General features: G+C 66.2%; 61 protein-coding genes and 1 tRNA gene (1 of these 62 cut by a window edge). 28 read left to right on the top strand and 34 right to left on the bottom strand.

Annotation, left to right across the window (positions count from 1 at the left end):
• From Q352_RS0110185 to mnmG, 9 genes are all read right to left on the bottom strand, one after another.
• Positions 1 to 373 carry the 5' portion of a F0F1 ATP synthase subunit delta gene (locus Q352_RS0110185; protein WP_028499256.1) on the bottom strand. It extends 164 nt beyond the left edge of the window, so only the first 373 of its 537 coding nucleotides appear in the window; the start codon lies at positions 371 to 373; the stop codon falls past the left edge of the window.
• 7 nt (positions 374 to 380) lie between these two features.
• Positions 381 to 851: a F0F1 ATP synthase subunit B gene (locus tag Q352_RS0110180; RefSeq protein WP_028499255.1), complete on the bottom strand. Its 471-nt coding sequence runs from the start codon at positions 849 to 851 to the stop codon at positions 381 to 383.
• A gap of 51 nt (positions 852 to 902) precedes the next feature.
• Entirely contained in the window at positions 903 to 1184 is a 282-nt protein-coding gene (gene atpE, locus Q352_RS0110175) for a F0F1 ATP synthase subunit C (RefSeq protein WP_028499254.1), read from the bottom strand.
• Between the two features lie 88 nt (positions 1185 to 1272).
• A complete protein-coding gene (gene atpB / locus Q352_RS0110170; protein WP_028499253.1) occupies positions 1273 to 2064 on the bottom strand; it encodes a F0F1 ATP synthase subunit A in 792 nt (263 codons plus the stop codon).
• Positions 2065 to 2078: 14 nt separating this feature from the next.
• On the bottom strand, positions 2079 to 2432 hold the full coding sequence (locus Q352_RS0110165; RefSeq protein WP_036385961.1) for an ATP synthase subunit I: 354 nt from the start codon (positions 2430 to 2432) through the stop codon (positions 2079 to 2081).
• A 103-nt stretch (positions 2433 to 2535) separates the two neighbouring features.
• Positions 2536 to 3381: a ParB/RepB/Spo0J family partition protein gene (locus Q352_RS0110160; RefSeq protein WP_028499251.1), complete on the bottom strand. Its 846-nt coding sequence runs from the start codon at positions 3379 to 3381 to the stop codon at positions 2536 to 2538.
• A gap of 2 nt (positions 3382 to 3383) precedes the next feature.
• Positions 3384 to 4166: a ParA family protein gene (locus tag Q352_RS0110155; RefSeq protein WP_028499250.1), complete on the bottom strand. Its 783-nt coding sequence runs from the start codon at positions 4164 to 4166 to the stop codon at positions 3384 to 3386.
• 1 nt (position 4167) lies between these two features.
• Positions 4168 to 4791: a 16S rRNA (guanine(527)-N(7))-methyltransferase RsmG gene (rsmG, locus tag Q352_RS0110150; RefSeq protein ID WP_028499249.1), complete on the bottom strand. Its 624-nt coding sequence runs from the start codon at positions 4789 to 4791 to the stop codon at positions 4168 to 4170.
• Positions 4782 to 6680 carry a tRNA uridine-5-carboxymethylaminomethyl(34) synthesis enzyme MnmG gene (gene mnmG, locus Q352_RS0110145; protein ID WP_028499248.1) on the bottom strand — a complete coding sequence of 633 codons (1899 nt, stop codon included), beginning with the start codon at positions 6678 to 6680 and terminating at the stop codon, positions 4782 to 4784. Before mnmG ends, rsmG begins: the two co-directional genes overlap by 10 nt.
• A 233-nt stretch (positions 6681 to 6913) precedes the next feature.
• Between mnmG and Q352_RS0110140 the strand changes: the two genes are divergently transcribed.
• A complete protein-coding gene (locus Q352_RS0110140) occupies positions 6914 to 7666 on the top strand; it encodes a GNAT family N-acetyltransferase (protein ID WP_028499247.1) in 753 nt (250 codons plus the stop codon).
• Between the two features lie 9 nt (positions 7667 to 7675).
• Here Q352_RS0110140 and Q352_RS0110135 read toward each other — a convergent pair whose 3' ends face one another.
• Positions 7676 to 9016, bottom strand: coding sequence for a DUF445 domain-containing protein (locus Q352_RS0110135; protein ID WP_028499246.1), 1341 nt, complete (start codon positions 9014 to 9016; stop codon positions 7676 to 7678).
• Positions 9017 to 9106: 90 nt separating this feature from the next.
• Positions 9107 to 10036, bottom strand: coding sequence for a CDF family Co(II)/Ni(II) efflux transporter DmeF (gene dmeF / locus Q352_RS0110130; RefSeq protein ID WP_028499245.1), 930 nt, complete (start codon positions 10034 to 10036; stop codon positions 9107 to 9109).
• A 144-nt stretch (positions 10037 to 10180) separates the two neighbouring features.
• Here dmeF and Q352_RS0110120 point away from each other — a divergent pair, with 144 nt between their 5' ends.
• From Q352_RS0110120 to Q352_RS0110110, 3 genes are all read left to right on the top strand, one after another.
• Complete coding sequence (locus tag Q352_RS0110120) at positions 10181 to 10456, top strand: metal/formaldehyde-sensitive transcriptional repressor (RefSeq protein ID WP_028499244.1); 276 nt, start codon at positions 10181 to 10183, stop codon at positions 10454 to 10456.
• A complete protein-coding gene (tsaA, locus tag Q352_RS0110115; RefSeq protein ID WP_028499243.1) occupies positions 10453 to 11154 on the top strand; it encodes a tRNA (N6-threonylcarbamoyladenosine(37)-N6)-methyltransferase TrmO in 702 nt (233 codons plus the stop codon). The genes Q352_RS0110120 and tsaA overlap by 4 nt, the downstream gene beginning before the upstream one ends.
• Before the next feature lie 140 nt (positions 11155 to 11294).
• Positions 11295 to 12230, top strand: coding sequence for a Tim44 domain-containing protein (locus Q352_RS0110110; RefSeq protein ID WP_028499242.1), 936 nt, complete (start codon positions 11295 to 11297; stop codon positions 12228 to 12230).
• 99 nt (positions 12231 to 12329) lie between these two features.
• On the opposite strand, the gene Q352_RS20600 is transcribed toward Q352_RS0110110, so the two are convergent.
• From Q352_RS20600 to Q352_RS24085, 4 genes are read right to left on the bottom strand one after another with little or no spacing between them, the layout of a single operon-like run.
• Positions 12330 to 12944, bottom strand: coding sequence for a BON domain-containing protein (locus tag Q352_RS20600; RefSeq protein WP_036385957.1), 615 nt, complete (start codon positions 12942 to 12944; stop codon positions 12330 to 12332).
• Positions 12945 to 13535 (bottom strand): phosphoheptose isomerase, encoded by a 591-nt coding sequence (locus tag Q352_RS0110100; protein WP_028499241.1) that lies wholly within the window; start codon positions 13533 to 13535, stop codon positions 12945 to 12947. It lies immediately after the preceding gene.
• Positions 13536 to 13554: 19 nt separating this feature from the next.
• Complete coding sequence (locus Q352_RS0110095; protein ID WP_028499240.1) at positions 13555 to 13893, bottom strand: YraN family protein; 339 nt, start codon at positions 13891 to 13893, stop codon at positions 13555 to 13557.
• Positions 13894 to 14994, bottom strand: a complete 1101-nt coding sequence (locus tag Q352_RS24085; RefSeq protein ID WP_028499239.1) for a penicillin-binding protein activator — start codon at positions 14992 to 14994, stop codon at positions 13894 to 13896.
• Between the two features lie 15 nt (positions 14995 to 15009).
• Here Q352_RS24085 and rsmI point away from each other — a divergent pair, with 15 nt between their 5' ends.
• The 3 genes from rsmI (at position 15010) to Q352_RS0110075 (ending at position 16788) form a co-directional block, all read left to right on the top strand.
• On the top strand, positions 15010 to 15894 hold the full coding sequence (rsmI, locus tag Q352_RS24080) for a 16S rRNA (cytidine(1402)-2'-O)-methyltransferase (protein ID WP_234413031.1): 885 nt from the start codon (positions 15010 to 15012) through the stop codon (positions 15892 to 15894).
• A 57-nt stretch (positions 15895 to 15951) separates the two neighbouring features.
• A tRNA-Leu gene (locus Q352_RS0110080) sits at positions 15952 to 16036 on the top strand.
• 179 nt (positions 16037 to 16215) lie between these two features.
• Positions 16216 to 16788 (top strand): type 1 glutamine amidotransferase family protein, encoded by a 573-nt coding sequence (locus Q352_RS0110075; protein ID WP_028499237.1) that lies wholly within the window; start codon positions 16216 to 16218, stop codon positions 16786 to 16788.
• On the opposite strand, the gene Q352_RS0110070 is transcribed toward Q352_RS0110075, so the two are convergent.
• On the bottom strand, positions 16739 to 17689 hold the full coding sequence (locus tag Q352_RS0110070; protein WP_028499236.1) for a DMT family transporter: 951 nt from the start codon (positions 17687 to 17689) through the stop codon (positions 16739 to 16741). The genes Q352_RS0110075 and Q352_RS0110070 overlap by 50 nt on opposite strands.
• Before the next feature lie 97 nt (positions 17690 to 17786).
• On the opposite strand from Q352_RS0110070, the gene Q352_RS0110065 reads away from it, so the two are divergent.
• Positions 17787 to 18677, top strand: coding sequence for a LysR substrate-binding domain-containing protein (locus tag Q352_RS0110065; protein ID WP_028499235.1), 891 nt, complete (start codon positions 17787 to 17789; stop codon positions 18675 to 18677).
• Positions 18678 to 18821: 144 nt separating this feature from the next.
• Positions 18822 to 20435, top strand: coding sequence for a methyl-accepting chemotaxis protein (locus tag Q352_RS0110060; protein WP_028499234.1), 1614 nt, complete (start codon positions 18822 to 18824; stop codon positions 20433 to 20435).
• Positions 20436 to 20480: 45 nt separating this feature from the next.
• Here the strand turns inward: Q352_RS0110060 and nfsB are convergent, their stop codons facing one another.
• From nfsB to Q352_RS0110035, 5 genes are all read right to left on the bottom strand, one after another.
• On the bottom strand, positions 20481 to 21134 hold the full coding sequence (nfsB, locus tag Q352_RS0110055; RefSeq protein ID WP_028499233.1) for an oxygen-insensitive NAD(P)H nitroreductase: 654 nt from the start codon (positions 21132 to 21134) through the stop codon (positions 20481 to 20483).
• A gap of 26 nt (positions 21135 to 21160) precedes the next feature.
• A complete protein-coding gene (locus Q352_RS0110050; protein WP_028499232.1) occupies positions 21161 to 21706 on the bottom strand; it encodes an ester cyclase in 546 nt (181 codons plus the stop codon).
• 30 nt (positions 21707 to 21736) lie between these two features.
• Positions 21737 to 22837, bottom strand: a complete 1101-nt coding sequence (locus Q352_RS0110045; RefSeq protein WP_028499231.1) for an alkene reductase — start codon at positions 22835 to 22837, stop codon at positions 21737 to 21739.
• Between the two features lie 232 nt (positions 22838 to 23069).
• On the bottom strand, positions 23070 to 24524 hold the full coding sequence (gene cuyB, locus Q352_RS0110040; protein WP_028499230.1) for a cysteate racemase: 1455 nt from the start codon (positions 24522 to 24524) through the stop codon (positions 23070 to 23072).
• A 166-nt stretch (positions 24525 to 24690) separates the two neighbouring features.
• A complete protein-coding gene (locus Q352_RS0110035; RefSeq protein WP_146745128.1) occupies positions 24691 to 25617 on the bottom strand; it encodes a LysR substrate-binding domain-containing protein in 927 nt (308 codons plus the stop codon).
• 177 nt (positions 25618 to 25794) lie between these two features.
• Between Q352_RS0110035 and rquA the strand changes: the two genes are divergently transcribed.
• The 11 genes from rquA (at position 25795) to cobA (ending at position 35800) form a co-directional block, all read left to right on the top strand.
• Positions 25795 to 26526 carry a rhodoquinone biosynthesis methyltransferase RquA gene (gene rquA, locus Q352_RS0110030; protein WP_051528847.1) on the top strand — a complete coding sequence of 244 codons (732 nt, stop codon included), beginning with the start codon at positions 25795 to 25797 and terminating at the stop codon, positions 26524 to 26526.
• Between the two features lie 304 nt (positions 26527 to 26830).
• Positions 26831 to 28438, top strand: coding sequence for a nitrite reductase (locus Q352_RS0110025; RefSeq protein ID WP_244879573.1), 1608 nt, complete (start codon positions 26831 to 26833; stop codon positions 28436 to 28438).
• A gap of 64 nt (positions 28439 to 28502) precedes the next feature.
• Positions 28503 to 28805 (top strand): c-type cytochrome, encoded by a 303-nt coding sequence (locus Q352_RS0110020; protein ID WP_028499226.1) that lies wholly within the window; start codon positions 28503 to 28505, stop codon positions 28803 to 28805.
• Complete coding sequence (locus tag Q352_RS0110015; RefSeq protein ID WP_028499225.1) at positions 28787 to 29140, top strand: c-type cytochrome; 354 nt, start codon at positions 28787 to 28789, stop codon at positions 29138 to 29140. Before Q352_RS0110020 ends, Q352_RS0110015 begins: the two co-directional genes overlap by 19 nt.
• A complete protein-coding gene (locus Q352_RS0110010) occupies positions 29092 to 30306 on the top strand; it encodes a cytochrome D1 domain-containing protein (protein WP_051528846.1) in 1215 nt (404 codons plus the stop codon). Before Q352_RS0110015 ends, Q352_RS0110010 begins: the two co-directional genes overlap by 49 nt.
• Positions 30307 to 30311: 5 nt before the next feature.
• Positions 30312 to 31304: a siroheme decarboxylase subunit beta gene (gene ahbB, locus Q352_RS0110005; protein WP_028499223.1), complete on the top strand. Its 993-nt coding sequence runs from the start codon at positions 30312 to 30314 to the stop codon at positions 31302 to 31304.
• Complete coding sequence (locus Q352_RS0110000; RefSeq protein ID WP_199489881.1) at positions 31280 to 31753, top strand: AsnC family transcriptional regulator; 474 nt, start codon at positions 31280 to 31282, stop codon at positions 31751 to 31753. Before ahbB (Q352_RS0110005) ends, Q352_RS0110000 begins: the two co-directional genes overlap by 25 nt.
• A 100-nt stretch (positions 31754 to 31853) precedes the next feature.
• Complete coding sequence (ahbB, locus tag Q352_RS0109995) at positions 31854 to 32333, top strand: siroheme decarboxylase subunit beta (protein ID WP_107889097.1); 480 nt, start codon at positions 31854 to 31856, stop codon at positions 32331 to 32333.
• A 4-nt stretch (positions 32334 to 32337) separates the two neighbouring features.
• Positions 32338 to 33498, top strand: coding sequence for a heme d1 biosynthesis radical SAM protein NirJ (nirJ, locus tag Q352_RS0109990; protein ID WP_028499220.1), 1161 nt, complete (start codon positions 32338 to 32340; stop codon positions 33496 to 33498).
• Entirely contained in the window at positions 33495 to 34994 is a 1500-nt protein-coding gene (locus tag Q352_RS0109985; RefSeq protein ID WP_036385952.1) for a nitrite reductase, read from the top strand. Before nirJ ends, Q352_RS0109985 begins: the two co-directional genes overlap by 4 nt.
• Positions 34995 to 35005: 11 nt before the next feature.
• Positions 35006 to 35800, top strand: coding sequence for a uroporphyrinogen-III C-methyltransferase (gene cobA, locus Q352_RS20595; protein ID WP_084300051.1), 795 nt, complete (start codon positions 35006 to 35008; stop codon positions 35798 to 35800).
• Between the two features lie 6 nt (positions 35801 to 35806).
• On the opposite strand, the gene Q352_RS0109975 is transcribed toward cobA, so the two are convergent.
• From Q352_RS0109975 to Q352_RS0109955, 5 genes are all read right to left on the bottom strand, one after another.
• The gene (locus Q352_RS0109975; protein WP_028499218.1) at positions 35807 to 36490 is read right to left on the bottom strand and encodes a GAF domain-containing protein; all 684 of its coding nucleotides are present in this window, start codon (positions 36488 to 36490) and stop codon (positions 35807 to 35809) included.
• 59 nt (positions 36491 to 36549) lie between these two features.
• Entirely contained in the window at positions 36550 to 37386 is an 837-nt protein-coding gene (locus tag Q352_RS0109970) for a DMT family transporter (RefSeq protein WP_028499217.1), read from the bottom strand.
• Between the two features lie 109 nt (positions 37387 to 37495).
• Entirely contained in the window at positions 37496 to 38938 is a 1443-nt protein-coding gene (gene katA / locus Q352_RS0109965) for a catalase KatA (protein ID WP_028499216.1), read from the bottom strand.
• Positions 38939 to 39202: 264 nt separating this feature from the next.
• A complete protein-coding gene (locus Q352_RS0109960; RefSeq protein ID WP_028499215.1) occupies positions 39203 to 40072 on the bottom strand; it encodes a pirin family protein in 870 nt (289 codons plus the stop codon).
• A gap of 33 nt (positions 40073 to 40105) precedes the next feature.
• Positions 40106 to 40957, bottom strand: a complete 852-nt coding sequence (locus Q352_RS0109955) for a pirin family protein (RefSeq protein ID WP_028499214.1) — start codon at positions 40955 to 40957, stop codon at positions 40106 to 40108.
• A 314-nt stretch (positions 40958 to 41271) separates the two neighbouring features.
• On the opposite strand from Q352_RS0109955, the gene Q352_RS0109950 reads away from it, so the two are divergent.
• Positions 41272 to 42345 carry an FUSC family protein gene (locus Q352_RS0109950; RefSeq protein ID WP_051528845.1) on the top strand — a complete coding sequence of 358 codons (1074 nt, stop codon included), beginning with the start codon at positions 41272 to 41274 and terminating at the stop codon, positions 42343 to 42345.
• 23 nt (positions 42346 to 42368) lie between these two features.
• Here the strand turns inward: Q352_RS0109950 and Q352_RS0109945 are convergent, their stop codons facing one another.
• The 4 genes from Q352_RS0109945 to Q352_RS0109930 are packed head-to-tail and all read right to left on the bottom strand — an operon-like array spanning position 42369 to position 46361.
• On the bottom strand, positions 42369 to 43502 hold the full coding sequence (locus Q352_RS0109945) for an enoyl-CoA hydratase/isomerase family protein (protein ID WP_028499212.1): 1134 nt from the start codon (positions 43500 to 43502) through the stop codon (positions 42369 to 42371).
• Between the two features lie 14 nt (positions 43503 to 43516).
• On the bottom strand, positions 43517 to 44296 hold the full coding sequence (locus Q352_RS0109940; protein ID WP_036385950.1) for an enoyl-CoA hydratase: 780 nt from the start codon (positions 44294 to 44296) through the stop codon (positions 43517 to 43519).
• Complete coding sequence (locus tag Q352_RS0109935; protein WP_028499210.1) at positions 44296 to 45453, bottom strand: acyl-CoA dehydrogenase family protein; 1158 nt, start codon at positions 45451 to 45453, stop codon at positions 44296 to 44298. The genes Q352_RS0109940 and Q352_RS0109935 overlap by 1 nt, the downstream gene beginning before the upstream one ends.
• Positions 45454 to 45506: 53 nt before the next feature.
• A complete protein-coding gene (locus Q352_RS0109930) occupies positions 45507 to 46361 on the bottom strand; it encodes a 3-hydroxyacyl-CoA dehydrogenase family protein (RefSeq protein ID WP_028499209.1) in 855 nt (284 codons plus the stop codon).
• A gap of 192 nt (positions 46362 to 46553) precedes the next feature.
• Between Q352_RS0109930 and Q352_RS0109925 the strand changes: the two genes are divergently transcribed.
• The 7 genes from Q352_RS0109925 (at position 46554) to Q352_RS0109895 (ending at position 52418) form a co-directional block, all read left to right on the top strand.
• The gene (locus Q352_RS0109925) at positions 46554 to 46964 is read left to right on the top strand and encodes a MerR family transcriptional regulator (protein WP_028499208.1); all 411 of its coding nucleotides are present in this window, start codon (positions 46554 to 46556) and stop codon (positions 46962 to 46964) included.
• Between the two features lie 94 nt (positions 46965 to 47058).
• Positions 47059 to 48246: an acetyl-CoA C-acyltransferase gene (locus Q352_RS0109920; RefSeq protein ID WP_028499207.1), complete on the top strand. Its 1188-nt coding sequence runs from the start codon at positions 47059 to 47061 to the stop codon at positions 48244 to 48246.
• A 132-nt stretch (positions 48247 to 48378) separates the two neighbouring features.
• A complete protein-coding gene (rstA, locus tag Q352_RS0109915) occupies positions 48379 to 49092 on the top strand; it encodes a two-component system response regulator RstA (protein ID WP_028499206.1) in 714 nt (237 codons plus the stop codon).
• A 10-nt stretch (positions 49093 to 49102) separates the two neighbouring features.
• Complete coding sequence (gene rstB / locus Q352_RS0109910; RefSeq protein WP_028499205.1) at positions 49103 to 50401, top strand: two-component system sensor histidine kinase RstB; 1299 nt, start codon at positions 49103 to 49105, stop codon at positions 50399 to 50401.
• Positions 50402 to 50537: 136 nt separating this feature from the next.
• The gene (locus tag Q352_RS0109905; RefSeq protein ID WP_028499204.1) at positions 50538 to 50807 is read left to right on the top strand and encodes a hypothetical protein; all 270 of its coding nucleotides are present in this window, start codon (positions 50538 to 50540) and stop codon (positions 50805 to 50807) included.
• On the top strand, positions 50807 to 51592 hold the full coding sequence (locus Q352_RS0109900) for a trypsin-like serine peptidase (protein WP_028499203.1): 786 nt from the start codon (positions 50807 to 50809) through the stop codon (positions 51590 to 51592). The genes Q352_RS0109905 and Q352_RS0109900 overlap by 1 nt, the downstream gene beginning before the upstream one ends.
• Before the next feature lie 52 nt (positions 51593 to 51644).
• Complete coding sequence (locus tag Q352_RS0109895; RefSeq protein WP_084300065.1) at positions 51645 to 52418, top strand: TatD family hydrolase; 774 nt, start codon at positions 51645 to 51647, stop codon at positions 52416 to 52418.
• Here the strand turns inward: Q352_RS0109895 and Q352_RS0109890 are convergent.
• The 4 genes from Q352_RS0109890 to Q352_RS23885 form a co-directional block, all read right to left on the bottom strand.
• Positions 52399 to 53124 carry an anaerobic ribonucleoside-triphosphate reductase activating protein gene (locus Q352_RS0109890; RefSeq protein WP_051528843.1) on the bottom strand — a complete coding sequence of 242 codons (726 nt, stop codon included), beginning with the start codon at positions 53122 to 53124 and terminating at the stop codon, positions 52399 to 52401. The two genes, Q352_RS0109895 and Q352_RS0109890, sit on opposite strands and share 20 nt — an antisense overlap.
• A complete protein-coding gene (nrdD, locus tag Q352_RS24280) occupies positions 53102 to 53278 on the bottom strand; it encodes an anaerobic ribonucleoside-triphosphate reductase (RefSeq protein WP_107890306.1) in 177 nt (58 codons plus the stop codon). Before nrdD ends, Q352_RS0109890 begins: the two co-directional genes overlap by 23 nt.
• A 41-nt stretch (positions 53279 to 53319) precedes the next feature.
• Positions 53320 to 55041 (bottom strand): ribonucleoside triphosphate reductase, encoded by a 1722-nt coding sequence (locus Q352_RS0109880; RefSeq protein ID WP_036385947.1) that lies wholly within the window; start codon positions 55039 to 55041, stop codon positions 53320 to 53322.
• 16 nt (positions 55042 to 55057) lie between these two features.
• The coding region (locus Q352_RS23885) for a hypothetical protein (protein WP_211249616.1) at positions 55058 to 55321 on the bottom strand (264 nt) is incomplete at its 5' end.

Here is a 55321-nt window from a genome sequence, read left to right as displayed (position 1 = left end):
CGGCCGACTGGGAGTCGGTAAGCGGGAAGGCGGAGGCGATATGTGCGGTCAGCACGCCCTCTTCCGCCTGCTTCAGCTGGTCAAACTGGTCGGCGATGGCCGGCAAGAGCACCAGACGGCGGTTCTCGGCAAGCGCGGCGACGAGGTTCTTGACCTCGGCATCGGCTTTATCGCCCAGAACACCAGTCAGCATTGCTTCGATCTCGGCCGGGGTACGCTCCGGATCGGAGACGATGGCGTCGACGGCGGGTTCGCGCACGGTGGCGGCAAGCCAGACCAGCGCTTCTTCCCACTGGGCAAGACGACCTTCGTCCTTAGCCAACCGGAATACCGCCTCGGCGTATGGCCGCGCTACGGTAATGAGTTCTGCCATGGGCTGATTACAACTCCGCTTTGATGGAGGCCAGCAGATCAGCGTGCTTGGCGGGATCGATCTCGCGCTTCAGGATTTTCTCGGCGCCGGCGACAGCCAGATCAGCAAGCTGACCCCGCAGTTCTTCCTTGGCGCGGAGCACTTCCTGGCCGATTTCGGCACGGGCGTCGGCGATGATTTTCTCGCCTTCGCTCCGTGCGGCCTGCTTCGCTTCTTCCACGATCTGGCCAGAGCGCTTTTCCGCAGCCAGCACGAGTTCACTTGCTTGCTGCTTGGCGGTGCGGATCTGTTCCTCGACGCGTTTGCTCGCCTGTTCCAGATCCTGCTTGCCGCGCTCGGCGGCGGCCAAACCATCAGCAATGCGTTTGGCGCGCTCGTCCATCATGTTGGTAAGCGGAGGCCAAACAAATTTCATCGTGAACCACACCAGGATGGCGAAGGTAATCGCCTGTCCCAGAAGTGTTGCGTTGATATCCACGCTTGTTTTCCTCCAGTCAGTTCAACAACATCCGGCCTGGGCCGGGGTTCATTACGCGCCCAGGGCAGCCTTGGCAGCGGCCAGGAACGGGTTGTTGAACGTGTACAGCAGGGCGATACCAACACCGATCATCGAGATGGCGTCGAGCAGACCGGCGATGATGAAGAGCTTGGTTTGCAGAACCGGGATCATTTCCGGTTGGCGGGCCGAGCTCTCGAGGAACTTGCCGCCCAGGATGCCGAAGCCGAGCGCGGTACCGATGGCGCCGAGGCCGATCATGATGGCTGCGGCCAGTGCGGTCATGCCCTGAATCTGCGAAACGAGTGCTTCCATGGATCTCTCCTAAGGGGTGGGACGAGGTTGATGAGGGTAAAGCAAAACAGTGTCGCCACCGCCCGAAGGCGGCGACGACGGGGAAAACTTAGTGATCCTCGACGGCGAGGCTCAGGTACACGACGGTCAGCATCATGAACACGAACGCCTGCAGCGTGATGATCAGGATGTGGAAGATCGCCCACGGTGCGCCGAGCGGCCACTGGGCCCACCACGGCAGCAACGCGATCAGGATGAAGATCATTTCGCCGGCGTACATGTTGCCGAACAGACGAAGGGCGAGAGAGATCGGCTTGGCGATCAGTTCGATGATCTGCAGCAGGAAGTTGGCCGGAGCAAGCTTCGGACCGAACGGGGCCGAGAACAGCTCCTTCACGTAGCCGCCCACGCCCTTGGCCTTGATCGAGAAGCCGATGATCAGGAACATCACCGAAATCGACATGGCGAAGGTCGTGTTGACGTCGGCAGACGGCACCACGCGCAGGTAGACGTGTTCCGGATCGGCACCGAACACATGCTCGCCGATCAGACCGGCGATGTGCGGCAGCAAGTCAACCGGCAGCAAGTCCATCGCGTTCATCATGAACACCCAGACGAAGATGGTCAGGGCCAGCGGCGCAATCACGGCGCTCTTGGCGTGGAACATCTCGCGTACCTGGGTGCCGACCATCTCGACCAGCATTTCGACCGCCAGCTGCAGGCGGCCCGGTTTGTCGACGCTAAAGTTTCGCGCCACGCGGGCGAAGATGAACAGGAACAGGAAGCCGAGGATCAGCGATACAGTGAAGCTATCGATGTTGATCGCCCAGAAGCCCCCGTCATGCGGCACCGTCGCCTGCGTCAGGTGGTGCTTGATGTACTCGGTAGCATTAGCAGCCATTTGCCCACTCTCGTTTATTTGGATAGAAGTCCAAGCCAGTATGCCGACTGCGCCAGGGCGAACCCGCCCAGCAACGCCAGTGCCGACACACTTGAAAAACCCGAAATGACCACCACGAACAGGATCAGCGTGGCGAACATTTTCATTGCCTCGGCACGAAAGTGCCGTCGCAGGATGACGCCGGGGTGCGCCCGTCGCCCGTGGGCGAACCATGCGTACACCAGCGACCCCGCTATCGCGATGCCTCCCCCCGCCAGGGCGGACAGGGCACCGCGAGATGGATCCTCAGTTAGCAAAGCGGCGCAAAGCGCCGCCAGGGTGGTCAATCCAATTTGCAACCGCACGACCCGGAACACGACCGTATTCATATATGGGTACGCCCGCGGTCAAAACCCGTAGATTATATTGATGTGCAGCAAAGAGCGTCAACGTCGGCAAAGACATGGGTATATCGGAATTTAACGATATACATTATTGTCGTTTCAGCTTCTGCAGATAACCATCAAGTGAATTCAGGTCAGAATATTCAATTACCAAACGGCCATGGCCTTTCGACCCATGACGAATATGGACGGTAGTGCCGAGAATTTCGGCGATTTCCTCTTCCAGCCGGAGTACGTCCGGGTCCTTGCGCGGTGCCTTGCGGTCCTCTTCGGGCTGCTGGCGCGCCTGCGCCAGCCGTTCGGCATCGCGCACCGACAGGCCGCGTTCGGCGATATCCCGCGCCAGTTCGATCTGGTCGAGCACCGGCAGCGGCAGCAGCGCACGCGCATGGCCCATGTCGATGCGGCCGGCGTAGACCAGGTCCTGCACCGGCTCGGCCAGATTCAGCAAGCGTAACAGGTTGGTCACCGCACTGCGCGAACGGCCGAGCGCGGACGCCGCCCGTTCATGGGTCATGCCGAACTCGTCGATCAGCCGCTGGATGCCGTGGGCCTCTTCCAGCGGGTTCAGTTGTTCGCGCTGGATGTTCTCGATCAGCGCAATGGCCAGCGCCGCCTCGTCCGGCACGGCACGCACCACGGCGGGGATCTCGGCCAGTCCGGCCTTGCGCGCAGCGCGCCAGCGCCGTTCGCCGGCAATCAGTTCGTAGTCGCCCAGACCGATCTCGCGCACGACGATCGGCTGGATGACCCCCTGGGCGAGGATGGATTCGGCCAGTTGCGCCAGCGCCGCCTCGTCCATGTGGGTGCGGGGCTGGTAGCGACCGGGGCGAATATCGCCGATCGGAAGCGTGGCCAGACGGTCTTCGGCCGGATTGGCGGCCAGCAATACGTCGAGCCCGCGTCCGAGCCCCTTGAATTTGGGTTTGGACATCATCAGGCAGGTATGGCTTGGGTTTCGAGCCGGGCGATCAATTCATCGGCCAGCGTCAGGTAGGCTCGGGCACCGCGAGCGGCGCGATCATAGGCGAGGACCGGCAAGCCGTAGCTTGGCGCTTCCGCCAGGCGCACATTGCGCGGGATCACGGTGGTGAACACTTTGCCGCCGAAATGCTGGGTCAGCTGGGCCGAGACCTGCTGGGCCAGCGTCGAGCGCGTATCGAACATCGTCCGCAGCAGGCCGACGATGTCGATGCCCGGATTCAGCGCGCCGCGCATCTTGCGCAGCGTGGTCACCAGGTCGGACAGGCCTTCGAGCGCATAGTACTCGCACTGCATCGGGATGATGACGCCATCGGCGGCGGCCAGCCCGTTCAGGGTCAGCAGGTTCAGCGCCGGCGGACAGTCGAGCAGGATGTAGTCATACCCGGACTTCACCGTGGCCAGCGCCGCGCGCAGCCGCGTTTCGCGCTGGCCGACACCGACCAGCTCGACCTCGGCCGCAGCCAGGTCGCGATTGGCCGGCAGCAGGTCATAGCCTCCCGCCTCGCTGCGGCAGCATACCGAGTCGAACGGCGCGGCATCAATCAGCAGGTGATAGACCGTGTGTTCGAGCTGCGACTTGTCGACGCCGGAGCCCATGGTCGCATTGGCCTGCGGGTCGAGGTCGACCACCAGTACCCGACGGCCCTTCTCGGCCAGGCTGGCAGCGAGATTGACGACGGTCGTGGTCTTGCCCACGCCACCCTTCTGGTTGGTGACTGCGAGGACACGGGCCATGTCAGGCCAGTCCCAGGCGCACCAGATGCCGGTCGGCATCCAGACCGGGCACTTTGAGTTCGATCACGTCGAGCACTTTCACATCCTCCGGCAAATGCGCGATTTCCTCGTCCGGGTACACGCCCTTCAGCGCGGCCCATTCGCCGCCATCGGCGAGCAGGTGACGCGTGAGGCGCACGAACTCGGCCAGTTCGGAAAAGGCGCGAGAGGTGATGACGTCGAAGCGGCGCTCCGGCGCAAAAGCTTCGACACGCTCGCAGACCACGTCGGCATTTGCAAGTCCGAGTTCGATCACGGCCTGCTTGAGGAAGGTGGTTTTCTTGTGGTTCGCATCCAGCAGCGTCAGTTGCCAGTCCGGCCGGCACACGGCGAACGGGATGCCGGGCATGCCGCCGCCCGAGCCCACGTCGAGGATGTGGCTGCCGCGAATGCTGCCCAGCGCGGCCAGGCTGTCGAGGACGTGATACGCGACCATGCGTTCGGTTTCGCGCACGGCGGTCAGGTTGTAGACCTTGTTCCACTTGTCGAGCAGCTCGACATAGTGGACCAGCAGGAGCTCCTGCGCGGCGGTAAGCGTGAGTCCCAGCGTGTCGGCGCCGAGGTGCAGTTCGTCTTTCAGGGACATTCTTTGGCTTTCGTGACTAGGCCGGCCCGTTTCAAATGAACGAGCAGCAGGGATATCGCCGCCGGGGTGATGCCGGAGATTCTCGACGCCTGGCCCAGGGTTTCCGGACGGTGCGTCGCCAGCTTCTGCTGGACCTCCTTCGACAGACCGGACACGGCGGCAAAATCGAGGTCGGCAGGCAGGCGGATGTGCTCCATGGTATCGCGCCGGGCGACTTCATCCTGCTGCCGATCAATATAACCCTGGTATTTCACCTGAATTTCCACCTGCTCGGCAACCACGGGATCGTCGACCGGGGTGCCGAACGCGCTCAGCGTCGACAGGCCGGCATAGTCGACGTCGGGCCGCTTCAGCAGGTCGGCCAGCGAATACTCGCGCTCGACCGGCTGTCCCAGCACGCGCTCCGCCTCATGCACGGCCACCAGTTTCGAGTTGATCCAGGTCGAGCGCAGCCGGCCCAGTTCGCGCTCGATCGCTTCGCGCTTGGTTTCGAACAGCGCCCATTGCGCGTCGCCGACCAGCCCCAGGCGGCGCCCCTGCTCGGTCAGACGCAGGTCGGCATTGTCCTCGCGCAACTGCAGCCGGTATTCGGCACGGCTGGTGAACATCCGGTACGGCTCGGTCACGCCGAGCGTGGTCAGGTCGTCAGCCAGCACGCCAAGGTAGGCCTGGTCGCGCCGCGGCGACCAGCCGTCGTCGCCGGTTGCATGGCGGGCGGCGTTCAGCCCGGCCAGCAGCCCCTGCGCCGCCGCTTCCTCGTAGCCGGTGGTGCCGTTCACCTGCCCGGCGAAGAACAGTCCGGCGATATTCTTGGATTCCAGCGTCAGCTTCAGTGCGCGCGGATCGAAGTAGTCGTACTCGATCGCATAGCCGGGACGCAGGATATGGGCATTCTCCAGCCCGCGCATGCTGCGGATCGCCGCCAGCTGGATATCGAACGGCAGCGAGGTCGACACGCCGTTCGGGTAGATCTCGTGGGTGTCGAGCCCTTCCGGTTCGAGGAACACCTGATGGCTGTCGCGGTCGGCAAAACGATTGATCTTGTCCTCGATCGACGGACAGTAGCGCGGTCCGACGCCCTCGATCTTGCCGGTGAACATCGGCGAACGGTCGAAACCGGCGCGGATGATGTCGTGGGTCCGGGTATTGGTGTGGGTGATCCAGCACGGCAGCTGGCGCGGATGCATGTCGCGCGAACCGCGGAAGCTGAACACCGGTGCCGGGTCGTCGCCGGGCTGGACTTCGAGCACGCTGAAGTCGATCGAGCGGCCGTCGAGACGCGGCGGCGTGCCGGTTTTCAGCCGGCCGACCGGCAGCGCATAGTCGCGCAGCCGCGCACCCAGCGTGCTGGATGCCGGATCACCGGCACGGCCACCGGTGTAGTTTTCCAGCCCGATATGGATCTTGCCGGACAGGAAGGTGCCGGCGGTCAGCACCAGCGACCGTCCCCGGAAGGTGATGCCGGCCTGGGTAATGGCGCCGGCCACGCGGTCGCCCTCGAGCAGCAGGTCGTCGACCGCCTGCTGGAACAGCCACAGATTCGGCTGGTTTTCCAGCATGTGGCGGATGGCAGCCTTGTAGCGCACCCGGTCGGCCTGGGCGCGGGTCGCCCGCACTGCCGGCCCTTTCGAGCCGTTCAGCGTACGGAACTGGATGCCGCCGATATCGGTGGCGAGCGCCATCGCGCCGCCGAGCGCATCGACTTCCTTGACCAGATGGCCTTTGCCGATGCCGCCGATGGACGGGTTGCACGACATCTGGCCGAGCGTTTCAATATTGTGGGTCAGCAGCAGTGTGGCGCGCCCCATGCGGGCGCTGGCAAGTGCCGCTTCGGTGCCGGCGTGGCCGCCACCGACGACGATGACGTCGAATTCGGTCGGGTAAATCATGACTGGCAGGTCGGCTGACGCCGCTTCCGCAGAAAAACGCGTGATTTTACGCCAATTCGCCGCTTCGCGTAACACACTGATTTACCGGCCATTCCCGCAAAAGCGGCAAAAACGCGTCCCGGCGGCATGCCGCACGCCCATGCCTGTCTTCAGGCTGCAATGCCGGCGTCAACGTCGCGTCATTTGCGCTGCCTAGCATGCACTCCGTCCTCTCGTGACCGGAGAAACACGCCATGCTCGACCTGAATACCGCCCCGTCGCCCCGGCGCACGCCGCGCCTTGTTGTCGGCGTTGCCGACACCGCCTCGGCCATCCGTGCCGCACAGAAACTGCGCTACGACGTCTTTGCCACCGAAATGGGCGCCACACTGGCGTCGGCAGCGGAACAGACCGACCGCGACGACTATGACGCCATCTGCGATCACCTGATCGTGACCGAAACCGCAACCGGCCGCGTGGTCGGCACCTACCGCATGCTGCCGCCCGGCCGCGCCCATCAGGCGCCGATGCTGTATTCCGAGCATGAGTTCGACCTGAGCCGGCTGGCGCACATCCGGCCGCGGCTGGTCGAGGTCGGCCGCTCGTGCGTCCATCCCGATTTCCGCTCCGGTGCCGTGATTGCGCTGCTGTGGGCCGGGCTGGCCGATTACGTCCGCCGGGTCGGCGGCGACTACCTGGCCGGCTGTGCCAGTGTCAGTCTGGCCGATGGCGGCCACCAGGCCGTCAGCCTGTACCGCTATCTGGAGCAGCGCCATCTGGCACCGGCGGACTGGCGCGTGTTTCCGCATCTGCCGCTGCCGCTCGGCCATGTCGATGATGCCCTCGACGTCGCCATGCCACCGCTGATCAAGGGCTACCTGCGCGCCGGCAGCCTGGTGTGCGGCGAGCCGGCCTGGGACCCGGACTTCAATTGCGCCGATTTTTTCATGCTGATGCCGATGGACCGGGTCGACGCCCGCTACGCGCGACGCTTCATGGGCGAATGAGTCGCCCGTTCAGCCGAGCCACAGCCGGGTCAGGGCGATCACGGCAGCGGCCAGTCCGCCGACTACGGCGCCGTTGACGCGAATCCACTGCAGCTCCTCGCCGACCTTGTCCTCGATCTGCCGCACCAGCGCCCGGGTCGGCAGCCTGGATTCGGACAGCGACAGACGGACGGTATCGCCGATCAGTTGCGGACGCGATTCGATCACTTCGACAATCAGCCGCCGCACGATATCGTCGAAGCCGTTCCGGGTGTCGTCGTGGGTCAGGAAATGGGCAATCGCGCCGCCGATCATCGCATCCAGTCGCAAGCTGGCGGCCGAGGCCGGATCGTCCAGCGCGGCATCCAGCTCGTGCCGCAGCATGGCGAGCCAGCCGGTCAGCGCGCCACCGGGCTGCAGCGCCTTGTCCAGCAACTCGCGCAGACCGGCGGTCAGCATGGCGGCCGAAGGCGCTTCGCCGTCCGCCATCCGCGTCGCCCAGCGATGCAGCGCCGCATACAGGCCGAGCCGCAGCGGGTGGGCCGGATCGGCGCGCACCTCGGCCAGCACCAGTTGCAGCCGTTCCGCCATCTCGCCGACCAGGTGTTCGACCTTGCCGGCATCATCATCGCCATCGAGGAACAGCCTGGCCAGCCGGATCTTGGTCGATTCCCACCAGCCCTCGTGCGCATACTCGGACAGTGCCGACAGCAGCGCATCGCGGAGCCAGGCCTGCAGTTCGGCCTTGCCCAGCGCCGCGCCGAGCACGTCAGCCAGCCCGTCGCCCAGCCGATGCTGGATGGCCGGATCGGCCAGTACCTGCGCCAGCCCCTGCCCCAGCGGCCGGCCCAGATCGGCCGTCGCCAGCCGGGACCGTGCGCCGGCAGCGATGGCCTCGACGAAGGTCGGGTGTTCCAGTGCCGCCGTCAGCGGCACGATAAAGCCGCGCAGCGCGCGGCGCACGCTGTCGCGGTTGCGCGGATCGCGCAGGTAAGAGGCAATCAGCCCGGAAAACGACACCCCGGCCAGCCGCTCGCGCACCACGGCCGGCGACAGCCAGTGCGTCTCCACCATCTCGACGATGCCGTCGGCCAGCCGCTCGCGCTTGCGCGCCAGCAGGTCGGTATGACGGGCCACCAGCGGGATCGGAATGCGGCGGAACAGGGCGGACACGGCGAACCAGTCAGCCAGGCCGCCGACCGTCGCCCCTTCAAAAGCGGTAACCAGCACCCGGCCGACATGCGGGGGCAGCAGGCCGGCACGGGTTGCGGCCTCGCCGGCCACCAGCCCGGCCACGGCCACGGCCAGGGAAACGGTGCCACGGTGGTGTCCAAGCCAGCTGGCGCGGCGCGGGGGGGTGTCGGTCGTCATCGGCATGGCTGAAGTGTAACGCGTCGCTGCACCGGCAAAACAGTATTGGATATATCCCTGGCGGGAGATAACCCATCCGGTTTCGCGTTCTCAGGCGGCGGCGCGCACTTCGACCGTCACGTGCACCAGCTCGGCATGTTCGGCGAGATGGGTGTGGATCAGCCCGGCGTCGACCGCCCCCGCCACGGTCAGCACACACGCATACTGGGCCCGACCGACCCGCCAGACATGCAGATCGAGCAACCAGCCGGCGCCATCCGTCGCCGCGGCGACGGCATCGCGGACTTCGGCCACCACGCCGGCGTCCATCTCCGCATCGAGCAGTACCCGTCCGGATACCGACAGCAGGCTGATGGCCCAGCGCGCCACCAGCACGCTGCCGGCAATGCCGATGACCGGGTCCAGCCACACTGCACCGGCGTACTTGCCGGCCAGCAGCGCGACGATGGCGGCGACCGAGGTCGCCGCATCGGCCAGCACATGCAGATAGGCCGAGCGCAGGTTCAGGTCCTGATGCAGGTGTTCATGGCCATGCGGATGGTCATGATCATGGCCGTGGTGACCGTGTCCGTCGCCGCGCATCAGCAGCCAGGCACTGAACAGGTTGACGGCCAGGCCGAGCACGGCGACTTCGGCCGCCTGGTCGAAAGCGATCGGCAGCGGATTGAACATCCGACCGACCGACTCGATCACCATGCCCAGCGCCACCATCAGCAGCAGCAGCGCACTGGCAAAGCTGCCGAGAATTTCGATTTTCCAGGTCCCGTAGGCAAAGCGCAGGTCGCCGGCATAGCGCCGCGCCGCCCAGTACGCCAGCAGGGCCATGCCCATGGCCACCGCATGCGAGCTCATGTGCCAGCCATCAGCCAGCAGCGACATCGAGTTGAACAGCTGCCCGGCAATGATTTCGACCACCATGGTGATCAGGGTCAGCACCAGCACGCGACGCGTACCGACTTCACCGGCCGGATTGCCACTGTCGAAGCGGCGCTGGCACAGGCACGGGGCAAGGTAACTCATGATGGCGGACTCGATGCGGGACAGGCGCCGGCCGGCTGGCCGGGCACGGATAAAATACTACTCCCCAGTATCCTGAAACACCAGTTCCCGGCAGAAATTCCCGACGGACTTGCCGCTGGCGGCGAGCGCATCGACAATTCCGGCATGCCCCATACCCATCGTGACAAGAACAAGCTGATCAATCGCGTGCGTCGCCTGCGCGGCCAGCTCGACGCCGTCGAGCGCGTGCTCGAAAACGAGGAGCACTCGTGCACCGAGATCCTGCAGCAGATCGCCGCCATCCGCGGCGCGGTCAATGGCCTGATGTTCGAGGTGCTCGAAGGCCATGTCCGCAGCCATGTCGCCGTCCCGGAGCCGGATGACGAACAGGCCGCCGACATCGACCAGCTGGTCGCCGTGCTGCGTTCCTATCTGAAATGAGCGCGTATACCTTCACCCCGGTCGGCATCCTGCATTCGCCGTTCGTCGACAAGTTCGGCGTGCCGCGCCAGCCCCGGCTGGCGCCGCATGCCCGCGCCGAGCTGGTGTTCGTGCCGCCGTACGACCATCCGGACTGCGTGCGCGGGCTGGCACAGTTTTCCCATGTCTGGCTGAGTTTCGTCTTTCACGCCCATGTCGATCGCGGCTGGCGGCCGCTGATCCGGCCGCCGCGGCTGGGCGGCAATGACAAGCTCGGCGTGTTTGCCAGCCGCTCGACCTTCCGGCCGAACCCGCTCGGCCTGTCGCTGGTCGAACTGCTGGCGGTCGAGCCCGGCCGGCTGTTGCTGGCCGGCGCCGATCTGGTCGACGGCACGCCGATACTGGACGTGAAGCCGTACATCCCGTTTTCCGACAGCGCGGCCGATGCCCGCGGCGGCCTGGCGGGGGCGCCGCCGGTACCGCTGCCGGTTCGCTGGCGCGCCGAAGCCCGCGAACAGTGTGCCCGCCATGCGGCGAGCTGCCCCGACCTGGCGGCCCTGATTGACGAAGTGCTGGCGCAGGACCCGCGGCCGGCCTTCCATGACGACCCGCAGCGGCTCTACGGCGTGCGGCTGTACGCGCTGGATGTCCGCTTCCGCGTCGATGCCGACGATGGCGGCGTCGAGGTCATTGAAATACGCGACGTCGCCCCATACTGATATTCGTCAATTTTTTTAAGCACTGACTAAGCACCACGCTGCAACATCTGCCCACATCAATACGGTCGTGGGCGATTTTCCGCCCCCGCCCGGACAACCGGAAACCGGCAGCGTCGGACCTGCCACCAGAGGAGTCCCACATGTCCCCGAAATCCCGCCAGCTGGTACTTTCACTCGCTTGCGCCGCATTGCTGGCCGCGCCATTCGCCGAGGCAGCCCGTATCGGCAAGGGCCGGTCGTCGGGCATGCAGCGCAGCGCCAAGCCCGCACCGACCTATCAACAGGCCGCCCCGACGCCGAACTACCCGGCCCAGGCCGCCCCGCAGCCGCGCAGCGGCCCGGGTGTCGGTACCGCCATCGCCGCCGGTGCCGCCGGTGCGGCAGCCGGCTACATGCTCGGCAATGCCATGAGCGACAAGGGCACCGCCCAGGCCAATACCGCCGCCGAGAAGCAGGCTGCCGGCGAGCCGGCCGCCCCGCAACAAAGCAGCGGCATGGGCATCGGTACCATCCTGCTGCTCGCCGTTGGCGGCTTCTTCCTGTTCCGCATGCTGCGTCGCCGCCGTGAACAGGCCGCAATGAATGCGCCGCTGCAGACGGCACCGCAGGCGCGTCCGATGGACCCGAACGCCTTCCGCGTGAACCCGACCGGCAGCGTGCCGGTCCCGCCGATCGGTGGCGGTTACGCACCGCAGGCCGCGCCGTCGCTGGCCCGTCTGCCGGACGGCACTGAAACGCCGCATTTCCTGCGCCAGGCCAAGGCGACCTTCATGCACCTGCAAAGCATGAACAACCCGGACAACGTCGAGGAAGTGCGCAAGTACATGACGCCGGAACTGTTCGAGCAGCTGAAGGCCGACATCACCGAAAATGGCGAAACCGCAGACTTCCCGCAGCTCGACTGCCAGCTGATCGACGCCGAGTCGAACAGCAGCGGCCTGGTCGCCAGCGTGCGCTTCAGCGGCACCGTCAGCGAATCGGTCAATGCCCCGGCCGTGCCGTTCAGCGAAACCTGGCACTACATCAAGTCGCCGGCCACCAACGACAAGTGGGTCGTCGCCGGCATCCAGCAGTAATCCTGCCGGGTCACCATGAAAAACGCCGCTTCCATCCGGAAGCGGCGTTTTTGTCATCCCTCTCACCGCAAAGAGCGGACGGGGACGGAAGGTTCAGATTCAGCCGGGTTGTTGCGCGTCCGGCAGCATCTGGTTGGTCTGCGAGTCGATCAGCTGGAAGAAGGTGTGAACCTTCAGCACGCCGGCGGTCTCGCTGGCGATTTTGGTCGCTGCCGAGGCTTCGTCCGGCGTCACCAGCCCGAGCAGATAGGCTTCGCCGCGCTCGCTGACCACCTTGACGTGGTTCGGCGAGAACAGGTTGGCGGTGACCATGCGTGCCTTGATCTTCGAGGTCAGCGAGCTGTCGTTCAGCCGGTTGCCGAGGCTGGACACCGGCGACACCACGGTCTGGTCATACACGCGGCGCACGTTCGGCTGACCGCGGGCGAGCAGTTCGATGCCGCGCTTGGCGGCCTCGTCCGGCACTTCGCCGGTCAGCAGCACCACGCGGTTGTAGCTGGTCACGTTGACGTGGGCAGCCGGGTAGCTGTCGGACACCTGCTTGCCGATCTTCACCTCGGCGCTCTGGTCATCCACATAGACCCCGGTCGTGCGGCGATCTGCGCCGACCAGCAGTGCACCGCCGGCACCGGCAGCCACCACCGGAATGCAGGCGGACAGCGTCGTGGCGGCAGTCGCGGCCAGCAACAGGATGGCGAGCGTCTTTCGGGTCATTCAGTCTCCTCCCAACAGCATGTAGTCCACGGCGTCACACAGCGCATGGATGATGGTGATATGGACTTCCTGAATGCGCGCGGTCCGGTTGACCGGCACATTGATCAGGATGTCGTCGGCGGTCATCAGATCGGCGATCTGTCCGCCATCGCGTCCGGTCAGCGCGATGATGTCCATCTGCCGCTCGTGGGCAGCATGGATGGCTTCGATGACGTTCAGCGAGTTGCCCGAGGTCGAGATCGCCAGCAGCAGGTCGCCGTCGTGACCCAGCGCCCGTACCTGCTTGGAGAAGACGCGCTCGAAGTCGTAGTCGTTGCCGATGGCGGTCAGCGCCGACGAGTCGGTCGCCAGCGACAGCGCGGCCAGCCCCGGGCGCTCCTTCTCGAAGCGGCCGACCATCTCGGCGGCGAAATGCTGGGCATCCGCTGCCGAGCCGCCATTGCCGCAGGCGAGAATCTTGCCCTCGTTCATCAGACAGCCAACCATGCGTTCGGCCGCCTGCGCCATCACGCCCGGCAGGACGTCCATGGCAGCCTGCTTGGCGGCGATGCTTTCAATGAAATGCTCGTTGATGCGTTCTATCAGTTCCATCGCGGGCTCCTCTGCGGAGTCATAAATCGATCTGTTTCAACCATGCCGGATCGGCATCGCCGTCGAAACAGACCGCATCAAATCGGCAAGCCGGGACGGGGCCCGGCCACGTAAGCAGAAACGCCTCGGCGGCCCGCCGGAGTCGTTCTCGTTTGGATCGGGAAAGACTGGCGGCTGCACCGCCAAAACTCAAGCTTTTCCGTGCTCTCACTTCCACAAACACCAGGGTGTCGCCCTCGGTCATGACCAGATCGAGCTCGCCACCGCCGCCACGCCAGTTGCGCGCGACCGGCTTGAGGCCGGCGGCGCGCAGCAGGACCAGTGCACGGTCCTCGGCGAGCCGGCCGGCATCATTCACTTATTGCCCTTCCAGCACCTGGACCGGCAGCGTGCGGGCGAACTGGCGGTCACGGCCGAGCTTCAGATCGCCGGTCACGCCATCGAGCCGCCAGCCGGGCGGCGGCGGCGTCACCGTCATGTCGCGGGCAACGCGATAGGCATCGATGCCGAGCGCGTACAGCCGCTCGGTGGCGCGGGTCAGCGCCTCGGCCGGGCGCGGATAGCGCTGGACGGCCGGGTGTCTGGCCATGACCAGCCACGGCATGTCGACCACCTTGACCCCGGTCAGCGCCGCCGGCACATGGGCCACCGCCAGTTGCGACACCGCATAGCGCGGCAGCGCCGAGACGGCAGCCGGCACGGCGGCCGGATCGATCAGCGCCAGGAACACGCTGTCGGCGCCGGCCAGGTGCCCGGCCAGGGCCGGGTCGTGCGCCGCCAGCGAGCGCGGCGGCGTCTGGGCGGCGCTGGTCCACTCGGAAGCGAACGCGGCCGCCAGACGACGGTCCAGCACGCCGCTCCCGGTGATGACCGCCGGACGCTGCATGCCGTCCTGGCGCATCAGCCGGGCGATCTGGCGCGCTTCGAGTTCGGCCGACACCGACAGACCGAACAGCTTCGGATTGGCGGTGGTGCCATCCAGCGTGTTCAGCGCCAGCGTCGGCACGGTGACCCGGGGCGCAAGCTGGGCAATGGCCGGACGCGTCAGCGGACCGATCACCACCCGGGCGCCATTGGCCACCGCCTCGCGATAACGCTGGGCAACATTGTCGACCGTGGTGTCGTACATGCGTACCGCCGGGCCCTGATCGGCGCCCTGCGCCGCCACAATGCCGGCGCGCACCACGTCGGCGGCGTCACCGAGCGCCTCGCTTTTCAGCGGCAGCAGCACCGCGATCGGCGCCCGCTCGGGCACGGCCGGCTGCGGTGCGGCGACGGCAGCCGGTGCGGCCGGCGGAACCGGCACGGCAGCCTGTCCGGGAGGGGGCGAGAACAGCGGCTTCAACGGCGCAGCGTTCTGCCGGATGATATAGTCCGCGGCCTGGGTGGGCGTTGCCGCCTGCGCACCCGTAAGCCAGATGGCGGCCAGAACGGCCAGAAGTGGAGCCAGTCGTTGCATTCTCCGTACTTTCAATTGCTTGACGATGCCAAAGCATCGTTCCGACGCGGCACATTATATGTGGCCGCCACACCGCTGGGAAACCTCGCCGACATTACCTTGCGTGCGCTGGCGGCATTTGATGCCGCCGACATCGTGCTGGCCGAGGATACCCGCGTCACCGGCCAGCTGCTGACACGCTATGGAATCCGCACCCAGCTGGTCAGCGTGCGCGAGCACAACGAGCGCGGCATGGCCGACAAGGTGGTCGGCTGGCTTGCCGAGGGCAAGCTGATCGTCCAGGTCTCCGACGCCGGCACGCCGGCCGTGTCCGATCCCGGCGCCCGCCTGGCGCGCACCGTGCGCGATGCCGGCTATGCCGTGTCGCCGCTGCCCGGCCCGTCGGCCGTCGTCGCCGCGCTGTCGGCATCCGGCACCCAGTGCGACCGCTGGCGCTTTCTCGGTTTCCTGTCGCCGAAGCGCAAGGCGCGCTGCGATGCCATCGCCGCCATCGCCGACTGCCGCGACGCCGTGGTCATCTACGAGGCCCCGCACCGGCTGATCGAGTGCGTGACCGATCTGGTCGACGTGCTTGGCGCCGGGCGGGTCATCGTGCTGGCGCGCGAACTGACCAAGACCTTCGAGACCATCCAGCGCCTGCCCGCCGCCGAACTCGCGGCCTTTATCGCCGCCGACCCGAACCAGTGCCGGGGCGAAATCGCGCTGATCATCGAGCCGGCCGCCGCCAGCGAAGACGAGGACGACGACACCGAGTCGCGTCGACTGCTCGAAATCCTGCTCGACGAGAAACTGCCGGTGAAGCAGGCAAGCCAGATCGTGTCGCGCATGACCGGCGCCAACCGCAAGGCGCTGTATGAACTGGCCCTGTCGATCCGGGCGCAGGACGACGACCAGGACTGAGCGCGCCCGATTTACAAGCGCCGGCCCCGCAGGTAACATGCGCCACCTGTTGCACCTGCCCAGGTGGCGAAATCGGTAGACGCAGGGGACTCAAAATCCCCCGCCGCAAGGTGTGTCGGTTCGAGTCCGACCCTGGGCACCAGATCTGCACGGCAAAAACCCGCATCCATGATGGACTGGCGGGTTTTTTGCTGTGCGCGAACGCATCGCGGGCCAACGCTGCTGACAGAAACTGGCAGTCGTCTCCATTACGCTCGGGGTTCCTGCAGGACCAACGCGTCCTCGGGCATCGCTCACCCTCCAGAGAGAAAGGACACGACAGTGATCCGTGCCATCACCATCCTCACCGAGAATTTTTCCGATTGGGAAACCGCGCTGATCAATGCGGTGGGTCGGGCCTGTTACGGCTTCGACACCCGCTTCGCGACCCCGGGCGGCACCCCGGTCACCTCGTCCGGCGGCATGCTCGTCACCCCGCAACTGGCCGTTGAAGCCATTGACCTCGATGAACTGGAGCTGCTGATCGTCTGTGGCGGCACCATTTGGAAAACGGACCAGGCCCCGGACCTCTCGGCCCTGCTGGCTGCGGCACATGACAGAAATCTCGTGGTCGCCGGCATTTGCGACGGCACCCGGGTGCTGGCACAGGCGGGCGTGCTCGATCACCTCCGCCATACCTCCAATTCGGCAGCGAACCTGTCGGAACTGGATTACGGCGGCGCCGCCAGCTATCAGGACGTGCCTTGTGCAGTTGCCGATCAGCGCGTCGTCACTGCGCCCGGCACCGCCCCGGTCAGCTTCATGGCCGAAATCCTGCATACCCTGGGCCTTGGCGGCGAAGACCTCAACGGCTACCTGGCGATGCTTGCAGCCGAGCACGCCAGGCCAGTCTGAGCCGGGCGCCGGCATTGCACAGCAGAATGCCGGCAATGATCAGCCCACCGCCGGTACAGCTCCGCCAGGTCAGCGTCTCGCCCAGCAACAGCGCGCCGGACAGGACGGCAGTCAGCGGATTCAGCGCGATAAAGCTGCCGGCCCGGGTCACGCCGATCCGGGCAATGCCGTCGTAGTACCAGATATAGGCCAGCGCCGAACCGACCACGCCCAGATACAGCAGGCTCAGCCACCCGGGCCCCGAAACCCGGGCCAGCGACGCCAGCTGCATCTGCCCCAGCGCAAGTGTGGCTGCGCACAGCATCGCGGTGCCCAGCAGGATGGAAAGGGTCACGGTCTGCAGCGGGCCGATGGTGGCCGACAGCTCTCTGGCGCACACGCTGTAGATGACCCAGCTCGCCACGCAGCCAAGGATCAGCGCATCCCCCCACCCGCTGCCCGCATTGCCGGCCAGCGCCGGTGCGGCATGTCCCAGTATCACCATCCCGGCCCCCGCCAGGCACAGTGCGATGCCGGACAGCTGCCCGATCGACAGGGTGTCGCGGAGAAATACCCGGGCCACCAGCGCCATCACAGCCGGGTTCAGCGCAACGATCAGCGCGGCACGCGACGCACCGATCTCGCGCAGCCCGTAAAAAAAGCACAGGTTGTACAGAAAGATCCCGAAGAAGCCGAGCAGCAGCAGTTGCAGGAATTGCCGGGTGTTCAGCCGGACCAGCGGTATCCGGCTCAGCAGCAGGAAACCGAGCAGGGCCAGGCTGGCCATGACGAAGCGCAGGCTGGCCGACAGCAGGGGCGGCATTTCATCGGACAGAAAACGCCCGGCGACAAAGGTACCGCCCCAGATCATGGAGACCAGGCACAGCTTCAGGCAGGTGATGGCATCGGCGGCAGGTTTCATTGCTTTCCGGCAGGGGGCTCATGAGCGGGGCACCATTCTTATGCTCATGATGGCTAATGGTAAAATGAGCAAAAACTCATGACAGATGCCGGATGCGATGACATTGACCCAATTGGAAATTTTCTCGCAGGTCGCGGCCTTGCGCGGCTTCACCCTGGCAGCCGCCCGACTCGGCATTTCCCAGTCGGCGGTATCGCATGCGATCAAATCGCTGGAACAGGAACTGGGGGTCGAGCTGGTACAGCGCCATCAGGCGCGGGTCGAGCTGACTGATATCGGCCAGCGGCTGTTGCTGCGCGCGCGCAGCCTGCTCGGACTGGCCGAGACCATGCGCCAGGAAGCCGCCGATGCAAAAGGGATGAAACAGGGCACGCTGCGCATCGGCTCCTTCGGCCCGACCGCGTCGATGCGGCTGTTGCCGGCCCTGCTGGCCGACTATCGCCAGCGCTATCCGGGCATCGAGATCCATGTCGAGGAAGGGCCAGACCAGCAGGTCGTCCAGTGGCTGCGCGAGCGCCGCATCGACATCGGCTTTGTGGTGCTGCCGGACGAGAGCTTCGATAGCTGGCCGCTGCTGGAAGACCGGATGGTTGCGGTCGTGCCCCGCCGGCACCCGCTGGCGGCGCGCGATGCCCTCAGCCTGCGCGAGCTGTGCGACGATCCGTTCATCCTGACCGGCGCCGGGTCGGCCGAACTGGTCATGCGCCTGTTCACTGCCGCCGGGCTGACGCCGCAGATCCGTTACCGCTGTTCCCAGTTGCTCAGCACACTGAACACCGTGGCCCGCGGCGACGGGGTCACCCTGCTGGCCGAGCTGGCGCTGCCGGCGCACGACCAGACCGCTTATGTGTCCCGTCCGCTGGCGCCGCAGGTCGCCCGCCGGATCGGCCTGGCGGTCCTCGATCAACGCCAGTCGTCACCGGCCACGCTGGCTTTTGTCCGGCAGGCCCTCATGCTGCGGGATGCCGGCAGGCTGCTGAAACCATGATTCCGGCATTCAGTTTTCCATTTGCCCGGTGCGGGAATTCATTGTGCACATAGGTCCGGAAAACAACTTATATCTTCAACTGCCCTTCCGATAACAGTAAGTGGGTTCAATTTACCCATCCCTTCACTCCAGGCAGGGCACATCATGCGCGTCTCCACTCGGCTTGCCGTCATCATTCTCGCGAGTTTCCTGGGGTTGTTGCTACTGGCGGGCTTCTCGCTGTACAGCATCCACACGTCACTGAAAAAAGAAAAAGAAACCTTCATCATCAGCCAGCTGAAAGCGGCGGAAAGCATCCTCAAATACTACGAAGGCCAGGAAAAGCAGGGCAAGCTCAGCACCGCCGGCGCACAGGCCAGAGCGGCCCAGGCGCTGGCGATGATGAAACACGGGGACTTCTATTACTTTGCCCGCACCCGGGACAATGTTCTTGTCGTGCATACCAAGGCCGAAAGGGTCGGCAAGGTCGACACCGGCAGCAAACTTCCCGATGGCCGTACCACGGTCGATGCTTACAACGATGCCCTGAAAGGCGGCACGACCTACGGGCTGACAGTGATTCTGACCTCGCGCAAGGGCAGCACGGAAGAACTGCCGAAGCTCAACGGGGTCTATCGCTTCGAGCCATGGGGCTGGGTCGTGGGCACCGGGATTTTCACGGACGATATCGAGAAGACGTTCTGGAGCAGCGCCCGGGTACTGCTGGGCATCGGCCTGGCCGTGCTGCTGGTCGTGGCCGGGCTGGCCATGGCCATGTCGCGGCAGATCATCGGCGCGCTCGGCGGCGAACCGGCCTATGCGGTGCAGGTCGTCGAGGCCATCGCCGCCGGCAGGCTGGGCGACGAGATTCACACCAGGGGCAAGCCGGGCAGTCTGCTGGCCGTCATGCGTGACATGCAGGGCAGCCTGCGCGGCATGATCGAACAGATCTCCCGTTCGGCCGGCCAGCTGGCGCAAACCGCCCACAGCCTGACCGGGCAGATGGAGCGGCTGGACCAGGCCTCCACCTCCGCCAACGAGTCGACCTCATCGGCCGCGGCGGCGATCGAGCAGTTGTCGGTCAGCATCGACCATGTGACGGCCAATGCCCGCGATACCGAGGTCGATTCGCGCGGCGTCGCCGAACTGGCCCGGCAGGGCCGCACGGTCGCCCGGGAAGTCTCGGCAGGCATCCGTTCCATTTCCGGCGAGATCGGCACGGCGTCGACCCAGGTCGTGTCGCTGGCCGAGCGCACGCGCAATATCAGCGGCATTGCCGACACCATCCGCGACATCGCCGACCAGACCAACCTGCTGGCGCTGAATGCCGCCATCGAGGCGGCACGCGCCGGCGAGCAGGGCCGGGGCTTCGCCGTGGTCGCCGATGAAGTACGCAAACTGGCCGAGCGCACCGCCCAGGCCACCAGCGAGATCACCAGCATCATCCAGACCGTGGTCAAGGAAACGGTCAGCGTGTCCGCCGTCATGGACCATATCAATCCGCTGGTCGATGCCGGCGTCACGCAAGTCAATCAGCTGGCGGTGTCGCTCGGCGACATCGACGACCGGATGGAAACGACGCTGGTCCGCTTCCGCAATGTGGCCGAAGCCCTGGCCGAGCAGAGCCAGGCCGGCACCAATCTGGCCGGCGATGTCGAACGGGTGGTCGGCGTGGTAGAGGAAACCCAGTCGACGGTGCATTTCACCCGCGATGCCGCCCGACAGCTCGAGTCGCTGTCGCTCGGCCTGCAGCAGCAGGTGTCGCGCTTCACGGTCTGAACGCAGCCGGCAGGCGGACGCGCCGGGGGGACCGGCGCGAACCGCTTACAGGAAGGTGAACACGTCTTCCTGCGGCAGACGCGACTTCGGCAGTCCGGCATTGAAGTCGCTGTCGCTGTGATAGCCGAGGCTGACCAGCACCACGCTGGTAAAACCGTGTTCGCGCAGGCCCAGTTCCTGGTCCAGCTTGCGGAAATCGCAGCCTTCCATCGGCGTGGCATCGATGCCGAGCGCGGCGGCACCGAGCAGCAGGGTGCCGAGTGCCAGATAGGTCTGCTTTTCCATCCAGTGCTGCAGGTCTTTCTGGTCGTAGCGGTGCAGGTTCACGTAGCCGAGGCGACCGTTGCGCTGGCCTTCCCGGGCCTCCGGGCTCGGGAAGCGGCCGTCGGCGGCCTCCTGTTCCAGCACGCGTGCCAGATGGTCGTCGGTCATGGCAGTGCGCGCGCACAGCACGATCACATGCGACGCGTTCAGCACCTTGGGCTCGTTGTAGACGAAATCGTCATGCACGCCGCGGGCGATGCGCGCCTTGCCTTCGGCACTGTCAGCCACGACAAAGTGCCACGGTTGCGAGTTGACCGACGACGGGCTGTGACGCAGCAGGGTCAGCAGTTCGTCGATCTTCGGCTGCGGAATGCGTCGTGCCGGATCGAAGGCCTTGGTGGTGTAGCGGGTCTTGGCGATATCAGAAAGGTTCATGCCGGATTCTCCAGGTAGGGGTCAGGTCAGGCGCCAACGACGCCAAGCTGTTTCATCAGGGTCAGATTGTCCTCGATATGCCAGTTTTCGGCGATACGTCCATCCGCCACCCGGTAGATGTCGGTGGCGATGAAGTCGACCGCCTGGCCCCGCCCCTGCAACTGGCCGAACTGGCCGCTGAAATGGCCACGGAAGCGCAGATGGACCACCACCCGGTCGCCGGCGACCACCATCTGTTCGATCTCGCAGCGCATGTCCGGTATGGCCGTGCGCATGAAGCGGGAGGCGGCCAGCGGCCCGGCCAGCCCTTGCGCCCGGCCCGGTGGCAGGGTGCGGTCGGTAAAGTCAGGCGCCAGCGCGGCGCGGGCCAGCGCTTCATCGCCAGTATTCCAGAAGCTGCCGTAGCGGCGGGCAGCCAGTGCCTGCGGCGAATCAGCCGTCGCCTGCCCGCTGGCGGCAACGACGACGCGTGGCAGCAGCAGCGGGAGGTCCTGTGCGCTGGCAGTCAGGGTCGCGGCGGACAACAGCAGCGGCAGCAGCCAGCGTGCGGAAGAGGAAGGGAACAGGGTCATGGCAGTGTCCTTTGCAGGGTAAGGGGAAAGTCAGGCGGCGGCCGGGTAGTCGCTGTAGCCACGGGCATCGCCGCCAAACAGCGTGTTGCCGTCGAATGAAGCCAGCGGCAGGCCGTCGGCCAGCCGGCGCGGCAGGTCCGGGTTGGCAATAAAGGCGCGGCCGAAGGCGACCAGGTCGGCATAACCGTTGCCGATCACCCACTCGGCGCGGGCACGGTCGTATTTGCCGGCCACGATGATCGGCCGGCTGAAGCGGGCACGAATGTCCTGGCGGAACGTCTCGGTAAACGGCGGCGCATCGTCCCAGTCGGCTTCGACCAGGTGCAGATAGGCAATGCCGCGCGCCTGCAGATAAGTGGCCGCCTCCAGCAGGGTCGGCAGAATGTCCGGGCAGGCCATCCCGCGCGCGGTCAGGAACGGCGCCAGGCGGATGGCAGTGCGTGCGGCACCGATTTCCCCGGCCACGGCATCGACCACTTCCCGCAGAAAGCGCAACCGCTTGTCACGCGAGCCGCCGTATTCATCGGTGCGGGTGTTCGAGGTCGTGCGCAGGAACTGGTCGAGCAGATAGCCGTTGGCGCCATGGATCTCGACACCGTCGAAGCCGGCGTCCAGCGCCCGTCGCGCCGCGCGGCGAAAGTCGTCGACGATGCCGCGGATTTCATCCCGCTCCAGCGCACGCGGCGTCGGGCAGGCGACCATGGCGCCGATCCCGGTCTGCGGATCAGCCCTCCACACCTGGCCGTCGAACGGCACGGCCGACGGCGCAACCGGCAATTCACCATGGTGGAAATCCGGGTGGGACATGCGTCCCACATGCCAGAGCTGCAGGAAGATCCGCCCGCCGGCGGCATGGACGGCATCGGTCACCAGACGCCAGCCGGCCACCTGCGCGTCACTGTGGATACCGGGCGTGAACGAGTAACCCTTGCCTTGCGGCGAGATCTGCGTCGCCTCGGTCACGATCAGCGCAGCCGATGCGCGCTGGGCGTAGTAGCGCGCATTCAGCGCATTGGGCACATCGCCGGGCTGGGTGCTGCGGCAGCGGGTCATCGGCGCCATGACCACGCGGTGCGGCACGGCGTGACCGGCAATGACGGTCGGGGTGAACAACGGGGAAGCAGTAGGCATGGCGGCAGGGCTCCGGACTCGGTGGAAGAGGCCGTGCCATTCTGCCCGGCGAGCCGCATGTCGATAATCAGGCCGCCATTTGAATCATTTTCAAATGAAAACGGGAGATCGCTTCCCGATGCCGGCGCCCGAACCGGGTCATGCCCGACGACAATGACACCAGCCGGCCCGGCAAGCCGTCAAAAAGGGGACGGCTTGCGGTTGCGGCAAGGCGACAGTCGGTCTTCCCCGGTCACGCCCCCTGCGCCAGTTCGACGCAACGACGCGCCAGTTCCCGGGTCGGGTCGACCAGACCGACCTCGCGACCGCCAAGGTTCAGGACGTCCTCGCCAGGCACGATCAGTGGCAGTTCGGTGCAGCCGAGGATCAGCACTTCGGCGCCGCGATCGGCCAGATGGCGGGCAGCGGCCAGCAGGTCGGCGCGGCACTCGCCGTCGACAAAGCCGGCCTTGACCCCCTTGTCGCCGTAGATGGCATTCATCACCTGCGCCTGATGGGCGTCGTCCGGCACGATCAGCGTCAGGCCGGCGCGCTCGGCCGCCCGGCGGTAGACGCCGCTGCTCATCGTGCCGCTGGTGGCCAGCAGCCCGACCGGCGGACAGTGCGGGTAGCGTTCGGCAATCCGTGCCATGGTCACGTCCGGCATGCTGATGACCGGGATCGACAGATGCGGCTGCAGGTCGCCAAGGTAGGCATGCGCGGTATTGCACGGAATGGCGATCATCGCCGCACCGCCGGCCTCCAGCCGCTTGCAGGCGGCATACAGCGCGATCGACGGGTCCGGCCCGCGGCCGAGGATGTGCGCGGTCCGGTCCGGAATCTGCGGATTGTGTTCGACCAGCAGCCGCACGTGTTCCTGGTCGCGCTGCGCCCGTGTCAGCCTGACCAGCTTGTCCATGAAATCCACCGTCGCCGCCGGTCCGACGCCGCCGACGATACCGACCTTGACCGGCTCACCGGCCGGCACGGCATCGCGCTCCAGCGCATGGTCGGCATAGACCCGGTTGCTGTCGATCAGCCGGATGCCGCGGGCGGCCAGTCGTTCGGCCAGCAGCGCCACTTCGGTCGAGGCGGCGAGGATGACCCCGACCCCGTCGGCCTGCAGACTGCGGCAGGCCTGCATCACGGCTTCCAGCGCGGCATCGTCGAGGTAGCCGGCCTTGAGCCCGCGCGGGCCGTAGATCGCCTCCATCAGCCCGGCCTGGGCGTCGGCGGACGGGTAATGCAGCGGATGGCGCGCGCCGAGATGGCTTTCGAGCAGGCCGGCACGGCGCACGTAGTCGCAGGTCAGCACGCCAAGCGGCGTGCCGGCCGGCAGCTCGCGTTCGAGATGGTCGGTGACTGCCGTCATCAGGTTGACGATCGGCAGCGCGGTTTCGGCCTGGATGTCGTCGAGGAAGGTATGGCAGATGAACGACGGCAACAGCACCCGGTCGACGCCCTGACTCTCGAAGTGCCGGACGATGTTGAATACGTAGAACTTGCTCTCGCGCGGATCGGCCTCGCCCCGGGCCACGGCGTCGCCTTCGCTCAGTGGCTGCTGCTCCAGCAGCACGTCAGGCTGGGCCTCGCCCTGGCGCGCCGCGCGCTGGACCAGCTTGAACAGCACGTCGGCGCCTGCCAGCGCACCGACCCCGCCGACGATGCCGAAGCGGCGCTGCCCGACCCTCTTGTCAACCGAATTCATTCCACCCTCACTCGCTGCGCGCCGGCCCATCCGGCGTCATGCGTCATGATGCAGACGGAAACGCGTCCGGCGATGCGTATTCAGATGCCGGGTATGCGGGGAATGAATAAGTGCCCATGCAGCCCCCGAATCCTGCGTCCGGTCGGGCCACACGGGGGGGCCGGACTCAGTCCGGCAGGTCGCGACCGCTCAGGTGCTGCCACAGCCGCACCAGCGCCGGCTTGCGATTGTTCAGGTCGCAATACAGGCGGATGCCGAGCGGCAATTGCCAGCGCTGGCCGCCAGCGCGGACCAGCCGGCCCTCGGCCAGTTCCTGGCTGACCACCATTTCCGGCAGCCAGGCCATGCCCAGCCCCTGCAGCACCAGCTCCTTGGCCTGGTCGGACATGTCCGACTCATAGCGTCGCAGCAGGGCATACGGCTGGCCAGCGTGGTCCAGCAGGTACTGCACGGCGCGACGCAGGTAGGCACCGGTCGCAAACGAGATCAGCGGTACCGGCACCTGGCGGGTCCCCGGCAGCGCGTAACGCGGCCGGCCGTCGAGGCCCGGCGCCGACACCGGCAACAGTACGGTGTCACCCAGCGGCAGGAACGCGTAGCGCGTCTCGTCCAGCAGCACCGGCAGTTCGGTATGGTGGTAGCACAGCAGCAGATCGGCCGAGCCGTCCGACAGGGCCTTGATCGCCTTGTTGATGCTGGCGGTCACCGCCCGCACGCTGATGTCGCTGTAGTCCTGCCGTACCGTCTGCAGCCACGACGGCACGAAATTCACCGACAGTGAATGCCCGGCAATGACCCTCAATGAATGTGCGTCCGGATTGACCTCGCCGCGCAGCATGCTGCGCGTCTCCAGCAGCCGGCGCAGGAAGTGCTCGGCATTGTCACGGAACAGCACGCCTTCCGGCGTCAGCGTCAGTGGCAGGCCGCGACGCTCGATCAGCGGTACGCCGACCCAGTGTTCCAGCGCCTGAATGTGACGACTGAGCGACGGCTGCGAGATGTGCCGTTCCTCCGCCGCGCGTGAAAAGCTGCGGGAAGACGCCACACTCAGGAAATCCTCGATCCAGCGGATGTCCATAATTCGTTCGCTCACCACTCGTCAATGTTGAAAACGCGTCACTGTGCCGCATCGCTGGCCAGCGCGCATCGGGAAATCGAATATCTTTCGTCGATATACTGCATAAGTGATTGCTGATTTACATGATCCATCTCAATAAAATTCCGGATCGCCTCAACTAGCCTAAGATTTTCCACGAGGCATTACATCAGGATGGACACTCAGACTAGCGCCGCCCCACTGACCAATGACGTGGTCGACCCCTATTACGAAGGTGTGCCCGATTACATGGTCGACGTCTATGACTGGGCCTATGTCAATCCGGTCCAGGTCGATCGGCTCGACCACAACCTTGTGGTTCGCGTCCTGCTGTTCGGCAACGACCAGCGCCTGATGCGGGCCTATCTGAACGAGATCCGCCCCGGCATGCGCGTCTGGCAGGTCGCCCATGTCTACGGTGATCTGGTGACCCGCGTCGCCGACAAGGTCGGTCCGCAGGGCAGCTTCCACCTGACCGACATCACGCCGGCACAGGTCGAGCACGCCGAACGCAAGCTGGCCGGCCGGCCATGGGCGCAAGTGTATCGTGCCGACGCCGCCCATTTCGACGGACATGGTGAATATGACCTGATCTGCAGCTTCTTTTTGCTGCATGAAGTGCCGGAAGACAAGAAGCGCGAAATCGTCGACCACATGCTGGCGCGGGTGCCGGTCGGTGGCAAGGCGGTGTTCGTCGACTACCACCGGCCGTCGATGTGGCAGCCGATCCGCTGGATCCTGAAGGTGGTCAACGCCTGGCTGGAACCGTTCGCCAACGCGGTGTGGAAGCACGAACTCAGCCATTACGCGACCCATGCCGACCGTTTCGACTGGAACAAGCGCACCTTCTTCGGCGGCGTGTACCAGTGCACGGTGGTCACCCACAAGGCCGCCCCGGACGCCTGATTCCTCCTGCCGCCGGCCACCCGGCCGGCGGCAATCCGCCTTCCCGCCTTCCGTCACTGCCCGCCCGGCGTCATGCCGGCACCTTGACGCGAATCAATGAGCATTTTCCGCTTGTCCATCAGCATGTCATCGTCAATGGAATGACTGTCATGCCCTCGCACCCCATGGACATGACGCCAGCCCGGCCGGCGCCATTCCAGGTCACGGTTTTCCCCTCTTTCTCCAACCTGCAACAGAAAGAAGAACCATGAAAGCGAGACGGTTCCCCCGCTGGATTCTCCCGGCGCTGGCGCTGCTGCCACTGATGGTCGGGCAGGCTTACGCCGCCGACGACGGCCTGCACAAGAATGCCAATCCCAAAGCGCCGAAGATGACCGAGGCCGAATTCACCAAGGCCAGGCAGATCTATTTCGAACGCTGCGCCGGCTGTCACGGCGTGCTGCGCAAGGGCGCTACCGGCAAGCCGCTGACACCGGACATCACCCTGGAGCGCGGCAGCGAGTATCTGAAGACCTTCATCAAGTACGGCAGCCCGGCCGGCATGCCGAACTGGGGCACGTCCGGCGACTTCACCGACGAGGAAGTCGACCTGATGGCGCGCTACGTCCAGCAGGAACCGCCGACACCGCCGGAGTACTCGCTGGCGGACATGGAGAAGAGCTACAAGGAACTCGTTCCGGTCAGCAAGCGTCCGACCCGGAAGATGAACAAGCTGAACCTCGACAACCTGTTCTCGGTCACCCTGCGCGACGCGGGTGAGGTTGCGCTGATCGACGGCGACAGCAAGAAGATCATCAACATCATCAAGACTGGCTACGCCGTCCACATTTCGCGCATGTCGGCCTCGGGACGCTACCTGTTCGTGATCGGCCGCGACGCCAAGATCGACCTGATCGACCTGTGGATGCCGGTGCCTGACCGGGTTGCGGAAGTCAAGGTCGGCCTGGAAGCGCGTTCGGTCGAAACCTCCAAGTTCAAGGGCTACGAAGACAAGTACGCGATCGCCGGCACCTACTGGCCGCCGCAGTACGTCATCATGGAAGGCAGCACGCTGAAGCCGCTGAAGATCGTGTCGACCCGCGGGATGACGGTCGATGGCGAATATCACCCCGAGCCGCGCGTGGCCTCCATCGCCGCCAGCCACTACCGCCCCGAGTTCGTGGTCAATGCCAAGGAAACCGGCAAGATCATGATGGTCGACTACACCGACCTGAAGAACCTGAAAACCACCACCATCGACTCGGCCAAGTTCCTGCATGACGGCGGTTTCGACTCCACCGGCCGCTACTTCCTGGTTGCCGCCAACGCGTCGAACAAGGTCGCCGTGGTCGATACCAAGGAAGAAAAGCTGGCCGCACTGGTCGACGTCGGCAAGACGCCGCACCCGGGTCGCGGCGCGAACTTCGTCCATCCGAAATTCGGTCCGGTCTGGGCCACCAGCCATCTCGGCGACGACACGATCAGCCTGATCGGTACCGATCCGGTCAAGCACAAGGCCAGTGCCTGGAAGGTGGTCGAGACGCTGAAGGGCCAGGGTGGCGGTTCGCTGTTCATCAAGACCAATCCGAAGTCGAAGAACCTGTGGGTCGACACCCCGCTGAACCCGGACGCGAAGCTGAACCAGTCGGTGGCCGTGTTCGATATCAGCAAGCTGCAGAGCGGCTATGAAGTACTGCCGATCGTCGAGTGGGCCCAGTTGAAGGGCGCCGGCGCCAAGCGCGTGGTGCAGGCCGAGTACAACCAGGCCGGCGACGAAGTGTGGTTCTCGGTCTGGGGCACCAAGGACCAGGAGTCCGCACTGGTCGTGGTCGATGACAAGACCCGCAAGCTGAAGGCCGTGATCAAGGATCCGAAGCTGATCACGCCGACCGGCAAATTCAACGTCCACAATACCCAGCACGACGTGTATTGATCCGATGGCGGGCAGGGAGCCCTTCCCTGCCCGCCTGTTTTTGTCCGCCAACCGGAGTTCCACCATGCACAACCTTATCGTGACCGCTTTCGCCTTCGGCGCCCTGCTCGTCAGCGGCGCCGCCCAGGCCAACGAAGCCCTGGCCAAGAGCAAGAACTGCATGTCTTGCCACACCGTCGACAAGAAACTGGTCGGTCCGGCGTACAAGGACATCGCCACAAAATACAAGGGCAAGAACATGGAAGCCCAGATGGTGCAGTCGATCATCAAGGGCAGCAGCGGCAAGTGGGGTCCGATCCCGATGCCGGCCAACAATGTGTCCGAAGGCGATGCCAGGACGCTGGCCAAATGGATCCTGTCGCTGTAAACCGGTGCCGGCTCGCCGGCATGGCGCTGTTCGCCATGCTGGTCTCGGCACCGGCCTTCGCCACCGACCCGCCCTCGCCACAGCGCCAGCGCCAGCTCGCGCACTGGCTGCGCGACGACTGCGGCGCCTGCCACGGCATGACGCGCCAGGGCGGGCTCGGCTCGCCGCTGACCGCCGCCGCCCTGGCGGACAAGCCGGCGTCGGGTCTGGTGGCCACGCTGCTTGACGGGCGTCCCGGCACGGCAATGCCGCCGTGGCGACCGTTTCTGACTGAAGACGAGGCCGTATGGCTGATCGAACGATTGCAGCGCGGCGATCCTCTCGCCGTGCCCTGATTCCCGCGCTTGCGCTGGCCTGCCTGAGCGCACTGGCCGGTTGCAGCACCGCCCCGGCCGCACGCGGTACCGGCGACCTGGGCCTGATCATCGAACGGGCGACCGGCCGCGCCCAGATTGTCGATACCACGCAGCATCAGCGCCTGGCCACCGTCAGCGGGCTGGGCGACCTGTCGCACGCGTCGGTAGTGTTCTCGCGCGACACCCGCTATGCGTATGTGTTCGGCCGTGATGGCGGTCTGACGCGCATCGATCTGCTGTCGGCCCGCATCACCCATCGCGTGGTGCAGGCCGGCAATTCCATTGGCGGCGCCATCAGCCAGGATGGCCGCATCGTGGCCGCGCAGAACTACGAACCGGGCGGCATCCGCCTGTTCGATGCCGCCACGCTGAAGCCGCTGGCGGACATCCCGGCCATCGGCGCGGACGGCCGCCGCTCGAAGGTGGTCGGTCTGGTCGACCTGCCCGGCCAGCACTTCGCCGCCAGCCTGTTCGAGTCGGGAGAGATCTGGCTGATCGACGCCAGCGACCCCGCGCACCCGAAAGTGGACAAACTCGCCGCCGGCAAGCAGCCGTACGATGCATTGGTCACGCCGGACGGGCGCCATTATCTGGCCGGTCTGTACGGCGAGGACGGGCTGGCCCGGGTCGATCTGTGGCAGGACCCGCCGGCGGTACGCAAGGTCATGTCCGGCTATGGCCGGGGAGAAACGCCGCTGCCGGTGTACAAGATGCCGCACCTGCGCGGCTGGGCCATCGCCCAGGGCGAAGCCTGGCTGCCGGCCATCGGCCGCCATGAAGTGCTGGTCGCCGACACCCGCGACGGCTGGAAGGAAAACGCCCGCGTCGCGGTCGCCGGCCAGCCGGTCTTCGTCATGGCGCGTCCGGACGGCCGCCAGGTCTGGGTCAATTTCGCCTTCCCCGACAATGACACCCTGCAGGTCATCGATACCCGGAGCCGGCGCGTGGTCCGCACGCTGAAACCGTGCCGGGGCGTGCTGCACATGGAGTTCACGCCGAAGGGCGAGGAAATCTGGTTCTCGTGCCGCGACGACAATCGGGTCGAGGTCTACCGTACCGACACGCTGACCCCGGTCGCCTCGCTGCCGGCCGACAACCCGAGCGGCGTGTTCTTCACCCCGCGCGCCTACCGCTTCGGCATGTAGCGCCCATGTCCGATGATCGCGCCCTGTTCGACACGCTGCAGCGCGATTTTCCGCTGCAGCCCCGCCCGTATCATGTCGCCGCCGCGGCCTGTGGTCTCGACGAGGCGGACCTGCTGTCACGACTGGCGGCCGGGCTGCAGTCCGGCCGCATCAGCCGCATCGGCGCGGTATTCGCGCCGAACGTGATCGGCGCCAGCACACTGGCCGCGCTGGCCGTGCCGCCCGATGCACTGGACGAGATGGCCGCGCGGGTCAATGCCTGTCCGCTGGTCAACCACAACTATGCCCGCCATGGTCATGCCTGCAACCTGTGGTTCGTGCTGACCGGCCGCGACCGGGGGCAGCTCGATGCCGCGCTGGACGATATTGCCGTCGCAACCGGTCTCCCGCCGCTCGACCTGCCGCTGGAGCGCGAATATCACATTGATCTCGGTTTCACCCTCGACGGCCCGCAACGGCAGCGAACGCCCCGGACACCGGTGGCGCGACCGGTACTCGATGCAGCGGACTGGCGGCTGATCGCGGCGCTGGAGCGCGGCCTGCCACTGGTGGCGCAGCCATACGAGGCACTGGCGGCCATGGCCGGCCTGAGTCCCGGGCAGGTTGGCGAACGGCTGCGCATCTGGTGCGACAGCGGCGTGATCCGTCGCTTCGGCGTGGTGCTGCGCCACCGCGAATTCGGCTACCGCAGCAATGCCATGTGCGTCTGGGACGTACCGGACACCGACGTCGACGCCATCGGCAAGCGCCTCGCCGCCCACCCGGCGGTAAACCTGTGCTACCGGCGACCGCGCCGGCCCGGCTGGCCGTACAACCTGTTCGCCATGATCCACGCCCGTTCCAGCCAGGCAATGGCGGACGATATCGCCGGCGTGGTCCGCCATGCCGGTCTGGCCCCCCATCCCCGGTTGGTGCTGCCCAGCACCACCTGCTACCGCCAGCGCGGCGCACGCTATGCCTGCGAGGAGTCCCCATGCGACACAACGACGCCAGCCTGATGCCGCTCGACGACACCGACCGCCTGATCATCAACCGGCTGCAGGACGGTTTTCCGCTGGTTTCACGCCCGTATGCGGCAGCGGCAGCCGCACTGGGGCTGGACGAAGACACGCTGCTGGCGCGGCTCGATGCGCTGCTGGCGCGCGGCGTGCTGACCCGCTTCGGCCCGCTGTTCCAGATCGAGCGCGCCGGCGGCCGTTTCGTGCTGTGCGCGTGTCATGCACCGGCAGAACGGTTCGACGCCATTGTCGACGCCATCAACGCGTTCCCGGAAGTTGCGCACAATTACGCGCGCGAACACCACCTGAACCTGTGGTTCGTGGTTGCCATCGAGTTCGCCGGCACACTGGACGATACCCTGGCCCGGATCGCTGCCGCGGCCGGCGTGCCGGTGCTGCCGTTCCCGAAACAGCGCGAATTCATCGTCCATCTGCGGCTGGAAGCCTGAGATCCGGACCGGGCCCGACCGCCGCCATTGATCTGCGTTAAGGCGCCTGCCCCCCGGTCATTTTTATGCTGTCAGCACAATGCCACGCAAGGGAAACGACATGCTCGACCCGCTGGACCGGGCGCTGATACGCGCCACGCAGTCGGGGTTGCCGCTGGTGCCGGAACCCTACCTTGCCCTCGCCAGCGCGCTCGGCACCACCGAGGCCGATATCATCGCCCGGCTGGCAGCCATGCGCGAAGACGGCCTGCTGCGGCGCATCGCCGCGGTACCGAACCACTATGCGCTCGGCTATCTCGCCAATGGCATGACGGTCTGGAACGTCGACGACGCAGAGGCCGATGCACTCGGCGCGGAAGTGGCCCGGCTGCCCTTCGTCAGCCACTGCTACCTGCGCCCGCGCCGTCTGCCGGACTGGCCGTACAACCTGTTCGCCATGGTCCATGCCCACGACCGCGTCGAAGCGGCGGCCCTCGGCGATCGCATCGCCGCCGTACTCGGCGCCGCCTGCCATGGACGCGATGTGCTCTATTCGACCCGAATCCTGAAAAAAACCGGCCTGCGCCTGACCGGGGAGTAATGTCATGTTCCGTCTGTCCCGATTCATGGAAGCACTGCGCGACAACAGTCCCATTGCCACCCCGCGGCGGCCGCGCGGCCCGGTGGTGATCTGGAACCTGATCCGCCGCTGCAACCTGACCTGCAAGCACTGCTATTCGACCTCGGCCGACACCGACTTTGCCGGTGAGCTGTCCACGGCCGAGGTATTCACCGTCCTCGACCAGTTGCATGCCGCCGGCGTGCCGGCGGTGATCCTGTCCGGCGGCGAGCCGCTGCTGCGGCCGGACCTGTTCGCTATCGCCCGCCGGGCCAAGGCGCTCGGCCTGCATGTGTCGGTGTCCAGCAACGGTACCCTGCTCGACCCTGCCATCGCCCGCGAACTGGCCGATTGCGGCGTCGACTACTACGGCGTCAGCCTCGACGGACTGAAGCCGGTGCACGACGTGTTCCGCCAGCGTGCCGGTGCCTTCGACGACGCCCTGGCCGGTATCCGCATCGCCCGCGACGCCGGCCTGCGCGTCGGCGTGCGCATGACCCTGACCGAATCCAATGCCGCCGATCTGCCGGCGCTGGTCGCCCTGACCGAGGACGAGGGGCTGGACAAGTTCTACCTGTCCCACTTCAACTACGCCGGACGCGGTCGCAAGCACCAGCGCCAGGATGCCCGCCACGTCGCCACCCGTCAGGCGATGGACTGGTTGTTCGCCCATGTCTGGTCGCGCGCGCGGCAGGAACGCGCCGGCGATTTCGTGACCGGCAACAACGATGCCGACGGCGTCTACCTGCTGCACTGGGTCGCCCGGCGCTTCCCGCACCGCGTCGACGACCTGCGCGCCCGGCTGCTGCAGTGGGGCGGCAACGCCACCGGCATCGGCGTCGCCAATATCGACAATCTCGGCAACGTCCATCCGGACACCATGTGGTGGCAGGTCGGGCTGGGCAATGTGCGCGAACGGCCGTTCGGCGAGATCTGGGCCGACCGCAGCCATCCGCTGATGGACGGGCTGAAATCGCGGCCGCGACCGCTGGAGGGCCGCTGCGCGGGCTGTGCGCACCGCGAGATCTGCAATGGCAATACCCGGGTGCGCGCCTTCGCCGTCAGTGGCAACCCGTGGGCGGAGGATCCCGGCTGCTATCTGAGCGATGCCGAAACCCGGCCGCTGCGATGCGAGGTGACGGCATGACACTGCGCCTGCTGCTCGCCTGCTGTTCGCTGGCCGTCGCCACCCTGGCGACGGCCGCCCCGCCCGATGCGCCGGCCCTGTACCGGCAGCAGTGCGCAAGCTGCCACGGCACCGACCGCCTCGGCGCCATGGGGCCGGCGCTGTTGCCGCAAAGCCTGGAACGGCTGAAACCGGCCGAGCTGCTGGCCACCATCCGCGACGGCCGCCCGGCCACGCAGATGGCCGGCTTCGCCGCCACGCTGTCGGCGGCCGATATCGATGCGCTGGCCACCTTCCTGCGCAGCGATCCGCCGTCGCTGCCGCACTGGCGCGACAGCGACATCCGCGCGTCGCGTATCGTCCATGTCCGGCCCGGCAGCCTGCCGGACCGGCCGCAATTCCGCGCCGATCCGGCCAATCTGTTCCTGGTGGTCGAGGCCGGCAGCCATCACGTCACCGTGCTCGACGGCGACACGCTGGAGCCGATCCATCGCTTCCAGAGCCGCTTCGCCCTGCATGGCGGTCCCAAGTACAGCCGCGACGGCCGCTATGTGTACTTTGCCAGCCGCGACGGCTGGATCAGCAAGTACGACCTGTGGAACCTGAAGACCGTGGCCGAGATCCGCGCCGGTCTCAACACCCGCAATCTGGCGGTCAGTGACGACGGACGCTGGGTGCTGGTCGGCAACTATCTGCCGAACACGCTGGTCCTGCTCGACGCCAGAACGCTGGAACTGCGCCGCAGCCTGACGGTGCGCGGCACGGACGGTGCGCCGTCGCGGGTATCGGCGGTCTATGACGCCGCGCCGCGCGGCAGCTTCATCGTGGCGCTGAAGGATCTGGCCGAGGTCTGGGAAATACCGTACCGCAACGGACGGGCCGGCACCGCCCCGCAGCTTGCGCCGCGCCGGATCGCCTTCGACGACGTGCTCGACGACTTTTTCTTCGACCAGTCCTACCGCCACATCCTCGGCGCCTCGCGCAGCGGACGCGGCCAGGTCATCGACCTCGACGCCGGCCGCAAGGTCGCCGATCTCGCGCTGAGCGGCATGCCGCACCTCGGCAGCGGCATTACCTGGCAGCGCGACGGCCATGACGTGATGGCGTCGCCAAACCTGAAGGACGGCCGCATCAGCGTGATCGACATGCAGAACTGGCAGACGGTCGGCGAAATCGCCACCAATGGTCCGGGGTTCTTTATCCGCAGCCACGAACTCACGCCGTATGCGTGGACCGACGCGATGATGAGTCCGCGCCGCGATACCCTGCAGATCATCGACAAGCAGAGCCTGGCCGTGGTCGGCAGCGTGACACCGAGCCCCGGCCGTACGGCCGCGCATGTGGAGTTCACCCGTGACGGCAAATACGCGCTGGTCAGCGTGATGGAGCGCGATGGCGCGCTGGTGGTTTACGATGCGGCGACTTTCCGCGAGATCAAGCGCTTGCCGATGGACAAGCCGATCGGCAAATACAATGTATTCAACAAGACCACCCGTTCGTCGGGAACCAGTCACTGAGGAGTCCGCACATGGAAAGAGCAACCCAACCGGGCAAGGTCTGGCTGGTCGGCGCCGGCCCCGGCAGCGCCGATCTGCTGACCCTGCGCGCCGCCCGCGTGCTGGGCCAGGTCGATGTCTGGCTGATCGATGATCTGGTCGGCGAGGAGATCCACCAGCATGCGCGTCCCGACGCCGTGCTCGAATACGTCGGCAAGCGCGGCGGGCGCTGTTCGATGCGCCAGGCCGACATCAACGAACGCGCGCTGGCCCATGCGCTGGCCGGCCGCTCGGTCGCCCGGGTCAAGGGCGGCGACCCGACCCTGTTCGGCCGTGGCGGCGAGGAGCTCGCCTATCTGGCCGCGCACGGCATCGAGGTCGAGATCGTCAACGGGCTGACCAGCGGCATGGCGGCGGCACAATCGCTCGGCGTCGGTCTGACCCACCGCGATTTCGGTCATGGCGTGACATTTGTCACCGCGCACACCGCCGACGACGGTGGCCCGGACTGGCCGGCGCTGTGTGCCGGCGGCACCACGCTGGTGATCTACATGGGCATGAGCCGGCTGGCCGACATCCGCGATGCCCTGTGCCGCGCCGGCAAGCCGGCCGACACGCCGGCCGCCGTAGTGATGAACGCCAGCCGCGTCGACGAGCGGCAATGGTGTGGCTCGCTGGCGACGCTGACCGATGCGCTCGACGCCGGGCTGGCCAGCCCGGCCATCATCCTGGTCGGCGGCGTGCTCGCCCACGCCCGCCACCCGCAACCGGCCGCGTTCGCGCTGCCGCTGGCGCACGCCACCGGCGACTCGCTGGCCTGTTGCTGAGGCGGTTCAGGCGAACTCGGCCGACAGCAGCACGCACAGTGCCACCAGCACGACCTGCCGCGCCGGGGTAAAGAAACCGGCCGGCGCCGCCTCGGCGTCGATAATGCCGGCCACCGTACCGTCAGCGGCATACACCGGCAGGCAGGCTTCGGCGCGCACCTTCGGATCGCACACGTAGTAGCTGCCGCCGCCGGCCGCGTGGATGGCCACGTCATCGATGACCATGCCCCGTCCGGACAGGCCGACCGTGCTGTTGTTGCTGTGGGCGGCAAATGCCGCGTCGAGCGGGAACTCGGCCCGGCTCGGCAGCCCGACACAGGCCAGTTTGACCAGCGCCTCGCCAGCGGCGACCGGCAGCCGGCGATAGATGCCAAGCCAGTCGGCACCCACCTGCGCGTTGACGGTCTGCACCAGCCGGTTCAGGCGTTGCAGCAAGCGGGTTCTGGCCGCATCACGGCCGCCGAGCACGCCAGCCAGGTCGTACGGCTGTGCCGCCAGCTGGTCGAACAGCGAACAGGCACCATCGGCCGACACTTCCGGTACCCGGTAACGGTACAGCGCGTCTTCGTCGTCGACCACCACCGGTACCGCCAGCGCGGCGCGCAGGGTGCCGATACTGGCGACGATCGCGTCGACGGACAGATCCAGCGCATTGCGCCGCAGGTAGTCACTGACCAGGCTCGATGTCATCGGTGAATCACTCCGGGAAAAGATCGCCCACTGTGCCGCGAGCCGGGGCCGGCGGGCAACTACATCCGCAACATCAGCACCCCGCCCACCATCAGCACGCAGGCGGCGACACGCAGCGGCGTCGGCTTCTCGCCCAGCCACAGCCAGCCAAGCAGCACGCCGAACAGGCTGCTCAGTTCGCGCAGCGCCGACACCTGGCCCATCGGCAGCACGCGCAGCGCCGAAATCACCAGCCCGTACGCACACAGCGACACCACGCCGCCGAGCATGCCGGTCAGCACGGCGCGACGGTCGGCCAGACGCGGGCGCGGATCGCCGCCGGCGCGAAGCACCAGCGCCAGCAGCGGCAGGTTGAACAGCAGGTAGACCCAGGCGATATACGCGAACGGATCGCCGGCCAGCCGCACGCCGATGCCGTCAACCACGGTATAGGAGGCGATAAAGCAGCCGGTCAGCACCGCCGCGCCCATCCCGCCGCTGGCGGCCAGCCCACGGCGGCGATAGGCCAGCGACACGATGCCGGCCGACACCATCAGGATGCCGCCAGCCACGACCAGCCCCGGCCGCTCGCCGCCAAAGGCCCAGGCGCCGAGCGTGACCAGCAGCGGCGACATGCCGCGCGCTACCGGATACACCCGGCCGAAGTCGCCGCTGCGGTAGGCACGGATCAGCGCCAGCGAATAACCGAGCTCCAGCAGCGCCGACGCACCGATATACGGCCAGCTGGCCGCTGCCGGCGCCGGCAGCAGCAGCACGCCGGCCAGCCCGGCCAGCCCGCACGGCACCGCCATCATGCCGGTCTGCCACAGCTTGTCCCGACTCTGGTGCAGCAGCGCATTCCAGCTGGCATGCAGCAGGGCCGAGAACAGCACCAGCGCAACGTACAGGCTTTCCACCCGGCCATCCCCGAGATCTAAAGACGCCAGCCTATCAGTCCGGCCAGCCGGACGACAGAAACCGCCGCGCAAGGCGCGGCGGTTTCTGGTCCCGGCATGGCGGATAGCGTTACAGCGTCAGCCCCAGCGCCTTCGCCACGCCGGCGCCATAGGCCGGGTCGGCTTTGGAGAAATGGGCGATCTGGCGGCGCTGGATCGCTTCCGGCACCTCGCGCATGTCGTCAGCGATATTGTCGAACAGCCGTTGCTGCTGGGCCGCATCGAGCAGCCGGAACAGCGCGCCCGGCTGCGAGTAGTAGTCCTCGTCGACGCGATGGTTCCAGTGGTCGGCCGCGCCTTCCAGCGTCAACGGCGGTTCGGCGAAGTCCGGCTGTTCCTGCCATTGGTCGAAGCTGTTCGGCTCATAGCTGACGCGCCTGTCGCCATTGTTGCCATCGACGCGCATCGCGCCGTCGCGGTGGTAGGTATGGAACGGACAGCGCGGCGCGTTGACCGGGATCTGCTGGTGATTGACGCCGAGCCGGTAGCGGTGGGCATCGCCATACGAGAACAGCCGGCCCTGCAGCATCTTGTCCGGCGAGAAGCCGATGCCCGGCACGACATTGCCCGGGTTGAATGCCGACTGCTCGACTTCGGCGAAGTAGTTGTCCGGGTTGCGGTTCAGTTCGAACTCGCCGACCTCGATCAGCGGGTAGTCGCCATGCGGCCAGACCTTGGTCAGGTCGAACGGATTGATCCGGTACGAGCCCGCTTCCTGCTCCGGCATGATCTGCACGAACAGTTTCCAGCGCGGAAAGTCGCCGCGTTCGATCGCGTCGTACAGGTCGCGCTGCGAGCTTTCACGGTCGCGGGCAATGATCGCCTCGGCCTCGGCGCTGCCCAGACAGGCGATACCCTGCTGGGTCTTGAAGTGGAACTTGACCCAGAAGCGCTCGTTCTGCGCGTTGATGAAGCTGAAGGTATGGCTGCCGAAGCCATGCATGTGCCGGTACGAACGCGGCAGGCCGCGGTCGCTGAAGTCGATCGTCAGCTGGTGCAGCGATTCCGGCAGCAGCGAGAAGAAATCCCACTTGAAAGTCGCATTGCGCAGATTGGTGCGCGGGTCGCGCTTGACCACATGATTGAGGTCGGGGAACTTCAGCGGATCGCGCAGGTAGAACACCGGGGTGTTGTTGCCGACCAGGTCCCAGTTGCCTTCCTCTGTGTAGAACTTCATCGCGAAACCGCGAATGTCGCGCTCGGCATCCGCCGCACCGCGCTCGCCGGCCACGGTCGAGAAACGCACGAACAGGTCGGTCTGCTTGCCGACCTGCGAGAACAGCCTGGCCCGGGTATAGCGGCTGATGTCATGGGTGACGGTAAAGGTGCCGTAGGCAGCCGACCCCTTGGCGTGCATGCGTCGCTCGGGGATGACTTCACGATCGAAATGGGCCAGTTTTTCCAGGAACCAGACATCCTGCAGCAACATCGGTCCTCGCGGACCGGCAGTCATCACATTGTTGTTGTCAGCCACCGGTGCGCCGGCACCGGTTGTCAGGGGTAGTCGTGCCATCAGAGGATCTCCTGGCCGTCTTGGCAACGGCCTCAGATTGCAACATGGGCAGACCGCTGGCGGAACAGCAGCCTGTCCGGCGAAAGCCGTGCACGTCGTCCGGGGCTGCGGGAAGGACGGTCGGGCGACGGAGATCTGCAGTGTCGACCGCCACCGGCGATTAATCCAATTTAATGTTTCTACTTTTCCGATGTGGACAGACTATGCCGTCATTCTGCGTTACATCGCTGATTCTATTGGTTTTAAAACGCGCATGATGGCTGCTTATTTTTCCGGCAGCGGTATCCATTCGCTCTCGCCCGGCACCGGTTCGAAGCGGTCCGCCTTCCAGTCGGCCTTCGCCTGTTCGATGCGCGCCCTGGAGCTGGACACGAAGTTCCACCACATATAGCGCGGCCCGTCGAGCGGATCGCCGCCGACCAGCATCAGCCGCGCGGCCGTGTCGGCCCGGACCGGCACGTCGGTGCCGGGTTCCAGCACCACCAGCGTGCCGGCCTCGACCCGTTCGCCGCCGACCGTCGCACAGCCGGAGACCACGTAGACGGCACGTTCCGGGTGCCCGGCCGGCAGCGTGAACGTCGCGTCGGCCTCAAGCTCGGCCGCCACGAACAGCGTGCGGTCATAGGTCCTGACCGGCGATGTCAGCCCGAACGCATCGCCGACCAGCACCCGCAGTGCCACGCCGGGCAAAGTCAGCGTCGGCAACGTCCCGGCCGGGTGATGCCAGAAGCCCGGCGCATCGTCCTCATGCGCCTGCGGCAGGGCGACCCACATCTGAATGCCTTCTACCGCTTCGCCCCGGGCGCGGACATCGGCCGGGATGCGCTCCGAATGCACCACGCCGCGACCGGCGGTCATCCAGTTGATCGCGCCCGGTTCGATGCGCTGCAGCGTGCCAAGACTGTCGCGATGCATGAAGGCGCCGGAGAACAGATAGGTGACCGTGGCCAGACCGATATGCGGGTGCGGCCGCACATCGCCCTCAGTGCCGGTGCGGGCGAACCCGGCCGGGCCCATATGGTCGAGAAACACGAACGGGCCGACCGAACGGGCCTCGAAGGCCGGCAACAGGCGGCGCACCGGAAAACCGATGTCGCGGATCCTGGAAGCAATGCGCGAGCGGATCTGGGTCATGCTGGACTCCTGCGGGATAACGCGTTGAAAGGATCAGAAACGGCCGTTGCGGAAATCGTCGATGGCCTGTTCGACCTCGCCACGGCTGTTCATCACGAACGGGCCCCACTGCGCGATCGGTTCGCCCAGTGGCCGGCCGGCCAGCACCAGCACGCGGGCGCCACTGACCGTCGACAGCGTCACGCCATCGGCGGCGGGGTCATTGCCGAGCACGGCCAGCCGCTGTTCGCCGACGGTTCGCCCGCCAATCGTCGCTTCACCGGCGTACACATACACGAAGGCATTGTGCGACGGCGGCAGCGGCAGCGAATGGGTCGCGCCGGCCGGCAGTTCGAGGTCGAGATACAGCGGCTCGGTATCGGCCTCCTGCACCGCGCCACGCAGGCCATCGGCCTCGCCGGCAATGACCTTGATCGTCACGCCGCCGGCCGTTGTCGTCTGCGGGATCGCCGACGCCGGGATATCACGGTAGCCCGGCTCGCTCATCTTGCGGGCCGCCGGCAGGTTGATCCACAGCTGGAAGCCGTGCATCAGCCCGTCCGCCTGCTCCGGCAGTTCCGAGTGCACCAGTCCGCGGCCGGCATTCATCCACTGCACGCCGCCCGGGCCGAGCAGGCCTTCGTTGCCGTGGCTGTCGCGATGGCGCATGCGGCCATCGAGCATATAGGTCACGGTCTGAAAACCGCGGTGCGGGTGGTCGGGAAAGCCGGCGATATAGTCGTCCGGGTTGTCGGAGCGGAATTCGTCCAGCATCAGGAACGGGTCGAGCCGGCGCTGCAGTTCCTGGGTCAGCACCCGCAGCAGCCGCACCCCGGCACCGTCGGAGGTCGGCATGCCGGCCTGCAGGCGTTCCACTTCGCGGCTGCGGTTGACGACAGCATTCATGATTCGGCTCCTTTGATCGACCGAGGCAATATTTACCGGCCCCGTTCCGGTGAAAACCCATAACAACGGAAGGTTGACCATTGAATGGTAGCCATCTGGCCGTCACGGAAATAGCGAAATAATCCGCGCCATTGATTCAGTATTTCTGAACATGATTTACCCATTGAGTACACGCATGGCCGTCATGTACACCCGCCATGCTTTCTTGATAGCCGATATCGGCACACCGGGGCGGGGACAGGTCTGATTCTTGCCTTTCCTTTTCCCCGTCACCCCGTCTACCATACGCATAAGTATTTACTGATATATATCCCGTGCATTCCGTCTTCCGCCGCGTCCAGTGCCTGCTGTCGCCCTATTCGATCCACCAGCACTATCCGGCCCTGCACGCTTTGCGGGTCGCGCTCGGCTATCTGGTCACCGTCGCCCTGTCGGTCGTGTTCAAGGTGCCGGACGGCGCCTGGATGTCGGTCACCCTGCTGATTGTCATGGGCTCGCTGCCACATCTAGGCAGCGTGTACCAGAAGGCGCGCCAGCGCGGCATCGGTACCGTTGGCGGCGCCCTGGCCGGCATCGTTGCCATTTATCTGTACGGCCGTTCGCCGCTGGCCTGCTATCTGTGGATGGGTGCCTGCGCGGCCGCCAGCGGCTACCTGGCCATCGGCAAGCTCGGCTATATCGCGCTGATTGCGGGGGTCACGCTGACCATCGTCGCCGGGCATGGCGACAACTCGTTCGAGACCGCGCTGTGGCGCGCGCTGAACGTGCAGCTTGGCGGCATGATTGCGCTGATGTTCGCCCGTCTGCTGCCGCAGCGGGCGGTCAATCACTGGAAATACCTGCTGGCCGACAATCTGCGCGACTGCGCGGCACTCTACGGCCGGGTCGCCGTGCTGGACCTGCCGGACGAGGCCACGGTGCAGGAAACCTTCGACCGGCTCAACAAGCGGCTGATCGCCCAGCGCGGGCTGATGAGTGCCGTGGCCGGCGAAGTGTCACTGACGGTTGCCGAGCTGGACCGCATCCAGCGCACCCAGCGCAATATGCTCGGCCTGCTGGAACTGATGGTCGAGGTCTGCCGCAACCCGAGCCGCCATGCCGAGTTCGCGTCGATGCGCAAGCAGGTGGAACATAACCAGCGCCGGGCCCAGGCGCTGATGCGCACCACGGCCCATGCACTGAAATTCGACCGGCTCGACCGGCTGACGCGCATCGGCTACGCGCCGCAGGCCGAGGTCACCGCGCTGCCGGCCGGCGCCAGCGACGCCGGTTTCGAGGCGGTCGGCTATGTGTGGCTGAACATCAAGCTGCTGCGCCAGGTCGAGCGCATCAATGCCGCGCTGCTCGAAACCGCCTCGGCCTGGTACCGGCCGCCGGTCCGGGCCTGACCGGCCCGGGACAGCAGCAGGTGCTAGAGCGACGCCAGCGGATGCACCTGCCACGGCGGCACAAAGAAGCCGTCGATCCAGTCCGCATCCAGGCCGGCGAGATCGGCCGGTTTCCAGCGCGGTGCATTGTCCTTGTCGATCAGCCGCGCCCGCACTCCTTCGACGAACTCGCCGCGCAGGCAGCACTGCACCGCAAGGATCAGTTCCAGCCGGAACACATCGGCCAGGCCCAGATGCCGGGCGCGCCGGCGGATCTCCCACACCAGCCCGGCCGTGGTCGGGCAGCCGGCGGCAAAGGTACGCACCGCATCCCGGATCCACGGGTCGATGTCATCGGAAGCCGTCCGGAAGCGGGCCGCCACATCACTCAGGCTGTCGGCATCGGTCAGTTCCTGGATGCGGTCATAATGGGCGTGGACCCGACCGGCCGGCATGGCCTCGGCGGCGAGGGCAGCCCGCTCGCGCAGCAAGGCCGACAGCCGGGCGCCATCCTGCCCGGTCTCGCCGCTCCAGTCCGTCGACAGCAGGGCATCGCTCAGCGCCGGCAGCTCGGTCGAACGCAGGGCAAAATCGGCCAGGCCGACGAACTGCGCGTCGGCGGCATTCAGCGGCGCCCCGGTCAGGCCGAGGAACAGCCCGATGCGGCCAGGCATGCGGTTCAGGAACCAGCTGCCGCCGACATCCGGGAACAGGCCGATACTGATTTCCGGCATGGCGATGCGCGAGGTTTCCGTTACGACGCGATGGCTGGCGCCGGCCATCAGCCCCAGACCGCCGCCCATGACGATGCCGCTGCCCCAGACCAGAATCGGTTTTGGATAGCCGTGTATTGCATAGTCGAGTGCGTACTCGTCATGAAAATAGGTCGTCGCAAACGGACCGGCCGACGCCGGGTCGCGGGACAGGGCCTGCGCCAGCGCACGCACGTCACCGCCAGCGCAGAACGCGCGCTCGCCGCTGCCGGTCAGCAGCACCAGCACCACCGCAGGATCGTCGCGCCAGCGCGTCAGCTGCGCGTGCAGCAGCCGGATCATGTCCAGCGTCAGCGCATTCAGCGTGCGTTCGCTGTTCAGCGTCGCCTGGGCGATCACCCGGCCGTTGGCCGCGCGGTGTTCATGGAAAATCACGCAGGAATCAGGATCGGTTTTTGTGGTCATGGTTTCTCCTTCAGTCAGCGGTTTTTCCATACCGGATCGCGTTTGTCCAGAAACGCGCGAACGCCTTCGCGCTGATCCTCGGTCGAGAACAGATGGATGAACAGCTCGCGCTCCAGCGGCAGATTGGTTTCCGGCGGCGCGGTTCGCGCCGCCTGCAGCAGGGTCTTGCAGGCGGCGACGCTGGACGGGCTCTGGCGTTCGACCCGCCCGGCCATCTCCAGCGCCGTGCCCAGCGCCTGCCCGGTCGGCACCACCGCCTCGACCAGACCGATGCGCTCGGCCTGTGCCGCATCGACCCGCTCGCCGAGCAGCACCATGCGCTTGGCCCAGCCCTCGCCGACCAGATGCGGCAGCAACTGGGTGCCGCCAGCGCACGGCAGCAGGCCGACGCTGGCTTCCGGCAGTGCCATGACCGCCTGGCTTTCGGCCACGCGCAGGTCACAGGCCAGCGCGACCTCCAGCCCGCCGCCCATGGCGTAGCCGTTGATGGCGGCGATGCTGACACCACGGAAATGCGCGAGGGCGGTGAAGGCGCGGCCAAAGCGCAGCGCCATGTCGGCGGCGGTGCCAAGGTCGCCGTCGGCGAACAGCTTCAGGTCGGCACCGGCGGAAAAGAACCGCTCTCCGTCGCCGGTCAGCACCAGCGCGCGGACGTCGGGATCGGCATTCAGGTCGGCCACCAGCGTTTCCAGCGCCGCCAGACTGTCACGGGTCCAGGTATTGGCCGGCGGATTGCTCATGCGGACGATGGCGACATGGCCGCGTTTTTCCAGCTGCAGATGGGTGTAATTCATCAACGGATCTCCCCGGTCGGATCATTGAGCAGCGCGCGCGACACGATCACGCGCATGACTTCGTTGCTGCCTTCGAGAATGCGGTGCACACGCAGGTCACGCACATGGCGCTCCAGCGGGAACTCGCGCAGATAACCATAGCCGCCATGCAGCTGCAGCGCCTCGTCGGCCACCTGGAAGCAGGCATCTGTCGCGTAGCGTTTGGCCATGGCGCAATACACGCCGGCATCCGCCGCCGCGCTGTCCAGTTTCCACGCCGCCAGCCGCACCATCTGCCGCGCGGCCACCAGTCCGGTCTGCATGTCGGCCAGTTTGAACTGCAGCGCCTGGAAGGTGGCCAGCGGCTGGCCGAACTGCCGCCGCGCCTGCACATACTCGCGCGCCCGGTCCAGCGCGGCCTGGGCAGTGCCGACCGAGCAGGTGGCGATATTGACCCGGCCGCCATCCAGCCCCTTCATGGCAAAGCGGAAGCCCTCGCCTTCGTCGCCGAGCCGGTACTCAAGCGGGATGTCGACCGCGTCGAAGGTCACGGCACGGGTCGGCTGGCTGTTCCAGCCCATCTTGTGCTCCAGCTTGCCGTAGCCGATGCCCGGGCTGTCGGCCGGCACCAGGAACGCCGAAACGCCGCGCGCGCCGGCGCCGCCGGTGCGGGCCATCACCACCAGCACATCGGTGCTGCCGGCGCCGGAAATGAACATCTTGCTGCCGCTGAGCCGATAGCCGTCCGCCGTGCGTTCGGCACGGGTCGTCAGCGAGGCCGCATCGGAACCCGCATTCGGCTCGGTCAGGCAGTAGCTGCCGAGCAGCTCGCCACTGGTCATGCGCGGCGCCCAGCGCGCGGCGACTTCGGGGCGGGCAAAACTGGCGATCATCCAGCTCACCATGTTGTGGATGGTCAGGTAGGCGGCCGTCGACGTGCAGCCCCATGCCAGTTCCTCGAACACGATCGCCGCGTCCAGCCGGCCGGCGCCGAGGCCACCGTATTCGACCGGCGTGTACAGACCGCAGAAGCCGAGTTCGCCGGCCTTGCGGATCACGTCGAGCGGGAAATGTGCGTCGGCATCCCAGCGTGCGGCATGCGGGGCCAGTTCGGCACGGGCAAAGTCACGGGCTGCAGCCTGGAACGCGCGCTGCTCATCGCTCAGGGCAAAATCCATCTGTCTCTCCTTGGTGCGGGCGTCTTTGGCGCGCCCTTGCGGTCAGGACCGGCTCAGGACCGGTCGGTGTAGTCGTAGAAACCGCGACCGCTCTTGCGGCCGAGGCGGCCGGCGGCGACATAGCGCGCCAGCAGCGGGCAGACCCGGTATTTGCTGTCGCGGAATTCGCTGTACAGCACATCGAGAATCGCCACGCAGGTATCCAGGCCGATCAGGTCGGCCAGCGCCAGCGGTCCCAGCGGATGACGCATGCCCAGCGTCATCACCGCATCGACCGCCGCCGGGTCGGCCACGCCGTCATGCACGCAGAACGCCGCCTCGTTGATCATCGGCATCAGCACCCGGTTGGAGACGAACCCCGGTGCATCGCCGACCGTCACCGGCGTCTTGCCGAGCCGGGTCGTCAGCGCCTCGATCGCCCGATGGGTCGCGTCATCGGTCTGCTCGGCGCGGATGATTTCCACCAGTGGCATCAGCGGCACCGGATTCATGAAATGCATGCCGATCACCCGCTGCGGTGAGGGCACCGCCGCCGCCAGCCGGGTCAGCGAAATCGACGAGGTATTGGAGGCGATGATGGCATCGGGCCCGACCGCCGCGGCCGCCTCGCCCAGCAGCCGCAGTTTCAGCGCCAGTTGTTCGCTGGCCGCCTCCACGACCAGCTCGCAGCCGGCCAGCGCCCCGGGACCGGACACCGTCGCCACCCGCGCCAGCACCGCGTCCGGCTCCAGACCGGCCTGACCGGCCGCCAGCTTGTCCAGCGAACGGCGCATCTGCGCCATCGCACGCGCCTGCTGCGCAGGATCGATATCGCACAGCCGTACCGCCAGTCCGGCCTGCGCACACACCTGGGCGATGCCGCCGCCCATCTGCCCGGCACCAATCACGCCAACCTGTCGAATTTCCATTGTTTGCTTCCCTCCGCTCGAGCGCACACACTAATATCCAGTTTACGTTAACGTCAACATGGCAGCAGAAACGTTGACCCGGTTTCCGTCCTGCCATGGACTGACGAGCCCGCCACCAGCCGACGCTTACGTTGCAGCACAGCATGGATGGCGTCATCGCGATAAAATGCCCCGATAGCCAGGAGCGCCTGAATGAGCGGCAACGATAAAACTTACACCATCAGCGAACTGGCACGGGAATTCGACGTCACCACCCGCACCATTCGCCATTACGAAGAACAGGGACTGATTGCGCCGGAACGACGCGGCCAGCACCGGATCTACTCGCGTCGCGACCGCATCCGTTTGCTGCTGACCCTGCGCGGAAAGCGCATCGGGCTGACCCTGAACGAAGTCCGCGAGCTGTTCGAGCTGTATGACGCCGCACGTGACGATGCACCGCAACTGCTCGAATTCATGCGCATTCTCGACCTGCGCGAGCAGCGCCTGATGCAGCAGATCGAGGATATCAACGTCGTCATGCGCGAAGTCCAGGGACTGAAGGCGCAGTGCGAACGCCTGCTGGAAAAAAAATCCGCTGATGCCGATTCGCCACAGCCGTGACGGATACGGGTGCCCGCGCGCGGCGCTGGCGCGCCTTTTTTCCCGCCGTTATATTACGTTAACGTAAAAGACAACAATGCAAAGGAGCAGCAAAATGCAGCAACAGGATCCTGTCGTCATCGTTTCCGCCGTCCGTACCCCGATCGGCGGCTTTCAGGGCCACCTGGCCCCGGTCGCTGCCCCGACCCTCGGTGCCGCCGCCCTGCGCGCGGCCATCACCCGTGCCGGCATCGGTGCCGATGACGTCGACGAGTTGCTGATGGGCTGCGTGCTGCCGGCCGGGCTCGGCCAGGCACCGGCCCGCCAGGCCGCGCTCGGCGCCGGGCTGTCCGAGCACACGCCGTGCACCACGGTGAACAAGATGTGCGGCTCCGGCATGAAAACCCTGATGCAGGCGCACGATGCCCTGCTCGCCGGCAGTGCCCGGGTCGTGGCCGCCGGCGGCATGGAAAGCATGTCCAATGCGCCGTATCTGCTGCCGAAAGCACGCACCGGCCTGCGCATGGGGCATGGCGAGGTCAAGGACCACATGTTCCTGGACGGGCTGGAAGACGTGTACGAGAAAGGCACGCTGATGGGAGTGTTCGCCGAACGCTGCGCCGCGCATTACGGCTTTACCCGCGAGCAGCAGGACACCTTTGCCATCCGCTCGCTGCTGCGGGCGCAGGAAGCCATCCGCGAAGGTGCCTTCCGCGACGAGATCGTGCCGGTCGACGTGCCGCAGCGCGGCGGCAACCAGGTAATCGACACCGACGAGCAGCCGCTGGCCGCCCGCCTCGACCGCATTCCGACGCTGAAACCGGCCTTTGCCGCGGACGGTACGGTCACGGCCGCCAATGCCAGCTCGATTTCCGATGGCGCCGCCGCGCTGGTGCTGATGCGTGAAAGCGAAGCCGCCCGTCGCGGGCTGAAGCCGATCGCCCGCATCGACGGCCACACCAGTTTCGCCCACGCACCGTCGTGGTTCACCACCGCCCCGGTCGGTGCGATGCGCGCGCTGTTCGAACGCACCGGCTGGCGTCAGGCCGATGTCGATCTGTACGAGATCAATGAAGCCTTTGCCGTGGTCACACTGGCGGCCATCACCGAGCTGGACCTGCCGGCCGACAAGGTCAACGTCAATGGCGGCGCCTGCGCACTCGGCCACCCGGTCGGCGCCTCCGGTGCCCGCATTGTCGTCACCCTGATCCATGCGCTGCGCCAGCGCGGACTGAAGCGCGGCATCGCCAGCCTGTGCATCGGCGGCGGCGAGGCCACGGCGATGGCCATTACCCTGCTGTAACGGCGGCCACCGCGGCGGCGTCCGCTGCCGGCGGCGACGGAATCTCCACGGAGTTTGTCGCCGTCTGCGCGCCGGACGGGCCAACCCGTTACAATTCCCCCCATGCTGACAGACAAAATCAGGGACCTCGCCGTGAACCCTCGCATCACTTTTGTTGAAGACGACGCCGAACTCGCCGAACTGATCGGCGACTACCTCAGAAGTTACGGATTCGACATCGCGGTCATCGACCGTGGCGACACTGCGCTGGAGGCCATTCTGGCCGACCCGCCGGACCTGGTGCTGCTCGACATCATGCTGCCGGGCAAGGACGGGCTGACGTTGTGTCGCGAGCTGCGGGTCGACTATCAGGGTCCGATCGTGATGCTGACTTCGCTGAACAGCGACATGAACCAGATTCTCGGCTTCGAGCTCGGTGCCAACGACTATGTGCTGAAGACCACGCCGCCTTCGGTGCTGCTGGCCCGCATCCGTGCCCACCTGCGCCAGTCGCACGCGGCGCCGGAACCGGGCCCGGCCGGCAAGAAGGCCGACAAGATTCTCGACTTCGGCACGCTGCAGATCGACCACATGAACCGCAGCGTGCGTTTCCTGAACGAACCGATCCCGCTGTCGACCGGCGACTTCGACCTGCTGTGGGAGCTGGCCAGCCATGCCGGCGAGGTGCTGACCCGCGACGACCTGCTGATGACGCTGCGCGGCGTGCGCTACGACGGTCTGGACCGTTCGATCGACGTGGCCATTTCGCGGCTGCGCAAGAAGCTTGGCGACGACACGGCCGATCCGCGCAAGATCAAGACCATCCGCCACAAGGGCTATCTGTTCGCCAACGACGTCTGGCGCTGAAGCCCCCGCCATGCGCAAGCTGTTCTTCCGCTTCTACATTACGGTTGTCGTCAGTTTCCTGATTTCGGTGCTGGTCATCGGCGCGATCTACAAGAACGAGGTGCGCGGCACGACCCAGCGCTACCTGATCGACATCTTCGAGACCTCGCTGTACCTGATCGAGCGCGAGCTGTCCGACTACCCGGAATCGGAGTGGGAGGATGCGCTGAACAATATCCGCAACCGCATCCCGCTACCGGTCGAGATCGAGGCGCTGGATGCCTACGTGCTGTCGCCGGAAAACCAGAAGGCGCTGCGTGAAGGCAGCATCATCCGGCTCGAGGACAGCAATCTGTTCCTGCAGCGCATCCCGCACAGCGAATACCTGGTGGCGATGGGACCGGTCAGCTACCTGCACTATGTCGGCACCCTGCAGTGGATCGACGTGTTCGCCATTCTCAGCCTGTGCCTGACACTCGGCGTGCCGACCTTCCTGTGGATCAGGCCGCTGTGGCGGCATGCGCGTGAGCTGACCCAGGTGTCGCGCCGTCTCGGCAGCGGCGACTTCGCCGCGCGCGCGGTGCTGCCGGACACCTCGGCGCTGGCCGATCTCGGCAATACCGTCAACGGCATGGCAAGCAATATCGAGGAGCTGATCGCCGGCCGCAAGGTGATGATCAATGCCGTATCGCACGACCTGCGCACGCCGATCGCCCGTCTGCGCTACCGGCTGGAAATGCTGCGGGGCGTCACCGCCGAGGCCACCGGCGCCGAGAAGGTCATCGAGCAGATCGGTCGCGACCTCGACAATCTGACCGACATGACCGAAGAACTGCTGCTGCTCGGCAATCTGGAACGGCCGGAGCTGGAGCTGAACACCCAGCCGATCGTCATCCGCCCGTGGCTGGACGAGATGCTGGCCGGCTTCGACTGGGGCGACACGCCGCCGACGCTGAGCTGCAACCTGCAGGACGACCAGGCGGTGCTCGGCGACCCGTACTACCTTGGCCGCGCCGTCGCCAACCTGATCGTCAACGCCCGCCGGCATGGCGGCGGCCAGGTCGCCATCAGCGCACTGTGGCGCGACCAGCAGATGACCATCCACGTCGATGACGACGGCCCCGGCATCCCGGCCGAAAGCCGCGACCAGGTACTGCAGCCGTTTACCCGCCTCGACGTGTCGCGCAGTCGCAAGACCGGCGGCTACGGGCTGGGCCTGGCCATCGTGCAGCGGATCATGCGCTGGCATCGCGGCGAAGTCCGGGTCGGCGATGCGCCGCTGGGCGGCGCCCGGCTGACGCTGGTCTGGCCGACACCGCTAACCCAATGATGTAAAAAGCGTTTATCTACACCGCGTTACAAACCAAAAAAATCACCTTCTGTACAGCGGATGACATAAAAAAAATAATGAACGCTCTGATCCTGCCGGCATGTCGCCGGCCGGCGGCCTTTGACGGGAGACGTTCATGAACAAACTGTGTGTCCTCCTGCTGGCGGCCTGCTGTAGCGCCGGTGCCGTCGCGCTGGCCGCCGCGTCTGCGCCGGACCCGTTCGTCCAGGTCGCCGACGTCAAGGTGGAAAAGAAAACCCTGAAGAAGCCCGGCTCGCGCAAGCCGGTCCCGTCGTCCTCCGCCATTCCGTACATGAGCAAGCGTCCCGACATCAAGGCCGACCACAGCGCGCAGAACCGCGTGGCCGGCCCGGTCGCCCACTCCAGCCCCAAGATCCTGCACTGATGTCCGTGCTGTTGCGCGTACTCGCGCTCTGCCTGGCCCTGCTGCCCATGGTCGCCGGTGCGGACAGCGCGGCGCAGCGGCGCCAGTTGCTGTTCGGCCACGACGACCGCGTGGCCGTCGACGACAACAGCGTCGCGCCGTACGCGGCCATCGGCAAACTGGAGATGCAGAGCGGCGCCCGCTGCTCGGCCACGCTGATTGCGCCGGACCTGGTCGCCACGGCCGCCCACTGTTTTGCGACCGAGCCCGGCCGCGTCGACCGGCCGGTCAGCTTTATGGCCGGCTACCGCGACGGCCGTGGCCAGGCCATCTACCGCGCCACCGGCATGCAGGTGCCACCGGGCTTTCGCCACGGCGTGCATCAGGTCGGCGAACGCCTGTTCATCCGCACCCGGGCAGCACCCTTCGATATTGCACTGGTCCGCGTCACCAGATTGCGCGGCCGCGCCGACATCGCCCCCATGCCGGCTTTCGACGGCGATCGTGACGCACTGCGCGATGCGCTGACCCGCCGTGACAACCGCGTCGAGCAGGCCGGCTATGCCTACGACCACCGCGAACAGCTGTACACCCACCGTGACTGCCGGGTCACCGCACTGAACGACGACAATACCCTGTCCCATCGCTGCGACACCCTGTCCGGCGACAGCGGCTCGCCCATCTGGCTCGAGACTGCCGACGGCCCGCGCCTGATCGCCGTGCAGAGCGCTGCACCGACGGCGGACCGCCGCGCCAGCGCCGACAATACCGCCGTCACCCTGCTGCAAATCATGCCCCACCCCTGATCCGGCAGCGGAAATCATCGCGGCAGCCACCCTGCAGCCCTACACTGTGCCCATGATGCTGATCGATACCCACTGCCATCTCGACGCGCCCGAATTCGACCGCGAGCGGGACGCGCTGGTCGACGCCGCGCGCGGGGCCGGCGTGACCGATATCGTGGTGCCGGCCGTCACGGTTGCCAACTTCGCCACCACCCGCGACATGCGCGACCGCTACGGCTGTCTGCCGGCGTTCGGTCTGCATCCGATCTACACCGATCAGCATCTGGACAGCGACCTGGAACAGCTGGACGAGTGGCTGACGCGCGAGAAACCGGTAGCGGTCGGCGAAATCGGCCTGGATTTCTATCTGGAGCAGATCGACCCGGCGCGACAGGAACGCCTGTTTGCCGAGCAATTGCGGCTGGCGAAAAAACACGACCTGCCGGTGCTGCTGCATGTGCGGCGCTCCGCCGACCGGGTATTGAAGTATCTGCGCCGCTTTGGCATCGAGCGCGGCATCGCCCACGCTTTCAACGGCAGTGAGGAGCAGGCACGCGCCTGTCTGCGTCAGGGACTGAAACTCGGCTTTGGCGGCGCGATGACCTATTCCGGTTCCCTGCGCATCCGCCGGCTGGCGGCCACGCTGCCACTCGACGCGCTGGTACTGGAAACCGATGCACCGGACATCCCGCCTGCCTGGGCCGCCCGCAGCGAACCAGCCGATGTCGCCCGCTACGCCAGCGAACTCGCCAGCCTGCGCCAGCTCGACAGCGAACAGGTGGCCGAGGCCACCAGCGCCAATGCGCGGGCAGCACTCGGCCTGCCGCTCATGCCTCGCGCCAGCTGAAAGACACAAAGCGCTCGCGCCAGTAGTCGAGCACTGCGGCACCGGGCCAGCGCGCCGGGTCGGACAGCGGCAGTCCGTCGGCCTGCCGGCCCAGTTGCAGGGCCACCTGCCGGATGCCGCGTGCCGCCAGCGTGTCGGCCAGCCGGTACAGATCTTCGGCATTCATGCAGCCCGGGTCGAGCGTGGTCCGGCACTCGAACGGGGTGCCGCTGGCCTGGACAATGTCCAGCGCACGCCACACCCGCGCTTCACTGCCCGGTACCCGGGTCACGGCGTCGATGCCGCCCGGCGCCGCCTTGACGTCCAGACCGATCCAGTCGGCCCGTTTCGCCACCCGCGCCAGCCGGTCCGGATAAATGCCGGCCGTATGCAGGCCAATGCCGAAACCCAGCGCCCGCATCTCGTCCATCCAGTCCGGCAGCTGCGGCGCCAGCGTCGGTTCGCCACCGGAGAACACCACACCATCAAGAAAACCGGCGCGTGGCGCCAGCCGCCGGCGCACCGTGTCCCAGTCCAGCGTACCGGCATCGCGCGACTGGATGCCGGCATTGTGGCAATAGCCGCAGCGCCACGGGCAACCGGCGACGAATACGGTCGCGACCAGCCGCCCGGGCCAGTCGCAAGTGGAAAACGGTTCGACACCGGCGACCGGCAGGCCGCCGGTCACCGCTGTCGCCTGCCGCTCAATGACGGGTACGGGATTCATCGAAGTGGACACGTTCTTCGAACTCGCCCTGCTTGCCGACATTGAACGCCGACACCGGGCGGAAATAGCCCATTACCCGGGTCCACACTTCGCAGCGGGTGCGCTCTTCCGGCGCCAGCGTGGAACGGGTCGATTGTTGGTCGTGCTGAGTCATGGATTTCTCTCCTCGGATGGAAGTGGACGGAATGGCGGCGTTCAGGCCGCACACCCGCATTGGCCCGCCGCGCGGCTGGCCAGCTTCTCGGCGTCGCACTTGGGGCAGTATTCGTGATGGCCGCTGAGGTAGCCGTGCACCGGGCAGACCGAGAAGGTCGGCGTGACCGTCAGGTACGGCAGGCGGAAGCGCTCCAGCGAACGCCGCACCAGCCGCTTGCATGCATCAGCCGAGCTGATCGCCTCGGTCATGTACAGGTGCAGGACCGTGCCGCCGGTATAGCGGCGCTGCAGCGGCTCCTGATGCGCCAGTGCCGCGAACGGATCGTCGGTATAACCGGCCGGCAACTGGCTGGAATTGGTGTAGTACGGCTTGTCGGCCGTGCCGGCCTGCAGGATGTCCGGGAAGCGCTTGCGGTCCTCGCGGGCAAAGCGGTAGGTCGTGCCTTCCGCCGGCGTGGCTTCGAGGTTGTACAGATGGCCGGTTTCTTCCTGGAAGCGGACCATGGCAGCACGAATATGGTCGAGCAGATCCACTGCCAGCTGCAGTCCGTCCTCGCTGGCGATATCCCAGGCGCCGCCGCTGAAGTTGCGCACCATCTCGTTGATGCCGTTCACCCCCACCGTCGAGAAGTGATTGCGCAGCGTGCCGAGGTAGCGACGCGAATACGGGTACAGCCCGGCATCCATCCAGCCCTGAACTTTCTCGCGCTTGATCTCCAGGCTGTCGCGCGCCAGTTCCAGCAGCCGGTCGGTGGCAGCGAACAGGGCATCGCGATCACCGGCGAAGCGATAACCGAGCCGGGCGCAGTTCAGCGTCACCACGCCGAGCGAACCGGTCTGCTCGGCGCTGCCGAACAGACCATTGCCGCGCTTCAGCAGTTCGCGCAGGTCGAGCTGCAGCCGGCAGCACATCGAACGCACCATCTGCGGTTCCAGATCCGAGTTCAGGAAGTTCTGGAAGTACGGCAGGCCATACTTGGCGGTCATCGCGAACAAGCGGTCGGCGTTGTCGCTATCCCAGTCGAAGTCCGGAGTGATGTTGTAGGTCGGAATCGGAAAAGTGAACGCGCGGCCATGCACGTCACCCTGCGACATCACATCGAGGAACACGCGATTGATGCGGTCCATTTCCGGCTGACAGTCGCCATAGCTGAAAGGCATTTCCTCGCCGGCGATGACCGGAATCTGCTCGCGCAGGTCCACTGGGCAGGTCCAGTCGAAGGTCAGGTTGGTAAACGGCGTCTGCGTGCCCCAGCGCGACGGCACATTGAGGTTGTAGACGAACTCCTGCATCGCCTGCTCGATGGCACGGTCGTCGAGCCCGTCGCGGCGAACGAACGGCGCCAGATAGGTGTCGACACTGGAGAACGCCTGCGCACCGGCCCATTCGTTCTGCAGCGTGCCAAGGAAGTTCACCATCTGACCGAGCGCCGACGACAGGTGCTTCGGCGCCCCTGCCTCGATCCGTCCCGGTACGCCGTTGAACCCTTCATGCAGCAACTGGCGCAACGACCACCCGGCGCAATAGCCGGCCAGCACGTCAAGATCGTGCAGGTGGAAGTCCGCGTCGCGGTGCGCCCGGGCAATCTCCGCCGTGTAGATGCCATCCAGCCAGTAGTTGGCAGTCAGCTTGCCGGCCGCGTTCAGGATCATGCCGCCGAGGCTGTAGCCCTGGTTCGCGTTGGCGGAGACGCGCCAGTCGGCGCGGCTGAGGTATTCGTCGAGCGTACTCAACGGATTGATAAGCGTCGTGTCAGTCATCACAACATCTAGTGTTTTAAGTCAGGTTTGCACTATATGTTGATTTTTTGTCCATGACACGGGTAAGACAGAAAGGCTTGATCGGGGTCAAAAGCCGCGCAAAGGAGGCTGACTCATCCCTGCGACGGTGGTACGGCGGGCGATTACCGGGCATGCCGGCCAGTACTTCCGGACCTGCTGCGACCACCACCATCGGTAGCGACTGACTCAGGTTACTGGCCTGCTGGTAGTGCCAGGCCGGTGGCAGTCCCGGCGCACTGGCCGATGGCAATCGGGCCGG

The organism is Microvirgula aerodenitrificans DSM 15089, from assembly GCF_000620105.1.
In the GTDB taxonomy this organism is placed as follows: domain Bacteria; phylum Pseudomonadota; class Gammaproteobacteria; order Burkholderiales; family Aquaspirillaceae; genus Microvirgula; species Microvirgula aerodenitrificans.
This window is presented reverse-complemented; position numbering and strand designations above follow the sequence as displayed.

Coding starts and splice junctions, on each gene's coding strand:
- atpB (WP_028499253.1), bottom strand. CDS start 2,064: ATGGCTGCTAATGCTACCGAGTACATCAAGCACCACCTGACGCAGGCG.
- Q352_RS0110135 (WP_028499246.1), bottom strand. CDS start 9,016: ATGACGACCGACACCCCCCCGCGCCGCGCCAGCTGGCTTGGACACCAC.
- Q352_RS0110000 (WP_199489881.1), top strand. CDS start 31,280: ATGCGACACAACGACGCCAGCCTGATGCCGCTCGACGACACCGACCGC.
- rquA (WP_051528847.1), top strand. CDS start 25,795: ATGGACACTCAGACTAGCGCCGCCCCACTGACCAATGACGTGGTCGAC.
- Q352_RS0110050 (WP_028499232.1), bottom strand. CDS start 21,706: ATGACCCTGTTCCCTTCCTCTTCCGCACGCTGGCTGCTGCCGCTGCTG.
- Q352_RS0110140 (WP_028499247.1), top strand. CDS start 6,914: ATGCTCGACCTGAATACCGCCCCGTCGCCCCGGCGCACGCCGCGCCTT.
- Q352_RS0109940 (WP_036385950.1), bottom strand. CDS start 44,296: ATGAATTACACCCATCTGCAGCTGGAAAAACGCGGCCATGTCGCCATC.
- Q352_RS0110065 (WP_028499235.1), top strand. CDS start 17,787: ATGACATTGACCCAATTGGAAATTTTCTCGCAGGTCGCGGCCTTGCGC.
- Q352_RS0110025 (WP_244879573.1), top strand. CDS start 26,831: ATGGTCGGGCAGGCTTACGCCGCCGACGACGGCCTGCACAAGAATGCC.
- tsaA (WP_028499243.1), top strand. CDS start 10,453: ATGAGCGCGTATACCTTCACCCCGGTCGGCATCCTGCATTCGCCGTTC.
- Q352_RS0110155 (WP_028499250.1), bottom strand. CDS start 4,166: ATGGCCCGTGTCCTCGCAGTCACCAACCAGAAGGGTGGCGTGGGCAAG.
- Q352_RS0109935 (WP_028499210.1), bottom strand. CDS start 45,453: ATGGATTTTGCCCTGAGCGATGAGCAGCGCGCGTTCCAGGCTGCAGCC.
- Q352_RS0110160 (WP_028499251.1), bottom strand. CDS start 3,381: ATGTCCAAACCCAAATTCAAGGGGCTCGGACGCGGGCTCGACGTATTG.
- Q352_RS0109930 (WP_028499209.1), bottom strand. CDS start 46,361: ATGGAAATTCGACAGGTTGGCGTGATTGGTGCCGGGCAGATGGGCGGC.
- Q352_RS0109975 (WP_028499218.1), bottom strand. CDS start 36,490: ATGACATCGAGCCTGGTCAGTGACTACCTGCGGCGCAATGCGCTGGAT.
- Q352_RS24085 (WP_028499239.1), bottom strand. CDS start 14,994: ATGCAACGACTGGCTCCACTTCTGGCCGTTCTGGCCGCCATCTGGCTT.
- Q352_RS0109960 (WP_028499215.1), bottom strand. CDS start 40,072: ATGACCCAGATCCGCTCGCGCATTGCTTCCAGGATCCGCGACATCGGT.
- Q352_RS20600 (WP_036385957.1), bottom strand. CDS start 12,944: ATGACCCGAAAGACGCTCGCCATCCTGTTGCTGGCCGCGACTGCCGCC.
- atpE (WP_028499254.1), bottom strand. CDS start 1,184: ATGGAAGCACTCGTTTCGCAGATTCAGGGCATGACCGCACTGGCCGCA.
- Q352_RS0109905 (WP_028499204.1), top strand. CDS start 50,538: ATGAACAAACTGTGTGTCCTCCTGCTGGCGGCCTGCTGTAGCGCCGGT.
- Q352_RS0110110 (WP_028499242.1), top strand. CDS start 11,295: ATGTCCCCGAAATCCCGCCAGCTGGTACTTTCACTCGCTTGCGCCGCA.
- nfsB (WP_028499233.1), bottom strand. CDS start 21,134: ATGAACCTTTCTGATATCGCCAAGACCCGCTACACCACCAAGGCCTTC.
- rstB (WP_028499205.1), top strand. CDS start 49,103: ATGCGCAAGCTGTTCTTCCGCTTCTACATTACGGTTGTCGTCAGTTTC.
- Q352_RS0109900 (WP_028499203.1), top strand. CDS start 50,807: ATGTCCGTGCTGTTGCGCGTACTCGCGCTCTGCCTGGCCCTGCTGCCC.
- nirJ (WP_028499220.1), top strand. CDS start 32,338: ATGTTCCGTCTGTCCCGATTCATGGAAGCACTGCGCGACAACAGTCCC.
- Q352_RS0109880 (WP_036385947.1), bottom strand. CDS start 55,041: ATGACTGACACGACGCTTATCAATCCGTTGAGTACGCTCGACGAATAC.
- cuyB (WP_028499230.1), bottom strand. CDS start 24,524: ATGAATTCGGTTGACAAGAGGGTCGGGCAGCGCCGCTTCGGCATCGTC.
- Q352_RS0109925 (WP_028499208.1), top strand. CDS start 46,554: ATGAGCGGCAACGATAAAACTTACACCATCAGCGAACTGGCACGGGAA.
- Q352_RS0109955 (WP_028499214.1), bottom strand. CDS start 40,957: ATGAATGCTGTCGTCAACCGCAGCCGCGAAGTGGAACGCCTGCAGGCC.
- Q352_RS0109895 (WP_084300065.1), top strand. CDS start 51,645: ATGATGCTGATCGATACCCACTGCCATCTCGACGCGCCCGAATTCGAC.
- Q352_RS0110100 (WP_028499241.1), bottom strand. CDS start 13,535: ATGGAACTGATAGAACGCATCAACGAGCATTTCATTGAAAGCATCGCC.
- Q352_RS0110120 (WP_028499244.1), top strand. CDS start 10,181: ATGCCCCATACCCATCGTGACAAGAACAAGCTGATCAATCGCGTGCGT.
- Q352_RS0110045 (WP_028499231.1), bottom strand. CDS start 22,837: ATGCCTACTGCTTCCCCGTTGTTCACCCCGACCGTCATTGCCGGTCAC.
- dmeF (WP_028499245.1), bottom strand. CDS start 10,036: ATGAGTTACCTTGCCCCGTGCCTGTGCCAGCGCCGCTTCGACAGTGGC.
- katA (WP_028499216.1), bottom strand. CDS start 38,938: ATGGCACGACTACCCCTGACAACCGGTGCCGGCGCACCGGTGGCTGAC.
- Q352_RS0110165 (WP_036385961.1), bottom strand. CDS start 2,432: ATGAATACGGTCGTGTTCCGGGTCGTGCGGTTGCAAATTGGATTGACC.
- Q352_RS0110010 (WP_051528846.1), top strand. CDS start 29,092: ATGGCTGATCGAACGATTGCAGCGCGGCGATCCTCTCGCCGTGCCCTG.
- Q352_RS0109945 (WP_028499212.1), bottom strand. CDS start 43,502: ATGACCACAAAAACCGATCCTGATTCCTGCGTGATTTTCCATGAACAC.
- ahbB (WP_107889097.1), top strand. CDS start 31,854: ATGCTCGACCCGCTGGACCGGGCGCTGATACGCGCCACGCAGTCGGGG.
- Q352_RS0110015 (WP_028499225.1), top strand. CDS start 28,787: ATGGATCCTGTCGCTGTAAACCGGTGCCGGCTCGCCGGCATGGCGCTG.
- Q352_RS0110070 (WP_028499236.1), bottom strand. CDS start 17,689: ATGAAACCTGCCGCCGATGCCATCACCTGCCTGAAGCTGTGCCTGGTC.
- Q352_RS0110020 (WP_028499226.1), top strand. CDS start 28,503: ATGCACAACCTTATCGTGACCGCTTTCGCCTTCGGCGCCCTGCTCGTC.
- Q352_RS0109985 (WP_036385952.1), top strand. CDS start 33,495: ATGACACTGCGCCTGCTGCTCGCCTGCTGTTCGCTGGCCGTCGCCACC.
- cobA (WP_084300051.1), top strand. CDS start 35,006: ATGGAAAGAGCAACCCAACCGGGCAAGGTCTGGCTGGTCGGCGCCGGC.
- mnmG (WP_028499248.1), bottom strand. CDS start 6,680: ATGATTTACCCGACCGAATTCGACGTCATCGTCGTCGGTGGCGGCCAC.
- rsmG (WP_028499249.1), bottom strand. CDS start 4,791: ATGTCCCTGAAAGACGAACTGCACCTCGGCGCCGACACGCTGGGACTC.
- Q352_RS0109920 (WP_028499207.1), top strand. CDS start 47,059: ATGCAGCAACAGGATCCTGTCGTCATCGTTTCCGCCGTCCGTACCCCG.
- nrdD (WP_107890306.1), bottom strand. CDS start 53,278: ATGACTCAGCACGACCAACAATCGACCCGTTCCACGCTGGCGCCGGAA.
- Q352_RS0110060 (WP_028499234.1), top strand. CDS start 18,822: ATGCGCGTCTCCACTCGGCTTGCCGTCATCATTCTCGCGAGTTTCCTG.
- ahbB (WP_028499223.1), top strand. CDS start 30,312: ATGTCCGATGATCGCGCCCTGTTCGACACGCTGCAGCGCGATTTTCCG.
- Q352_RS0109890 (WP_051528843.1), bottom strand. CDS start 53,124: ATGAATCCCGTACCCGTCATTGAGCGGCAGGCGACAGCGGTGACCGGC.